The following is a 56,265-nucleotide window of genomic DNA, read 5'->3' as shown; positions in this document are numbered from 1 at the left end:
GAAGTCACCGCCTCCCAACTGCGCAGCGGCGGGCTGTACGCCTACACCGCGATCAACGCACCGCGCGGGCTGGATGAGCGGATTTTCCATGTGTGGAAATTCAACGGCCAGGAGGTCGACCGTATCGCCCTGGATATTCATGGCGGGCGCAAGGAAGGCTATCGCGCCTGGACCCACAAGCAGAACTTCCCGGCCGACGCCGTGGGGCGCTGGCAGGTGCAGGTGTTGACGGAGGATGGGCAAGTCATCGGTGTGCTGCGCTTCAAAGTCACTGACCCAGCACAAACGGACAACCCAAAGTAGGCCGTATCGTGCTATTACGTACGGATTGTGGATAGCCAAACAAGCTCGGAGCTTATGACCACTCGTACCACGGCCGGCGCAGCCCACCTCGACACATCCAGCGTTCCCCCGTTACTCAGGATTACGGGGGACTGGACGCTTGCCCACTACGCCAATCTTAAAAAGCTCAGTGACAAACTCGATGGCCAATACGACGCCGGTGCGCGCATCGACCTCAATGGCCTCGGCGCCCTGGATACCGCGGGTGCCTCGCTGCTGGTCGAGTTGCTGGGCCCGGACCGTATCGAGCGTTCCGCCGAGCAGACCGATTGCAGCTTGTCTACCGCCGACCGGGCACTGCTCAAAACCGTCTACCGCTCTCTGAACGATTTCTGCGTACCCGACAAAGAACCGGAAGAAGCCGCCGGTATCCAAGTGCTGGCGCGTATCGGCCGGGCCGTCGACACGGTATGGCAGGACGGCATGAAACTGCTGGGCTTTATCGGCCTGATCCTCGAGACCTTCGCCCGTGGCGTTTTGCGCCCCAAGCGCTGGCGCATCACACCGATGGTCGCGCATATCGAACAAACCGGCCTCGACGCTGCGCCCATTGTCGCGTTGCTGACCTTTCTGGTGGGTGCCGTCGTGGCGTTCCTCGGCGCCACCGTGCTCAAGAGCTTCGGTGCGACGATTTTTACCGTGGACCTGGTGGCGTTTTCCTTCCTGCGAGAATTCGGCGTGTTGCTCACCGCCATCCTGATCGCAGGCCGAACGGCCAGTGCCTTCACCGCGCAAATCGGCTCGATGAAGGCTAACGAAGAAATCGACGCGATCCGCACCCTGGGCCTGGACCCAATGGAACTGTTGGTGCTGCCACGGGTAATGGCGCTGCTGGTGTCGCTGCCGATGCTGACATTTTTGGCGATGCTCTCGGGGATTGTCGGCGGCGGCGTGGTGTGTGCCGTGGCCCTGGATATTTCACCGGCGATGTTTCTCTCGCTGCTGCAATCGGACATTGGCGTACAGCACTTTTTGGTGGGCATGGTGAAAGCGCCGATTTTCGCCTTTCTGATCGCGGCGATTGGCTGCCTTGAAGGCTTCAAGGTCAGCGGCAGCGCCGAGTCGGTAGGCGCGCATACCACCTCCAGCGTGGTGCAGTCTATTTTCGTGGTGATCGTGCTGGATGCGGTCGCCGCGATGTTCTTTATGGAGATGGGCTGGTGAGTCGTCTACACCGTGCGCCCACTGAGGCGGTGATCGAAGTGCGCGGCCTGTGCAATCGCTTTGGCAGCCAGAGCGTGCACGAGAACCTCGATCTGGATTTGTACAAAGGCGAGATCCTCGCGGTGGTCGGCGGCTCCGGCAGCGGCAAGTCGGTGCTGCTGCGCAGCATCGTCGGCCTGCGTCGACCCAGCGAAGGTGAGGTGCGGGTGTTTGGCAAGAACCTGCCCAACCTGCCCGAGCATGAACGCTCGCTGGTGGAACGGCGCTTTGGCGTGCTGTTCCAGAAGGGCGCGCTGTTTTCCTCGCTGACGGTCACCGAAAACGTCGCCCTGCCGTTGATCGAACACGCCGGCCTCAGCCGTCGCGATGCCGAGCACCTGGCGGCGGTCAAGCTTGCCCTGGCGGGGCTGCCGTTATCGGCGGCGGATAAATACCCGGCGTCACTGTCCGGCGGCATGATCAAGCGCGCCGCTTTGGCGCGGGCGTTGGCACTGGACCCGGACATTCTGTTTCTGGACGAACCCACCGCCGGCCTCGACCCGATTGGCGCGGCGCAATTCGACCAACTGATCCTGACCCTGCGCGATGCGCTGGGCCTGAGCGTGTTCCTGGTCACCCACGACCTCGACACGCTGTACACCATCACCGACCGCGTGGCGGTGCTGGCACAGAAGAAAGTGCTGGTGGCCGATGCCATCGATGTTGTCTCGGAAACGGACGACGCCTGGATTCACGAATATTTCCACGGCCCCCGTGGCCGCGCGGCATTGGATGCCGCTCAATCGCTTAACGAGGTATGACATGGAAACCCGAGCCCATCATGTGATGATCGGTCTGTTCAGCGTGATCGTGGTGGTCGGCGCAATGCTGTTCGGCCTGTGGCTGGCCAAGTCCAGCGTCGACAGCGCCTTCCAGGACTACGAGGTGGTGTTCAACGAGGCGGTCAGCGGCCTGTCGCAAGGCAGTTCGGTGCAATACAGCGGAATCAAGGTGGGCGATGTCACCAGCCTGCGCCTGGACCCGAAAGACCCGCGCCGGGTACTCGCACGCATTCGCCTGGCCGGGCAGACACCGATCAAGGAAGACACCCAGGCCAAGCTGGCACTGACCGGCATCACCGGCACCTCGATCATCCAGCTCAGTGGCGGCACGCCGCAAAGCCCGGAGCTCAAGGGCAAGGACGGCAACCTGCCGGAAATCATCGCCTCGCCGTCACCCATCGCGCGTCTGCTCAATAACAGCAACGACCTGATGACCAGCATCAACCTGCTGCTGCACAACGCCAACCACATGTTCTCGCGGGAGAACGTCGAGCGCCTGAGCAACACCCTGGACAACTTGCAACAAACCACCGGCGCCATTGCCGACCAACGCGGTGATATCAAGGTGGTGATGCAACAGTTGATGCAGGTGAGCAAACAGGCGAGCGCCGCGCTGGAACAGACCACCACGCTGATGCGCAATGCCAACGGCTTGCTCAACGACCAGGGCAAGCAAGCCTTTGGCAGTGCCGAGCAGGCCATGAAGTCGCTGGAACAAAGCACCACGACCATCAACACCTTGCTGACCAACAACAAAGACTCGGTGAACAGCGGCATGCAGGGCCTCAATGAACTGGCACCGGCCGTGCGCGAGCTGCGCGAAACCCTCGGTTCGCTGCGCGCCATCTCCCGTCGCCTCGAAGCCAATCCCAGCGGTTACCTGCTGGGCAGCGACAAGAACAAGGAGTTCACGCCATGAAGCGTGCTTACCAACTAATCGCCCCGCTGGCCTTGGTGCTGATCAGCGCTTGCTCGATCCTGCCCAAGCCGGATCCGTCCGATGTGTATCGCCTGGCTTCGGCGCCCACCAGCAGCCAAGGCACGCCAGTGAGCTGGTCGCTGCGTGTGTCCAAGCCGCAGAGCAGCGAGTTTCTCGACAGCCCGCGTATTGCCGTAGTGCCAAACGGCGACCTGATCAGCAGCTACGCGAACTCACGCTGGAGCGACCCGACGCCGGTGTTGCTGCGCAATCGGTTTATGGACGGTTTCCAGCGCGATGGGCGGGTGACGCTGCTGAGTACCGACGAGACCAACCTACAGGCCGATTTCGAGCTGGGCGGGCAGTTGCAGGCGTTTCAGAGTGAGTACCAAGGCAGTGCGGTGGAAGTGGTGATCCGCCTGGATGCGCGGTTGGTGCGTGGCAGTGATCAGCGGATTATTGCCAGTCGGCGGTTTGAGGTGAAGCAGCCGGTCGGCGAAACAAAGGTGCCAGCGGTAGTGGCGGCGTTTGGGCAGGCGGGGGATCAGTTGAACAAGCAGGTGGTGGATTGGGTGGTGCAGCAGGGCAATGCTGCTGCGAAACGCTGAGTGCCTCTTCGCAGGCAAGCCAGCTCCCACATTTGACGGTGTTCACAAATCAAAATGTGGGAGCTGGCTTGCCTGCGATAGCTATTCAAGCCTTAACCAAAGAACCAGTAGCACACCGCAATCGCCGCCACCACACCAGCAAACTCCGCCAGCAACGCACACCCAACCGCATGCCGCGCCCGCTGAATGCCCACCGAACCAAAGTACACCGCCAACACATAAAAGGTGGTCTCGGTGCTGCCCTGAATCGTCGCCGCGACTAACGCCGGAAAGCTGTCCACGCCTTTGGCCTGCATGGTCTCAATCAACAGCGCCCGCGCCGCGCTGCCGGAAAACGGCTTGACCATCGCCGTCGGCAACGCGTCGACAAAGCGCGTGTCCATGCCCGTCCAGGCCACCACATGGCGAATGCCTTCCAGGCCGAAGTCCAGCGCCCCGGAAGCGCGCAATACGCCCACGGCGCAGAGCATCGCCACCAGATACGGCAGCAGGTTCCTGGCAACATCGAAGCCCTCTTTGGCACCTTCGACAAATGCCTCATACACCTTCACCTTGCGCAACGCACCGATCACCAGAAACAGCATGATCAAGCCAAACAGCGTCAGGTTGCCGAGGATCGACGACAGGCCCGCCAGCGCTGTGGCGGACAAGGTCGCCAGCAATGCCATAAAGCCACCCAGTACCAGCGCGCCGGGTATCAGATAGGCCAGCACCACCGGGTCCCACAAGCGCAGGCGCTGCATCACCGCCACCGACAGCAGGCCCACCAGCGTAGAGGCGCTGGTGGCCAGCAGGATCGGCAGGAACACCAGTGTCGGGTCGGCGGCGCCTTGCTGGGCGCGGTACATGAAGATCGTCACCGGCAACAGCGTCAGCGAGGATGCGTTGAGCACCAGGAACAGAATCTGCGCGTTGCTCGCGGTGTTGGGGATGGGGTTGAGTTCCTGCAACGCCTTCATGGCTTTCAGGCCAATCGGCGTGGCGGCGTTGTCCAGGCCCAGACCGTTGGCGGCGAAGTTGAGGGTGATCAAGCCAATAGCCGGGTGGCCGGCGGGCACTTCCGGCATCAAACGGCGAAACAGCGGGCCGAGGGCCTTGGCCAGCCAATCGACGATGCCCGCTTTTTCGGCGATGCGCAAAAAGCCCAGCCATAAGGTCAGGGTGCCGAACAGCAGCACCATCACGTCGACCGACAGTTTGGCCATGGCGAAAATGCTTTCGACCATCGCCGCAAAAATCCCGGCATTACCGCCAACCAGCCATTGCGCCAGTGCTGACACCATTGCCACGACAAAGAAGCCAAGCCACAGGCCATTGAGCATCAGTTGAATCCCCCGAAAGATGGGGCGAATGATAGCGGGGCTGACAGAAACGACAAACCCCGGAATTCTCCGGGGTTTGTTTTAAAGCAGCGGCGCTATCAGCCGCGGGTAGCTTGTGCAGTCGGCAAGGCTTCTTTGCTGCGCCAGTGCGGCAGCGAGTTCCAGTAGCGCTCGCCTTTGGCATCGTCGTACATGCCTTCCCAACGAGAGATAACCAGAACGGCCAAGGCGTTGCCGATCACATTGAGTGCGGTACGCGCCATGTCCATCACACGGTCGACACCGGCGATGAAGGCCAGGCCTTCCAGCGGAATGCCCACGCTGCCCAGGGTGGCCAGCAGCACCACGAAGGACACGCCCGGCACACCGGCGATACCTTTGGAGGTGACCATCAGGGTCAGTACCAGCATCAATTGCTGGCCGATCGACAGGTCGATGCCATACAGCTGCGCGATAAAAATGGCCGCGATGCTCTGGTACAGGGTCGAACCGTCGAGGTTGAACGAGTAGCCGGTTGGCACTACGAAGCTGCAGATGGCCTTCGGCGCACCGTAGGCTTCCATCTTCTCGATCACACGCGGCAGCACGGTTTCGGAACTGGCGGTGGAGTAGGCCAGCACCAACTCATCCTTGAAGATGCGCATCAGCTTGAGAATCGAGAACCCGAACAGGCGGGCGATCAGGCCCAGTACCGCAAAGGCGAAGAACAGGATGGCGACGTAAACCAGGATCACCAGCTTGGCCAGCGGCAGCAAGGAGGCGAAGCCGAAGTTGGCGACCGTTACCGCGATCAAGGCAAATACACCGATTGGGGCGTACTTCATGATCATGTGGGTCACTTTGAACATGCTCTCGGACACGCCCTGGAACATGGTCACCAGCGGCTCGCGCAGCTCAGGCTTGAGGCTCGACAAGCCCAGGCCGAACAGCACCGAGAAGAAGATGATCGGCAGCATGTCGCCACGGGCAACGGCGGCGAAAATGTTCGACGGGATCAGGTTGAGGATGGTTTCGATGAACGCATGCTCATGCTGCACTTCGGCGGCGGTGGCGGTGTATTTGGAAATGTCGACGGTACCCAGGGTACTCATGTCGATGCCGGCGCCCGGGTGGAACAGGTTGGCAAGCAACAGGCCGACCACAATGGCGATGGTGGTGACCACTTCGAAGTAAAGGATGGTTTTGACGCCGATCCGCCCCAGCTTCTTCGCATCACCTACGCCGGCGATGCCGACAATCAGCGAGGAAATCACAATCGGGATCACGATCATCTTGATCAGGCGGATAAAGATATCGCCCGCCGGCTGCAACACATTGCTGATCCACCAGGCTTTTTCAGCACTGAAATGGTTGAGCACTGCACCGATTGCGATCCCCAGTACCAAACCGATGAGGATCTGCCAGGCGAGGCTTAGCTTTGCCTTCTTCATGTCATTACCCTTACTTCAAGTGGACTTAAGGCAAATGCGCCACTCGCAACGCTCGCAAGCGAAAAAGTGTGCGCATTTGCCTCCATGGAAGGTCACCGCAGCATGGCCGAAATGGCTTACTGGCAGGCGAAAAAAGGCGCAACTATTCCCATGCAAGGGTTCGACGTCTAATGCCGTAAACGCCTACCCTATGCCGAATCGGCATGACTTTTTTTGAAATTAACTGTCCGAACGGTCAGTTCAAATCCGCCATTAAAGCCCGTGAATATGCCGTTAACCGGCCAATACCGGCTCGCTCAGAGATGTTGGACGACTTATATAGGTTGGCGGAAATGCCTGGGAATTCACTGACCTGGCGCCAGAAATGTCCTATGGCGCAGCTAAAATTTTCTCGATAGATGGTCGCTACGAAACACCAAGTAATGGTTGGGCGCGCGCAAAAGAGAAATTGTCGGCTATGAGCCGTATAAGAAGCGGAGCATGAGAGTGACAAGCCCGTCGCAAGTTCAGCAAGCGTGAGGGCTTGTGAACTTGCGTCGCAGCTTTTCACCTGACCCGGCCCTTGCGCAGGCACTCCCTGTACCCGTAGGTCACGCCGATCTCGATTGATCAGAGCAACCCGGCCCCCTGGTCATGCATCACCCTTGGTGGGTGATGCAGACAGAAAGAAGCAAAGGGCTTCTTTCTATGGACGCCGGCTCCGCAGACGACAGACGCGTCAGACGGAACCTAGTACCAATTCGGATCTTTCTTCAGTTGCTCCATCAGCAACTTCTGCATGCCTTCGTTCGGCTTACCGATAAAACGGTAATCGGCGTGCCGTGTCGGGGACTTGTCTGCCGGTAAACCGGCCGGGACTTCCACCAACATGGCGTAGGCATCTTCCTTGTCGTAGCTGAAGGCAACGATCAGGCGCTTGTTCAGGCACGTATCTGCAGTTTCACAGAGCGGCCCCACCAAGTACTTCTCGCCATCCTCTTCTACAGCGTTCATTTGTTCGGCCGTACCGGACAGGTTCATCACCCATTCCGGCAGGCGCTGTTCTTTCTTCACCACGCTTTGCCAGGTTTCGCGGTACTGCTTGTCCGCGCTGAGCAATTCGTTGGCTCGGGATTGGCCGTCATTGGCGGCCATCACCAAGCCGCTGCCGCCCAAGAGCAGGGCGGCAACTATGGCTTTAAAGGACAAATGGGTCATATTCAGCCTCGGCCGCGACGACCAAAGAAGAACGAAGCGATGAACATCACCAGGAAAACCACAAACAGAATTTTTGCGATACCCGTGGCAGTGCCCGCGATACCACCGAAGCCCAGGACTGCAGCCACAATGGCGATGATCAGAAATGTGATTGCCCAACTCAACATGGTGATTCTCCTTACGCTTTTTTAGAGGTAACAGCGGTAGTGCCGTACAGCCGCTCAATACAAGCGACCTTTTCTTGCTTAGAACACCCAACGCTCCTGGGCTGGCAATTCACCCAGGGTCGAACCCTGGTCTGCCACTCTCAATTGCGGGGCGGTTGCATCAGTAGTAGCGCTGGCACTGCCAACGGAACGGAAATGGGTTTGGGTCATCGACGGACGTTCGAATTGCGGGGTTTGCTGCTGACTTTGCTGCCAATGCTGCATCTGCTGGCCGGCAATCAACGTGACCATCAAAGCCAGGCTGGCAAACAGACCTTGCTGCATGCGCAGTGGCGAGACACGTAGTTGGCTGAGGCTTTGGCGAGTCATGCTGCATTTCTCCCGCATTCTGATTATTCGTTGGGAGAGCTATTGCAGAGTGCATGCCAGTTTTTTTACAAAATAAAACTCAATAAAATCAGTAGGTTATGAATACACCAGGACTGTATCGGACAGCATCCTGCACGATACCCCTTTGCAGGCCGTGCGAAATGCACGATGGTCAGTGGTCGGGTCAACGGATCGAAAGTGCAGGAGGCGTTGCCGAAGTGGCAGGAAGGCATGAAAACGCCATCAATCGGCGTCTTTGTAGGAGAACGTGAAGATACCTGCGCGAAGATGCCTTTTATGAATCAGAATAAACCATGCAACTTGCCCGATTAATCCGGGACTAAACACCATCATTTATAGTTAAGGAGCGCGGGACAGATGGAATCAGCCAAGGAACTTCAAGGCCGCATTCTTTTAGTGGATGACGAATCCGCAATCCTCCGCACCTTCCGTTACTGCCTGGAAGATGAAGGCTACACCGTAGCCACAGCCAACAGCGCCGCCCAAGCCGATGCCTTGATGCAGCGTCAGGTATTCGACCTGTGCTTCCTGGACCTGCGCCTGGGTGAAGACAACGGCCTGGATGTGTTGGCCCAGATGCGCATCCAGGCGCCATGGATGCGCGTGGTGATAGTGACCGCGCATTCGGCCGTGGACACCGCCGTTGACGCGATCCAGGCCGGCGCCGCCGACTACCTGGTCAAGCCGTGCAGCCCAGACCAACTGCGCCTGGCCACCGCCAAGCAGTTGGAAGTGCGCCAGCTTTCGGCACGCCTGGAGGCGCTTGAGGGCGCAGTGCGCCAACCCAAGGACGGCCTCGACTCCCACAGCCCGGCGATGATGGTAGTGCTGGAAACCGCGCGCCAAGTGGCAGGCACCGATGCCAACATTTTGATCCTGGGCGAGTCCGGCACTGGTAAAGGCGAGCTGGCCCGGGCCATACACGGGTGGAGCAAACGCTCGAAAAAATCCTGCGTGACCATTAACTGCCCGTCACTGACAGCGGAATTGATGGAAAGCGAATTGTTCGGCCACAGTCGCGGCGCCTTTACCGGGGCCAGCGAGAGTACCCTGGGCCGGGTTAACCAAGCCGACGGCGGCACGCTGTTTCTCGACGAGATCGGCGACTTCCCCCTGACTTTGCAGCCAAAACTGCTGCGATTCATTCAAGACAAGGAATATGAACGCGTAGGCGACCCGGTCACCCGACGTGCCGACGTGCGCATCCTGGCGGCCACCAACCTGAACCTGGAAGACATGGTGCGCGACGGCCGTTTCCGGGAAGACTTGCTCTATCGCCTCAACGTCATCACCTTGCACCTGCCGCCGCTGCGCGAGCGCAGTGAAGACATCCTGACCCTGGCCGACCGTTTCCTGGCGCGCTTCGTCAAGGAATACGCCCGGCCTGCGCGCGGCTTCAGCGATGCCGCCCGTGAGGCGCTGCTTAACTACCGCTGGCCGGGCAATATCCGTGAACTGCGTAACGTGGTGGAACGGGCCAGCATTATTTGCCCGCAGGAAAAGGTTGAAATCAGCCACCTCGGCATGGCCGAACAGCCGACCAACAATGCCCCGCGTATCGGCGCAGCGCTGAGCCTGGACGAGCTGGAGAAAGCCCATATCGGCGCCGTTCTCGCTACCAGCGACACCTTGGATCAAGCGGCCCGCACCCTGGGCATCGACGCGTCGACCCTGTACCGCAAACGTAAACAGTACAACCTGTGAGCTGTACCTTATGAAGCTTGCGATGAAACTGCGCACTCGGTTGTTTCTGAGTATCTCAGCGCTGATCACCGTCGCCCTGTTGGGACTGGTCCTGGGACTGGTCAGCGTCATGCAAATGGCCAAGAGTCAGGAGTCGGCGATCCGCAGCAACTTCATCACCCTGGACCTGGGCCTCAAGCTGCGTCAGACCTTGGGCGACCAGTTGATCCTGATGCTGGAGGAGCAGCCCGACCCCGCTGCCCTGCAGACGTCCAAGCAAAACTATTTTGCCCTGCTGGACCAAGGCATCGCCCATGAACAGCAGGACGGCAGAACCAGTGGCTTCAGCCAGGCTCGCATCGACTACCTGAATTTTCTCAAGGCGTTTGACGAGGCTCAGCGAAGCTCACTGGCCAACAGTAAAAACGAAAAGCTCACCGAAACCTTCAATACATTGCGCAATGGTTTGATCGCCGAGCACAAACAAGCCCTGGAAAATATCAACGACAGCGAACATAAGTCGCGCAATCGTGCCTTGTTGATCGCCGGCCTGCTGGGACTGGTCGGCCTGGCGGTGTTGATCATCGGCTTCGTCACCGCCCATGGCATCGCCCGGCGCTTTGGCGGGCCAATTGAAGCCTTGGCCAAGGCCGCCGACAAGATCGGGCAAGGCGATTTCGAAGTGACGCTGCCGATCTCATCGGCGGCAGAAATGAATCAGCTGACCCGTCGTTTCGGCATCATGGCCGAAGCACTGCGTCAGCATCAGGCGACCAATATCGATGAATTGCTGGCCGGCCAGCAACGCCTGCAAGCAGTGCTCGACAGCATCGACGACGGCTTGCTGATGATTGACCGCCAAGGCCGCCTGGAGCACCTTAACCCTGTGGCACAGCGTCAGTTGGGCTGGGACGAAGAGCGCCTCGGCCAGGGCTTGGGTGAAGCCTTGGGTCGCCCTGAGATGGATGAGCAACTGCAACTGGTGCTGCGCGGCGGCAACCTGGAGCGCGCGCCGGACGATCTGGAAGTGGAAGTCGAAGGCGAACTGCGCCTGCTGACCTACAGCCTGACGCCGGTCAGCCATACCCAAGGGCATATTCTAGGCGCGGTGATGGTGCTGCATGACGTCACCGAACAACGCGCGTTCGAACGGGTGCGCAGCGAGTTCGTCTTACGCGCCTCCCACGAGTTGCGTACGCCGGTGACGGGCATGCACATGGCCTTCGGGCTGTTCCGCGAACGGGCGAAGTTTCCCGCCGAGTCCCGTGAAGCGGACCTGCTGGATACGGTCAATGAAGAAATGCAGCGCCTGATGCAGTTGATCAACGATTTGCTCAACTTCTCGCGCTACCAGAACGGCCTGCAAAAACTCACCCTCGGGCCGTGCGATGTCACCGACCTGCTGGAGCACGCGCGAGGCCGGTTCACGGAGCTGGCGAACGCACAGGACATCGAACTGCTGGTAGAAGCCCAATCCGAGTTGCCCAGGCTGTATGCCGACCAGGTTCAGCTCGAACGTGTACTCGATAACCTTCTAGGCAACGCTTTGCGACATACCGCCAACGGTGGCCAGATTCGCTTGCAGGCGCGCCGCCACGGCGAACGGGTGATTATCAGCGTCGAAGATAACGGCGAGGGTATTGCTTATGGCCAACAGGGGCGCATCTTTGAGCCCTTCGTACAGGTAGGCCGCAAGAAAGGTGGCGCCGGCCTCGGGCTGGCGTTGTGCAAGGAGATCGTACAGCTGCACGGCGGCCGGATGGGCGTGTATTCGCGGCCGGGGCAGGGTACGCAGTTCTATATGGCGTTGCCGTTGTAGCCTGGCTGGAAAAAATGTGAGGCTTGCCCGCGATTGCGGTGGTTCAGCCAAAACTTTATTGACTGACACTCCGTCATCGCGGGCAAGCCCGCTCCCAAATTTGCATCGGCTTACAGCTTATCGGCGGTTCAATGCGCTCAGGATCGCAGCACTTTCCGCATCCGGCGTGCCGTCAAACCGTGATGGCCGGAAGTGCATCTGGAACGCCGCGATTACATGTCGCGTGGCCACATCCAGCTCACCTGTCTGCGGCGTCGGGTAGCCCAGGCGCGCCAGTTCTTCCTGGAACCACGTGATACTCGGCAGGCTGACGGCATATTGCTGCTGGAACCGAGCCACCGCCTGTGCATCCGGCCACACACCCAAACCTTCAGCCGCCAGGCGCTTCCACGGGAACAACGGGCCCGGGTCGAGCTTGCGCAATGGCGCAATGTCGCTGTGGCCGATGATGTTCTTGGGGTCAATGCCGTTGCGTTTGCTGATGTCCTTGAGCAACACCACCAATGACTGCACCTGGGCCTCTGAGTACGGGTACCACAGGCGGCCGGTCGGCGAGTCCATATAACCTGGGTTAACAATTTCGATGCCAATGGAGCTGGAGTTGAGCCAGGTGCGGCCCGCCCACTCGCTTTCACCGGCGTGCCAGGCGCGCTGGCTCTCGTCCACCAGCTTGTAGATGGTGCCTGAGGCGTCGTCGCCGATAAGGTAATGGCTGCTGACCTGGCCGTGTGTGAGCAGCGCCAGGGAGCGCTCAAGGCTGGCCGAGGTGTAATGGACAATGACGAACTGCACCCGGTTGTCGTGGTTCGACGAAGGATGGCTGGTGTTCAGCCGCGGGCCGCTGGCGCAGCCGGCGAGCAGGAGAAACACAAAGGCGATGCAAAAAGATTTCATGGCGGAAGACAGTACGCAGAAGACGATAATGCAACAGTGTAACGGATGGTTAGGGGCTCGACGGTCAAATCACAAAATGGAACATCTTTTACGCCGCCTGCACCCGGTTGCGTCCAGCTGCCTTGGCCCGGTACAACGCCTCATCGGCACGTTTTAGCGCCAGGTCACTGCGTTCTCCCGGTTGAAACTGCGCCACGCCCATGGACACCGTGATGGTCACCGGCTCGCCCTTGAAGTGAAACGGGCACGCTTCGATGGCCGAACGCAGCACCTCACCCACGTCCAGCGCATCTGCCAGGGCTGAGTCCGGCATCAACAATACAAACTCTTCACCCCCAAATCGCGCGATAAAATCGTCGGGGCGCAGGCGCTTGCGCAACACATTGGCGATGATCTTCAGCACCTTGTCGCCCGCCAAGTGGCCGTAGCCATCGTTGATGCGCTTGAAGTGGTCCAGGTCGAGCATGGCCAGTGACAGGCTGTTGCCGCGCTGATGCCAGCTATTCACTTCATGATCCAAGCGCTCGCTCCAGGCCGCACGGTTGGGCAGGCCGGTGAGCGGGTCGATCAAGGCCTTCTGGCGCTGCACTTCCAGATGCTCGCGATAACCTTGGGCTTCCTGCTCCATGTTCGCCACCCGCTCGGCCAGGCTTTTGAGCCGTGCCGCGACTTCCTGCTCGCGCTGGTCACGCTGCTGCTGGTGTTCGTCCATGGTGCCGAGCAGGCCTTCAAGGTGGCTTTCCAGTACCTGCTTGAGGCTGTCCAGGTCGGCAGCTTCCTGCACGCTGCTTTGCAGGCCGTCGACCTGTTCACGGATCTGCGTATCCAGTTCCCGCGCGGCCGAGCGGCTGTCGGCGTGCCCTTCGCTGGCCACCTGCAGATGGCCCTGAAAGGCTTCAAGGCGTTCATTGAGCTGCTTGAGATAGGCCTCGAACTCATGCTGGCCGCTGTCTGTAATCGCCAGCATCAGCACCGCCAGGTCATCGAGGATCGGCAGCAATTCGTACCAGTTCAAGCCGTGGGCCAAGCGCTCGCGCATGGCTTCGGCCTGGGGCCGGTGGCGCTCGGGTAAGGACAGATCCTCCAGCAAGCCGAGCAAGGTGTCTTCGATATGCTTGGCGACCGAGCTGTAGGACGGCTCGGGGGAGTCGGGCAGGGCATAGGTGCCGTCCGGTTGCAGCGCATCGGGGTCGGGTTCGCAGGTTTCCAGCACAGGCGGAAGCGACAGGCTGCCGATGACCGTTTGATCTGGCGTGTCGACCTCAACCTGCGGTTCTTCGATAAATGCAGCAAGGGCGCTTTCGGGCGCGGCTTCATCTAGTGCTGGCTCGGGCACCTCTGGCTCAGAGACTTCGACAGGCGCGACGGAGACTTGCTCCAGCGCCGGAGCCTCGAAGACAAAGGTTTCGCCGGCGACTTCAGCCACTTTGACCGGCTCAGCGGGTTCAGGTTGCGCGGCGGCCGGCGTTACCGGCAATGGCGCGAAGGCGCGCAAGGCCTGGGTCAGCTCTTCGGATTGCGCGGGTTCCAGAGCCTCGGGCGCGGCTTTGGCAGCGTCAGGTTTCGGCGCCGGCGGTTGCGGTGCATTGAGCGGGGCAGATTCAACCATCGGCGCCTCATTCGACACATCCTTTGCACCAAACAGGCGTTGCAGCAGGCCTGGCCCAGAGCGCGCGGCTTCGCCTTCAGGCTCCAGGTTATTCAGCGCCTGCCCTTGCAGGCTGCTCAATTCGCTGAGCAGCAGCGGAATCTCACGCGCCTGGCCGACTCGGCCATCAAGCTGCTTGGCAAAGGTTTTCAGCGGGCGGGCGACTTCACGCGGCAGGGGCAGCTTCTGCAACTGCGCAACCAAGGCAGTCAGCGCAGTACTGATCTGGTCGACCCGGGTTTCGCGGCGCTGCTCCGAGTCGAGCACGGCCTTTTCCAGGCGTGGCAGCAAGGCGGCGAGGGCGGCGTCCATGTCGTCGGTGCGCACCACATCGCGCATCTCCTTCATGCATTGATCAACCGCTCGGTCAGTACCTTCCGCCGCCAGCGTGCTGCGCACCAGGCCTCGGCGCAGCAGGTCGAGGCGCGCGGCCCAGCGGCGTTCGAGCTTGTCTTGCTGCTCAACGCTTTTAAGGTATTTCTCTTTCCAGCGCTGGGCGTCGTCGCTCATGCAAGGGGTCCGCGAGGGCCTGGGCTCAACGCGGGCAATGCATCAGCCGTGAGCGAACCCGGCAGACGAATCTCTACCGCGACCGGCAGGTGATCGGAAATGGGCTGCGCCAGCACCTGCACACTTTCCAGTGTGAGGCTCGGGCTGAGCAGGATATGGTCGAGACAACGTTGCGGGCGCCAGCTGGGGAACGTGGCTTCGACTTGCGGCGCCAGTAACCCGAGGTCGCGCAACGGCGAATTCTGCAACAGATCGGTGGCATGGGTGTTCATGTCACCCATCAGCACCTGGTGTTTGTAGTTGCCGATCAGATCACGCACGTAGGCCAACTGGAGGTTGCGTGTACGCGCTCCAAGCGCAAGGTGCATCATCACCACCACCAAGGCTTCCGGGCCTTCGCCGAAACGCACAAGAATCGCGCCGCGCCCTTTTGGGCCGGGCAACGGGTGATCTTCGATGGCCGTCGGCTTCAAGCGGCTGAGCACGCCATTGCTGTGCTGCGCCAGGCGCCCGAGGTTGCGGTTGAGTTGCTGATACCAATAAGGGAAAGCACCGAGATGGGCGAGATGCTCCACCTGATTGACATAACCGGAGCGCATGCTGCCGCCGTCGGCTTCCTGCAAGGCGACCAGATCGAAGTCGTTGAGCAGGTCGCCGATTTTCTGCAGATTACCGGTACGCCCTTTGTGCGGCAGCAGATGCTGCCAGCCACGGGTGAGGTAGTGCCGATACTTCTCGGTACTGTTGCCCACCTGGATATTGAAGCTGAGCAGCCGCAGACGGCTGTCTGCCGGCAAGCCCGTGGACTCCAGGTGGTGTTCGTTGACCCGCGGTTCATGCAGGCCAACGCTACGTTCAGTACCCCAGCCGCGCATGATGGCCCCCTTACTTGGCTGCGCGCTCTTTAGCGATCAGTTGGTCGGCAACATTGAGGGTTTGCTCAGGACCACCGGTAGTGCCCAGGTCGAAACGGTATTTGCCGTTGACGATCATGGTCGGTACGCCTTGTACGCCGTACTTCTGCGCGAGTTCCTTGGCCTGTTTGATTTGGCCCTGGATAGCGAAGGAGTTGAAGGTGGCCAGGAACTTGTCCTTGTCGACGCCTTGGGTGGCAACAAAGTCAGCCATTTCGTCAGGCTTGGTCAGGCGCTTGCCTTCTTTCTGAATCGCATTGAATACAGCGTTGTGAACCTTGTGCTCGACACCCATGGCTTCCAGGGTCAGGAACAGTTGACCGTGGGCATCCCATGGGCCGCCGAACATGGCTGGAATGCGTTTGAAATTCACGTCGGACGGGAGTTTTTCAACCCAAGGGTTGATGGTCGGCTCAAAAGCATAGCAATGCGGGCAGCCATACCAGAACAGCTCCACCACTTCGATCTTGCCTGGCTCCGAAACCTGCACCGGGGTAGCCAATTCAACATAGGTTTTACCGGCTTCAAGCGGCACATCGGCAGCGTGTGCGGTCATGCCGAAGAGGCTGGCAGTGACGAGAGCGGCGCTGAGGATCAGATTACGCATGCTTTACTCCTGGACAAATAAAGTCGCCTCACGCGACCTTTAGTTGTGACAGGTCTACGCGGGCATGAGTTCGTTAGTGTAACGGCACCGGCCACAAAAAAGGGCGGCCTAAGCCACCCTTTTTATGCTTGCATCGATGGATTAATCGAGCGTTAACGTCCCAGGCCCAATCAGTGCAGGCCCTGAATATAGCTGGACAGCGCTTCGATATCTTTATCCGAAAGTTTCGCCGCAATGTCAGTCATCATTTTGTTGCTGGCATCGCCATCGATGGAGCGAACCTTCTCGCGAAAGTCCTTCAATTGCTTGGCGGTGTATTGGGCGTGCTGACCACTCAGGTGAGGGAAACCCGCCTCGGCCAGCCCACTGCCACCTGCAATGTGACAAGCCTTACAGGCAGGCATGCCACCAATAGGCTGGTCTTCGGCGAGCTTGCCGCCTTGGAACAACGCCTGGCCTTTATCAACGAGCTTCGGATCAGCAGCTCCCACACTGCCTTTCTGGCTGGCAAAATACGCCGCGATGTCCGCCAGGTCCTGATCGCTGAGATTGGTCAGCAGACCGGTCATTTCCAGCACCGTGCGCTTGCCGTCCTTGATGTCGTGCATCTGCTTGGTCAGGTAACGCTCGCCCTGGCCTGCCAGTTTGGGGAAGTTCGGCGCCGGGCTGTTGCCATCCGGTCCATGGCAAGCACCACATACGGCGGCTTTCGCCTGGCCCGCTGTAGCGTCGCCTGCAGCATGGGCAACACCGGTGATGCCCAAGGTCAACAGCAGACTCACGATCAGTTTGTTCATCAGCTAATCCAACTACGGCTAAGGGTTTAAGAGTTATCTACCGGGTTTACTCACCATCAACTCGTTGATGGCCTGGTAATCCTCAGTACTGCAGTCCATGCACAAACCACGCGGCGGCATTGCCTTGAAACCCTGAGTCACGTGTTGCATCAGCTTAGCCATGCAAACTCGGTTGTACAGCGCCTCTGGATCCTGTGTAGCCTGAGCGCCTAAAAGCGCGATCAGGACACCAAAAGCGCGCAACCATCAGGTCATACATCGACCTTTTCAGGGTTTGAGAGCGTTTTGCGTTCTAATGCGCAATGAAGGTCTTTCGCTCCCGTGAACTTCATCCTTCGCTGGGACAAAGCACACACAAAATCTGCGGCATTATATACTGGCGCTACTGAAACGGAAACGACACCGCTTGCCGCACCCTTTCTCGGCACCGCCCACATCGGAAATCTCATGCAACTCAAGAATCCCATCCTCGGCCTGTGCCAACAGTCCACGTTCATGCTCAGCGCCGCCAAAGTGGACCAATGCCCCGATGACGAAGGCTTTGAAGTGGCCTTTGCCGGCCGCTCCAACGCCGGCAAGTCCAGCGCGCTGAACACCCTGACCCACGCCAGCCTGGCGCGCACCTCGAAAACTCCAGGCCGCACGCAGCTGCTCAATTTCTTCAAGCTAGACGATGATCGGCGTCTGGTCGACCTGCCGGGCTACGGTTACGCAAAAGTACCTATCCCGTTGAAGCTGCACTGGCAGCGTCACCTGGAGGCGTACCTGGGTGGCCGCGAGAGTTTGAAGGGTTTGATTCTGATGATGGACATCCGTCATCCAATGACCGATTTCGACCTGCTGATGCTCGACTGGGCCGTCGCCAGCGGTATGCCAATGCATATCCTTTTGACCAAGGCCGACAAGCTGACCTACGGCGCGGCCAAGAACACCTTGCTCAAAGTGCAGTCCGAAATCCGTAAGGGCTGGGGCGACGCGATCACCATCCAGTTGTTCTCGGCGCCCAAGCGCATGGGCCTGGAAGACGCTTACACCGTACTGGCCGGCTGGATGGAATTGGCAGACAAGGGCGCGGAAATCGCCGAATAACTTTTCTGCGGGCAAAAAAAACCCCGGACTTCGTATGGGGAGGGGAAGTTCGGGGTCCAAGTTCCGGACCGCTAGGGCGGGGTCCAGATATCTGCCAACACTTAACACAACATAGGAGCATTGAAGGGCTTCACCACCCATTCAGTAACTCTGAGTAGCAGTTCACGGGTTAAGTTCCGGCAGGTCAAAAAACTATTGGAAATAACCTGCGACGCTTTCTGATCTAAAGCGCTCTGCCATCACCCTCGGCAATGGCAGAGCCGCGCTGTCAGTGTGCTTCGTCCCAGTTATCGCCCACGCCCACGTCCACCACCAATGGCACGTCCAGCTTGGCTGCCGCGCTCATATGCTCGCGGATCTTCTCGCTGACTTGCTCTACCAGATCCTCACGCACCTCAAGCACCAATTCATCGTGCACCTGCAGGATCACCTTGGCGTCCAGGCCCGACTCGGTCAGCCAGTTGTCCACCAGCACCATGGCTTTCTTGATGATATCCGCCGCGGTGCCTTGCATCGGCGCGTTGATCGCCGTGCGCTCAGCGGCCGCGCGTTCCTGGGGCTTGTTGGAGTTGATGTCCGGCAGGTACAGCCGACGCCCAAAGAAGGTTTCGACATAACCCTGGTCGGCCGCCTGGGCGCGGGTGCGCTCCATGTATTCACGAACGCCCGGGTAGCGCGCAAAGTACACATCAATGTAGGCCTTGGCGGTCTTGGTATCGACGCCAATGTCCTTGCCGAGCTTCTGCGCGCCCATGCCGTAGATCAGGCCAAAGTTAATGGCCTTGGCACTGCGGCGCTGGTTCGACGTGACTTCTGTCAGCTCAACCTTGAACACTTCGGCGGCGGTGGCGGTGTGCACGTCCAGGTCATTACGGAACGCATTCATCAGCCCCTCGTCCTTGGACAAATGCGCCATGATCCGCAGTTCGATCTGCGAATAGTCCGCCGCCAGCAACTTGTAGCCTTTAGGCGCGACAAACGCCTGGCGAATGCGCCGCCCTTCGGCAGTGCGCACCGGGATGTTCTGCAGGTTCGGATCACTGGACGACAAACGCCCGGTGGCCGCCACCGCCTGATGATAAGACGTGTGAATACGCCCGGTACGCGGGTTGATCTGCTCCGGCAGGCGATCGGTGTAGGTGCTTTTAAGCTTGCTCATGCTGCGGTACTGCATCAGCACCTTGGGCAGCAGGAAGTCATCTTCGGCCAGCTTGGCCAACACTTCTTCAGCCGTGGATGCCTGGCCTTTGCCGGTCTTTTTCAGTACCGGCAAACCGAGCTTCTCGTAGAGAATCGCCCCGAGTTGCTTGGGCGAGCCCAGGTTGAACGCTTCACCGGCGATCTCAAACGCCTGGCGCTCCAGCTCCACCATCTTGTTGCCCAGCTCGATACTCTGGATGCCCAGCAGCGCCTTATCCACCAGCGCGCCCTGGCGCTCGATACGCGCCAGCACCGGCACCAACGGAATTTCGATGTCGGTCAGCACACTGGCAAGGCTTGGAATGGCTTCAAGCTGTGCATGCAAAGCCTGGTGCAGGCGCAGCGTCACGTCGGCATCTTCGGCCGCGTAAGGCCCAGCTTGCTCAAGCGGGATCTGATCAAATGTCAGCTGCTTGGCGCCTCTGCCGGCGATGTCCTGGAAACTGACGGTGTCGTAGTCCAGGTACTTCTTGGCCAGGCTGTCCATGTCGTGCCGGGTCGCGGTGGAGTTCAGCACGTAGGATTCGAGCATGGTGTCGAAGGCAATGCCGCGCACGGTAATGCCGTTGGACTGGTCGCCGCCGATGGCACAGTTGGCCAGGATGTTCATGTCGAACTTGGCGTGCTGGCCAACCTTGAGCTTGGTCGCGTCTTCCAGCAACGGCTTCAAGGCCAGCAGTACCGTGTCACGGTCCAGTTGCTGCGGCGCACCGATGTAGGAATGGGTCAGCGGGATGTAGGCCGCTTCATGGGGCTGTACGGCAAAAGAGACGCCGACCAGTTGCGCCTGCTGCGCATCGATCCCCGTGGTTTCGGTGTCGAACGCGAACAATTTTGCCGCGTTGAGCTTTTTCAGCCAGGCGTCGAATGTCGCCTGGTCGAGGATGGTGGTGTAGGACGCCTCTGCGGGTGCCACGACTTCGACGGCTTCCTCAACAACTGGAGCAGCCTTGAGCTCAACGCGCTTGGCATCACGCTGGATTTCATCAAACCAGCTCTTGAACTCCAGCAGCGTGTACAGCTCCAGCAGCTTTTCGCGGTCCGGCTCGATCAGGTGTAAATCATCCAGGCCCACATCCAGCGGCACGTCGACCTTGATCGTCGCCAACTGATAGGACAGGAATGCCATCTCCTTATGCTCTTCCAGCTTGGCCGGCAGCGTCTTGGCACCACGGATGGGCAAGGTCGGCACGATATCCAACTGCTCATACAGCTCTTTGATGCCGCCATTCACGCCCACCAGCAAGCCGGAAGCCGTCTTCGGACCAATGCCCGGAACGCCTGGGATGTTGTCGGACGAATCGCCCATCAGCGCCAGATAATCGATGATCTGCTCCGGAGCGACACCGAATTTCTCCTTCACGCCCTCGATGTCCATCGAGCTACCGGTCATGGTGTTGACCAAGGTAATGTGCCCGTCGACCAGCTGCGCCATGTCCTTGTCGCCGGTAGAAATCACCACCGGGCGGCTGGCGGCCGCGCTGCTGCGGGCCAGGGTGCCGATCACATCATCGGCCTCGACGCCTTCAACGCACAGCAACGGGAAGCCCAGGGCGATCACGCTCTGGTGCAGGGGCTCGATTTGCAGGCGCATGTCATCGGGCATGCTCGGGCGGTTGGCCTTGTATTCGGCGTACATCTCATCGCGAAAGGTCCCACCCTTGGCGTCGAACACCACCGCGAACGGGCTGTTCGGGTACTGCTTGCGCAGGCTTTTGAGCATGTTCAACACGCCCTTGACCGCACCGGTGGGCAGGCCTTTGGACGTAGTCAGCGGTGGCAACGCGTGAAAGGCGCGGTACAGATAAGAAGAACCGTCCACCAGGACGAGGGGGGCTTGGCTCATGAGCAGGATCAACCTTTTCGGCGGGTCAGGCGCTAGAATAGCCGGACCAATGACGACAAAGGGACAAGGTTATCATGCGTACAGTAAATCGCCTGTTGTTGACCGGCTTGATTGCACTCACTCCGATAGTGGCCATGGCGGCAGATACTGCGCCGTCGGGCGACCCGGAAGTTACCATTCGCACGGAAGGCGACAAGACCATTCAGGAATACCGCCAGAATGGCTTCCTGTACGCAATCAAGGTGACGCAAAAAGGCTTTCCACCGTATTTCCTGGTGCGCGCGGACGGAACCGATGCGAACTTCATCCGCTCTGACCAGCCGGATATGCTGATCCCGTCATGGAAGATCTTCGAATGGAAATGATTTCTTAATTTTAACCGGCGCCGCACACCGCGGCGCCCGTACTGGCAGTTTAAACATGTCTGTGTTCACCCCCCTGGCTCGGCCCGAGCTGGAAACCTTTCTCGCCCCTTACGGGCTCGGCCGCCTGCTTGATTTCCAGGGGATTGCCGCGGGTAGCGAAAACACCAACTTCTTTATCAGCCTGGAACAGGGCGAATTCGTCCTGACCCTGGTTGAGCGCGGCCCTGTGGCGGAAATGCCGTTCTTCATTGAACTGCTCGATGTACTCCACGACGCCGACCTGCCGGTGCCTTACGCCCTGCGTACCACCGACGGCGTGGCACTTCGCGAACTCAAGGGCAAACCGGCGCTGTTGCAACCGCGCCTGGCCGGCAAGCACATCAAGGACGCCAACGCGCAGCATTGCGCCGAGGTCGGCGACCTGCTCGGCCACCTGCACCTGGCGACCCAAGGCGACAAAGTGCTGGAGCGCAAGACCGATCGCGGCCTGGAGTGGATGCTCACAGAGGGCGCGCAGCTTATTTCACACCTGAACGACGCCCAGCAGCGCCTGCTGCAAGCGGCCTTGAGCGAAATCCAAGCCCACAAGGCCGATATCCTCGCCCTGCCGCGCGCCAACGTGCACGCCGACTTGTTCCGCGACAACGCGATGTTCGAAGGCACGCACCTCACCGGCTTGATCGACTTCTACAACGCCTGCTCAGGCCCGATGCTGTACGACGTGGCCATCGCCTTGAATGATTGGTGCTCCGACGCCGATGGCGTGATTGATGGGCAACGCGCCCGCGCCTTGCTGGGCGCCTACGCGGGGCTGCGGCCGTTTACCGCCAAGGAGGCCGAGTTGTGGCCGACCCTGCTGCGCGTGGCGTGTGTACGCTTCTGGCTGTCACGCCTGATCGCCGCGGAATCGTTTGCCGGGCAGGATGTGCTGATCCATGACCCGGCCGAGTTCGAGCATCGGCTGGCGCAGCGTCAGCAGGTTACCGTCCACCTGCCGTTCGCGCTCTAGCACTCGACTCGGTCAATGTGGGAGCTGGCTTGTCGAATCGTCGCACCGCTGCGATAGCGGTGTCGACTGATACACCGCCATCGCAGGCAAGCCAGCTCCCACATGGGTTATGTATTTGCAGTTAGAGTGACTCCAGGCACCCGGCCAAGTCATTCCCCAGCTTCTCCAGCACCTGCTCGTAACCCTGCGACGTCGCCGGGGTATAGCCACCTAGCGCATCCAGCTCCGCCAATTTCACCGGCAAGCCCGCCACCAGTGTCTCGGCCAAACGCGGACGCAGCGGCGGCTCGCTGAACACGCAGGTCTTACCCACTTCCTGCAAACGCGTACGCATCGCCGCCACATGCTGGGCGCCCGGCTGCACTTCGGCGGCCACGCTGAACACGCCGGTGTGCTTGAGCCCGTAAGCGTCTTCGAAGTAGTCAAATGCCTCGTGGAATACGAAGTACGGCTTGTCGCCAACGCTGGACAGGCGAGCCTTCAATCGCGCATCCAACGCATCCAGGCGCTCATCGAACGCCTTCACGTTGCTCTGATAACGCGCAGCATTGTCCGGGTCGGCAGTACTCAGGTCAGACGCCATACGCGCCGCAATCACCCGAGCGTTGACCGTCGACAACCACAAGTGCGCATCCAGGCTGCCAGGGCGGTGATCGTGGTCGTGTTCGTCGGCATCATCGGCGTGGGAGTGGCTATCTTCGGCGAACCGACGCAATTTCATCCCAGGCAAGTCCTGAACTGCCACGGTCGGCAGGCTACGGCCCTTGAGTACGCGCGGCAGGAAGCTCTCCATATCCGGGCCGATCCAATACAACAGGTCCACCGACTGTACGCGCCGTACGTCGGATGGGCGCAACGCATAGTTATGCGGCGATGCGCCCGGCGGCAATAGCACCTCTGGAATCGCCACGCCGTCCTGCACAGCGGCGGCGATCAACTGCAGCGGTTTGATGCTGGTCAGCACCTTGACCTCAGCCTGAGCGGCCCCGGCGATGAACAAACTGGTGACAAATACGACAAAAACGGGAAAAAGTCGGGACACGATGACCACTCAATGGCGTAGGAACAGGTAACATAATAACGTCTCTATCAAATGTCTGTCGCCGCTCATGCCTAAAACACCGCTTGCCAGCCGTCCCCACGACCACTCTCACTGCGTGCACACCGCGCTGTCGGAGGCCGATACCCTGTGCGCGCAGAAAGGCTTGCGCCTGACCGCCCTGCGTCGTCGGGTGCTGGAGCTGGTGTGGCAAAGCCACAAGCCGCTGGGCGCCTACGACATTCTTGGCGTGCTCAGCGAGCAGGACGGCCGCCGTGCCGCGCCGCCGACGGTGTACCGCGCGCTGGACTTCCTGCTGGAAAACGGCCTGGTACACCGCATCGCCTCGCTCAACGCCTTTGTCGGCTGCAGCCACCCGGAACACGCGCACCAGGGCCAGTTCCTGATTTGCCGCGAGTGCCATGCCGCCATCGAGCTTGAACAAAAAAGCATCAGCGACGCCATCGTCAAAAGCTCCGCCGACGTGGGCTTCAAGGTCGAAGGGCAAACGGTCGAAGTGGTGGGGCTCTGCTCCGGTTGCCAGGGGGCTTGATGAGCAACGCGTTAATCCGCCTGGAGCAGGTTGGGGTCACGTTCGCCGGGCAAAATGTGCTGGATAACATCGCCCTGAGCGTGGAGCCGGGGCAGATCGTGACCCTGATCGGCCCCAATGGCGCCGGCAAGACCACGCTGGTGCGCGCCGTGCTTGGCCTGCTCAAGCCCGACACTGGCAGCGTGTGGCGCAAGCCCAAGCTGCGCGTCGGTTACATGCCGCAAAAATTACACGTCGATCCAACGCTGCCGCTGTCCGTACTGCGCTTCCTGCGCCTGGTGCCTGGCGTCGACCGCGCGCGCGCCCAGGCGGCGCTCAAGGAAGTCGGCGCCGAACAGGTCATCGACAGTCCGGTGCAGAGTATCTCCGGCGGCGAGATGCAGCGCGTACTGCTGGCCCGCGCCCTGTTGCGCGAACCCGAGCTGCTTGTCCTCGATGAGCCCGTTCAAGGCGTAGACGTTGCCGGCCAGGCCGAGCTGTACAGCCTGATCACCCGCCTGCGCGACCGCCACGGCTGCGGCGTGCTGATGGTCTCCCACGACTTGCACCTGGTGATGAGCACCACGGATCAAGTGGTGTGCCTCAACCGCCACGTGTGCTGCTCCGGCCACCCGGAACAGGTGAGCGGCGACCCGGCATTCGTCGAGCTGTTCGGCAAAAACGCCCAGAGCCTGGCGATTTACCACCACCATCACGACCACGCCCATGATTTGCATGGCGCCGTGGTCGACGATCCCGCTACGCCTCAACCCCATGTTCATGGAGATAGCTGCAAGCATGGCTGATTTTCTGCTCTACGCCCTGCTGGCAGGCTTGGCTTTGGCACTGGTGGCGGGCCCATTGGGCTCGTTCGTGGTCTGGCGGCGCATGGCCTACTTTGGCGACACGTTGTCGCATGCCGCGCTGCTGGGCGTGGCCATGGGGTTCTTGCTGGATGTAAGCCCGACCATCGCCGTCACCGTAGGCTGCCTGCTGCTGGCAGTGCTGCTGGTAACCCTGCAACAGCGCCAGCCGCTGGCCTCCGACACACTGCTGGGCATCCTCGCGCCAAGCACGCTGTCGCTGGGCCTGGTGGTGCTGAGCTTCATGCATGAAGTGCGCATCGACCTGATGGCCTACCTGTTCGGCGACCTGTTGGCGATCAGCCCCACCAATCTTGCCTGGATCCTCGGCGGCAGCGCCGCTGTGTTGGTGCTGCTGGTGACCCTGTGGCGCCCGTTGCTGGCAATTACCGTGCACGAAGAGCTGGCCACCGTGGAAGGCTTGCCCGTGCCGGCGCTGCGCATGACCCTGATGCTGTTGATCGCCGTGGTGATTGCTGTCGCAATGAAGATTGTCGGCGTATTGTTGATCACGTCGCTGTTGATCATTCCCGCAGCCGCCGCCCAGCGCCATGCCCGCTCACCCGAGCAGATGGCGATCGGCGCCAGCCTGCTGGGCATGCTCGCCGTGTGCGGGGGCCTGGCGCTGTCCTGGTTCAAGGACACGCCGGCCGGGCCGTCGATTGTGGTCACGGCCGCCGCCCTGTTTCTGCTGAGTTTTGTCCTGCCCCGTCGAGGGGTGTAGACTTGCTCGCTTTTTGCGCAAATAGAGAGTCGCAGGAATGAAGCCGTTCAACTCCCGTTATCTGCTCCTTGCCGCATTTTCCCTGCTGCTGGGCGCCTGCCAAAGCACACCGCCCGCCGCCCCCGAGGCGCAGGACCCGCGTGCTGCGGCCATCGCGCAGCTGGAGCAAAACCTGGCCAGCAGTGAACTGGCCACCGCCGAAGACGAGCTGGCCGCGCTGCAAGCCCAGTCGCCCAACGACCCGGCGCTGGAAAACTACCAGCGCCAGTTGGCCGAAGCCTACCTGCAGCGCAGCCAGATCGTGTTGCAAAAAGGTGATGTGAATGCCGCCGCTACGGCGTTAAGCCGCGCACGCGCCTTGATGCCCAAGGCTCCGGCGCTCACGGGCGGCGTCAACAGCGCCATCAGCCACGCCCGCAAAGCCGAGCTGGATAAAGCCGAAGCCGCCCTGAAAGCCGCTGAAGCCAAGCCACCCGCCAAGGTCATCGACCCGGCGGCTCAAAGCACCACGGTTGCGTTGAACCTCACCGATATTGAAGAACTTCGCCATCAGTTGGATGCGATCGCCACCGATGTGGTGAATTACCAGTGTGATGTGACCATTCAGGCGCCGCGCACGCAGGATTACCCGTGGTTGGCCACGTTGCTGACCAAACGTGTGAAGCGCATTGATTCAGCGTATGACCTGAAGATTCACCGGCAGATTGTGAAACACATCCCGGCGCAGGTTGTTTTAATTCCGCGCAAGGCAGAATAAAGCCATCGCAGGCAAGCCAGCTCCCACCTTTGAATGTATTCACAGTTCAAAAGGTGGGAGCTGGCTTGCCTGCGATAGCAATCTAACAAACAACCAAAAGCTTAAGCCGGAATCGCCTTGGCCTTAGGCTCCCGCGCCCACACCCGATGCTGCGCAATCGCCGCAAAGAATGCCTTGAACGCCTTGGCATCCGCGCCAACGATCAACCCCGCATCCGCCTCCAGCTTAAGCTGATCCAGCAACGGTTTGGCATCACTGGCAACCGCAATCGCCTTCAAGTGCTTGTACGCCTCCAACAGGAAGTGCAACGCCACGCCATCACCGCTCAGCGCCTTGATCGACTCTTTACCGCCCGGTACGAACACCGCATCAAACGCAACCGACGGCATGCCTTCCATCGACGCATCCACCGGCAGGCTCTTGCCATCCGCAGTCTTCACCGGTGCCGACGTCGGCCCCAGCACCTTGGCATGCGCACCTTCGGCGGCCAGCGCCGTCTTCAGCGCCGCGATCGCCGCGCCGTCCACACCGTTAGCCGCAAGAATCGCGACTTTGCGCGTTTTGATATCGCCCGACAGCAGGTTCACCTGGCTCAACGCCGGCGACTCTTTGAGCGACGTCTTGCGTGGCGGCACTGTGCCTTTGGTCGGCGCCGGCAAACCGAGGTTCTGCGCTACGCGCTTGGCCAGTTCCAGGTCGATATTGGCGAGGATCTCGTTGACCTGGCGTGCGCGAATAAACTCACGCTCCACCTTGCCCAACTCGAAGCTGTAGGCCGCGATGATGTGCTCTTTCTCGTGGTGGCTCATGCTGTGGAAAAACAGCGTGGCTTGCGAGAAATGGTCGCCGAACGACTCACTGCGCTCACGCACTTTGTTGGCGTCGACACGCTCGTAATACGTTTCGAACCCGCCATCTTGAGCCGCTGGTGGCGTTTCTTTCGGCCAACCGCCATCAATCGAGTTCGGCTCGTAGGACGCACGACCCTTGTCGATCACCGTGCGATGCTGGGCATCACGCTGGCCATTATGGAAAGGCGTGACCGGCCGGTTGATCGGCAGCTCATGAAAGTTCGGGCCACCGAGTCGGCTGATCTGCGTATCGGTGTAGGAAAACAGACGGCCTTGCAGCAGCGGGTCGTTGGTGAAGTCGATACCCGGCACGATATGGCCTGGGCAAAAGGCGACCTGTTCGACCTCGGCAAAGAAGTTGTCCGGGTTGCGGTTGAGCACCATTTTGCCCAGTGGCGTAATCGGCACCAGCTCTTCGGGGATGATCTTGGTCGGGTCGAGCAGGTCGAAATCGAACTTGTGCTCGTCCTCTTCGGCAACGATTTGCACGCCCAATTCCCACTCAGGGTAGTCGCCGCCCTCGATCGCTTCCCACAGGTCGCGACGGTGGTGGTCGGTGTCTTTACCGGCAAGCTTTTGCGCTTCGTCCCACACCAGCGAGCAGGTGCCGACTTTCGGGTGCCAGTGGAATTTAACGAAGCTGGACTTACCTTCGGTATTGATCAACCGGAAGGTGTGAATGCCAAACCCCTGCATGGAGCGCAGGCTTTTCGGAATGGCGCGGTCCGACATGGCCCACAGCACCATATGCGCCGATTCCGGCTGCAGCGAGACGAAATCCCAGAACGTATCGTGGGCCGAGCCGCCGGTAGGAATCTCGTTGTGCGGCTCAGGTTTTACCGCATGCACAAAGTCCGGAAACTTGATCGCATCCTGAATGAAGAAGATCGGCATGTTGTTGCCCACCAGATCGAAGTTGCCTTCGTCGGTGAAGAACTTCACGGCAAAGCCGCGCACGTCACGCACGGTATCGCCCGAACCACGCGGGCCCTGCACGGTAGAGAAACGCACGAACACCGGGGTTTTATGCTCCGGGTTACGCAGGAAACCAGCCTTGCTCAGCGCCGAATGGTTCTGATAGGTCTGGAAATAACCATGGGCGCCGGTGCCACGGGCATGCACGATGCGCTCCGGGATACGCTCATGGTCAAAGTGCGTGATTTTCTCACGCATGATGAAGTCTTCCAGCAGCGATGGGCCACGGGCGCCGACTTTAAGGGTGTTCTGGTTATCGGAAATCTTTACGCCTTGGTTGGTGCGCAGCGCCTGGCCGGTCGCATCGGAGCGAAACTCTTCCAGGGCCTGCAGCTTGGCGTTGGTGTTGCCACGGTCCAGGGTGTCGGTGCCCGCAAGCTCACTCTTGGGCGGGGTGGCTGGCTTCTTGGTACTCATCAGGCAAAACTCCTTAATCAAAGTGGCCAGAGCGGACCCCCGGCTCGTTTGAGCAAAACCCCAGGCACGGCACCTGAGGAAATCGCGTTGCTTAAGTAGTGACTGATGGGGTTTTTAGCCGTTCCTTTTTTATGACCTTTGATCGCGTTATTGCCAAATCGCTGGTTGAATGCGAAATAAATGCTAAGAAACGCTATACGGACAGGCTAAAATGCGCGCCCGGCTAACCGCTGATCCCTTTTCCATGCGCCCCACAAGGTTCGCTACGTGATCGAGTTTCATAACGTCCATAAAACCTACCGCGTCGCCGGTAAGGAAATCCCCGCACTGCACCCCACCAGCCTGCGCGTCGAAAACGGCCAGGTGTTCGGCCTGATTGGCCACTCCGGTGCGGGCAAAAGTACCCTGCTGCGCCTGATCAACCGGCTGGAACAGCCAAGCGGCGGTCAGATCAACGTCGACGGTGAAGAAGTCACCGCACTGGACGCCAACGGCCTGCGCCGTTTTCGTCAGCAAGTCGGGATGATCTTCCAGCACTTCAACCTGCTGGCGTCCAAGACCGTCGCCGACAACGTGGCCTTGCCGCTGACCCTGGCCGGCGAGTTGTCGCGTAAAGACATCGACCTGCGCGTGGCTGAACTGCTCGCCCGCGTGGGCCTGTCGGATCATGCCAAGAAGTACCCGGCGCAATTGTCCGGCGGCCAGAAGCAGCGCGTCGGCATTGCCCGCGCCCTGGCGACCAAACCGAAGATTTTGCTGTGCGACGAAGCCACCAGCGCCCTCGACCCGCAAACCACAGCCTCGGTGCTCAAGTTGTTGGCCGAGATCAACCGCGAGTTGAAGCTGACCATCGTATTGATCACCCATGAAATGGACGTGATCCGCCGCGTGTGCGACCAGGTGGCCGTGATGGACGCCGGCGTGATCGTCGAGCAAGGCTCGGTGGCCGAGGTGTTCCTGCACCCCAAGCACCCGACCACCAAGCGCTTCGTGCAGGAAGCCGAGCAAGTCGATGAAGGCGAGCAGCGTGATGCGTTTGCCCATGTGCCGGGCCGCATCGTGCGCCTGACGTTCCAGGGCGAAGCGACCTACGCGCCATTGCTGGGGACCGTCGCCCGCGAAACGGGAGTGGACTACAGCATCCTTGCCGGTCGTATCGACCACATCAAAGACACCCCCTACGGGCAACTGACCCTCGCCGTGACCGGTGGGGACATGGACGCCGCCTTCGCCCGCTTTACTGCGGCGGACGTCCACATGGAGGTTCTGCGCTAATGGAAGTCCTGTTGAGTTTCTTCGCCAATATCGACTGGTCCGAAATATGGCTGGCAACCGGCGACACCATGACCATGCTGTTCGGTTCGCTATTCTTCACCGTGGTGCTGGGCCTGCCGTTGGGCGTGCTGCTGTTCCTGACCAGCCCGCGCCAGCTGTTTGAACAAAAAGGCCTGTACGCGCTGCTGTCGCTGATCGTGAACATCCTGCGTTCGCTGCCGTTCATCATCCTGCTGATTGTGATGATCCCGTTCACTGTACTCATCACCGGCACTTCGCTGGGGGTGGCCGGCGCGATCCCGCCGCTGGTGGTAGGTGCGACGCCGTTCTTCGCGCGCCTGGTGGAAACCGCCTTGCGTGAAGTGGACCGCGGCATCATCGAGGCCACGCAGTCCATGGGCGCCAGCACGCGTCAGATCATTATCAACGCGCTGCTACCCGAAGCTCGCCCTGGCATTTTCGCGGCGATTACGGTGACGGCTATTACACTGGTTTCCTACACGGCCATGGCCGGTGTGGTAGGTGCCGGTGGCTTGGGTGACCTGGCGATCCGCTTCGGTTATCAGCGTTTCCAGACCGATGTGATGGTGGTCACCGTGGTGATGCTGTTAATCCTGGTGCAAATTCTGCAAACCGTCGGCGACAAGCTGGTGGTGCACTTTTCTCGAAAATAACGGCCATTGCCGGCCCCCGCCGGCACATGCCCGAACAAGGAGCTTGTTGGATGAAAAAACTACTGGTTGCTTTCGCCGCCGTTGCCGCGTTTTCTGCCCACGCTGCCGAGACTATTACAGTCGCTGCATCGCCGGTGCCCCACGCGGAAATCCTCGAATTCGTGAAGCCTGCACTCGCCAAAGAAGGCGTGGATTTGCAGGTCAAAGTCTTCACCGACTACGTGCAGCCAAACGTACAGGTGGCTGAAAAGCGCCTGGACGCCAACTTCTTCCAGCACCAGCCGTACCTGGATGAGTTCAACAAAGCCAAGGGCACTCACCTGGTGAGCGTTGGCGCGGTACACCTGGAACCCCTGGGCGCTTACTCCAGCAAGTACAAAAAGCTGGAAGACCTGCCAAGCGGCGCCAATGTCGTGATCCCGAACGACGCCACCAACGGCGGCCGCGCCCTGTTGCTGCTGGCCAAGCACAACCTGATCACCCTGAAGGACCCGACCAACATCCTGTCGACCATCAAGGACATCACCGCCAACCCGAAAAACCTGAAATTCCGCGAACTGGAAGCCGCGACCCTGCCGCGCGTGCTGACCCAGGTCGACCTGGCGCTGATCAACACCAACTACGCTCTTGAAGCCAAGCTGGACCCATCCAAGGATGCGCTGGTGATCGAAGGCAACGACTCGCCTTACGTGAACATCCTGGTGACCCGCGACGACAACAAGGATTCGGACGCGGTGAAGAAGCTGGTTGCAGCCCTGCACACGCCGGAAGTGAAAGCGTTCATTCTTGAGAAGTACAAAGGCGCGATTCTGCCGGCGTTCTGATCCAGAGCTACACCGTAAACCTAATGTGGGAGCGGGCTTGCCCGCGATAGCAGAGTGTCAGTCACCGAAGATGTTGACTGGCCTGCCGCTATCGCAGGCAAGCCAGCTCCCACATTTGTTTTGTGTTGTGATCGTTCCCACGCTCCGCGTGGGAATGCAGCCCGGGACGCTCTGCGTCCCGCTGTTGAGGCCGCGACGCAGAGCGTCACAGGAGGCATTCCCACGCAGAGCGTGGGAACGATCATTTGCGCTGGAGTAAAACCGGCAACTCAGCCACCAGCTTTGTGTGGCTTTTGCTGTCAGCGCAGGGCTGGCACCACCTCATGGGTCAACCATTGGCGCAGGCACCGATTCTCCGGGTAGTAGTGGTAGATAAGCAGCGCATAAACGCCAGACTCACTGACCATCAACGTCGGCGCACAGTGGCCATGAGTGATCAGCGGCAGGGTGTGTTGCTGGTCGGGATCGAGCTTGCGCAGTAACGCAAGGTTCAGGTGCAAGCCCATCAGATGGCCGATGTCGGAGGCGCTGAACCAGGGCTGGTCGTCTATCATCACCGCGTGCAGCTGGTGATGGTGGCGGGTGAAGACTTTGGGTGTGATCGGCGGATCAGGGGTAAGTGTTTGCACGGTCTAGCTCCTAACGTATCAAGGGACCGCCAAGCACTACTTCCACGTAATGGGTGGCGGCTGTACGCAGGTGTGGAAGACCGGGACGTTAGGCACCCGGCGCACTCGAAAGCGCCCCGCGCACAGCCACCATAAAACACAGACAAGAAAAAGCGCCTGACACTAGGTGGCGCTTTGTGCGCCTAACGATATAAGGGCTTCCACACCCTGTCACTGAATTTGCAGCGACAGGCCAAAGACTAGCCACCCCAAGACCGTCCAACAAGTTCACGCACAGCGCGATAACACGTGGGAAATCTCCGACGACACCCTGTTCAAACCTTGCACAAAATCCACTGTGGGAGCTGGCTTGCCTGCGATGGCGGTGGGTCAGCAACTGAGATGCAAGCTGGTCCACCGCCATCGCAGGCAAGCCAGCTCCCACAGGTGATTTGTGTTGTTGATTGGGGTGGCGACTGATCGTTCCCACGCTCCGCGTGGGAATGCAGCCCGGGACGCTCTGCGTCCCGCTGTTGAGGTCGCGACGCAGAGCGTCACAGGAGGCGTTCCCACGCAGAGCGTGGGAACGATCATTTGCGCTGTAGCAAACCCGGCAACTGCGCCACCAGCTTCTGGTTGTTCAACGGCGCACGAATAAACCCACGCTGCGTGCCGTCCGGGCCGATCAGCGCCAGGTTGCCGCTGTGGTCCACGGTGTAGTTGGGCTTGCTGGTATCGGCCGGAATAAACGGAATGCTCACCGCATTCGAAACCTTCTGCACATCTTCCACATTCGCGCCGGTCAGGCCTTCGAATTGCGGGTCGAAGTAGCCCAGGTATTGCTTGAGCTGAGTCGGTGTGTCGCGGTTCGGGTCGACGCTGACCAGGATCACCTGCAACTTATCCACCGCCTCTTTAGGCAGCTCGCTCTTGATCTGGCGCAGTTGCGCGAGGGTGGTCGGGCAGATGTCGGGGCAGAAGGTGTAGCCGAAGAACAGCAGGCTCCATTTGCCTTTCAACTCGTTGACCACCACCGGCTGGCCGTCCTGATTGGTCATGGTCACCGGCGGCAGCTGGCGGCTTTGCGGCAGCAGGATAATGCCGGCGTCGATCAGTGCGGTAGGGTCGCCCTGGCCTTTGCCGCTGAGCACTTTGTTAACGGTCAGGCCCATGATCAACGCGACGATGGCCACCAGGATAAAGACGGTTTTTTGAGTTCGAGTCATAGGTTCAACAATAGGTAGTGGTCGACGAGCAGCGCGATAAACAGCAGCAGCAAGTACCAGATAGAGTACTTGAAGGTGTTGATCGCCGCGTGCGGCTTGCTGCCACGGTACAGCACCCAGGCCCATTGCAGAAAGCGCCCGCCCAATACCAGCGCACACGCCAGGTACAGCAGGCCGCTCATATGGATCACATAGGGCATGAAGCTCACCGCCAGCAGGGCGAAGGTGTAGAGCAGGATATGCACCTTGGTGTAGTGCTCGCCGTGGGTGACCGGCAGCATCGGGATATCGGCCTTGGCGTATTCCTCTTTGCGGTGAATGGCCAGGGCCCAGAAGTGCGGCGGGGTCCAGGCGAAGATGATCAGCACCAGCAGCAGCGGCTCGGCACTGACATGCCCGGTGACAGCCACCCAGCCGAGCAGCGGCGGCGCGGCACCGGCCAGGCCGCCGATGACGATATTTTGTGGCGTGGCGCGCTTGAGAAAGCCGGTGTAGATCACCGCGTAACCCAGCAATGAGGCCAACGTGAGCCAGGCCGCCAAGGGGTTAGTGAACGCCAGCAACAAGGCCAAACCTGCAACAGCCAGAAACAATGCAAAGGCCAATGCCGCCACGGGCGACACGCGCCCTTCTGCCAACGGCCGTTTATGGGTGCGCGCCATCACCGCGTCGATCCGCCGGTCCACCACATGGTTGACCGCTGCCGCGCCACCGGCGCACAGGGCAATGCCCAAATTGCCGAATACCAGCACCGTCCACGGCACCCCGGCGCGGGTCGCGAGGAACATGCCCACCAAGGACGTGATGAGCATCAGCACCACCACTTTCGGCTTGGTCAGCTCCAGGTAATCCCGCCAGATCGCCCGATCGTGACGCGCGCCGATCAAGGTCGCCATGGCATCTCTCCTTTAAGGGTGATGAGGCCCGATACATGTTTGCGCGGGATAAAGCGCCAGCCAAACGGCAGCTGATTGCGCACCCGGACCAGGCTGGTACGGGCGTGGTAATTGACCAGCACCAGCGTGAGCAATAAACCCGCCCCACCGGCGTTATGCCCGACCGCTACCGGCAACGGCAGGCCGAACGCCACATTGCTCACGCCCAGGCAGATTTGCGCTGCCAGCGCGATCAGCAACAGGCCCGACAGCCGCGTCATGCCGACTGCGCGCAATTGCCAGGCCAGGCCCAGCAGCACCAGCGTCACCAGCACCGCGCCGATGCGATGGGTCAGGTGGATGGCCGTGCGCGCTTCACTGTCGAGCTGGCCACCGAGGTAATTGGGGCCGATATGCTGGGTGAGGTGAAACCCGTTGGCAAAGTCCGCCGCCGGCCACCACTCGCCATGGCACGTCGGCAAGTCGACACAGGCCACGGCCGCGTAGTTGGAACTGACCCAGCCGCCCAGCGCGATCTGCCCGATCACCAGCACCAACCCAGCTGTCGCCCAATATTGCAGGCGCTTGGGCACGATCAATGCGGGCAACACGCCGGACAGGCGCAAGGTGAGCAAAAACAACAGGCTCAATGTGGCAAAGCCGCCGAGCAAATGCCCCGTGACCACTTGCGGCCACAACTTCAGCGTCACCGTCCACATCCCGAACGCCGCCTGGGCAAACACCACCGCCAACACAAACAGCGGCAATTTCACTGGCTGCCCAGGATCACGCCGATGGCGCCACGAGCGCGCCGCCAGCAGCACGATCAGCAAGCCCAAGGTGCCGGCAAAGTAGCGATGGGTCATCTCGGCCCAGCCCTTGTCGGCCTCTACCGGCGTATCGGGAAAATGCAGCTCGGCATGCGCCAGCTGGGCTTCGCTTTGCGGCACGCTGATAAACCCGTAGCAGCCGGGCCAGTCCGGGCAGCCGAGGCCGGCGTGGGTCAGGCGCGTATAGGCGCCGAGCAGCACGACCAGCAGCGCCAGCAAGGTGGCAAACAACGCTAGGCGAAATCCAGGTTTGGCCATGACGATGCCCTTATCCGATGTTCGACAGTTTCAGCAGCAGGCGCAGGTCATTGAGCAAGTCCTTGCCCTTGACCTTGGCGTCGTAGCGCAGCACCAGATTGCCGTGCGGGTCGACGATCCACAGTTGCGCCTCGCCCGGCGCGGCGGCGTTTTTACTGAAGGTGGTCAGGTCCAGCGGGTAGCGCTGCAGTTGCGGGTACTCGGCCTTGAGCTTGGCGTCGTAATCCGTGCTCACCGGCTGCGCGCTGGCCAGGGCATGGCTGGCGCGGGAGGCATCGCGACCCAGACTGATTTGCAGCTGGCGCGCCAGGTACACCAGTTGCTGGCAGTCGGCGGCGCAGGCGGTGGGCGCGGTAACCAGCAGTTGCCAACGCTCTTCATCGGCCTGCACGCCGATGTCGGCGCGAGTCTGGCCGTTGCCGATCATCTCGCCGTGGTAACTGCGGCTGTCCGGCACCCAGAACTGCAACTTGTACATAAAGGTGGCGAGCGCCATCGGGCCGATCACCATCATCAGGATCAAAATCAGCTGCCAGCGGCCTTTGCGCCGGTCGGGCGCCTCAGACGTGCTGGGTGGATTCATGGCCGCTCCCATGGGGTTTCTCCTTTTTGTTATGCCATCCGAGGTAGAGGTAAAGCGCCAGCAACGCCAGTGCCATGGCGAACCACTGCACGGCGTAGCCCAAGTGTTTTTCCGGGCCCATGGCGACCACCGGCCAGGTCGTGTCGTAGGTGCCGGGGCCAGGTTCGGCGCGCAACTCAAAGGCAAAACCGCTGCGTCCCAACTCCGCCCAAAGCGCGGCGGGATGCAGCGCGGTCAGCAAGCGCGGCCATTGCGTGGTGGCGGGGTCGGCATGCAGTTGGAAGGTTTCGCCGGGCGCGACGTACACCCAGGCGTCCAGATTCAACGGTTGTTCCGGCGTGGTGAACATCGGCGGCGTGCGCCGGTCCGGCCAGGGCAGCCAGCCGCGATTGAGCAACAGCCATTCGCCGCTGGCCTGGTCGTGAAAGGGTTGCAAGAGCTCAACACCGGCCTTGCCGTCGCGCATGCGGTTATCGAGCAGCACGCTGTGTTCGGCGTCGAATTGGCCGCGCAGGCGCACGCGGCGGAAGGCCGGGTCGGCCATGCCATCAAGTTGCACGCTGCTGATCGGCTCAGCCACACGCCGTTCGGCATAGCTGTCCACCAGCAGCTGTTTTTCATGCCCGCGAGCCAGTTGCCAGAACCCCAGGCCCACCATCAACGGCAGCAGCACAAGCACCACCAGCGTGGGAGCGAGCCCTGGGCGAAAGTCTTTTATGGCGCTGGCTATACTTGTTTTCATTGCCCGCCTTTTCATTGCCCGCCCATCCGAATGGAACCTGACCATGCTCAAAGCAGCCATTGCCCTGATGCTGATCGCGACTGTCGTGAGCCTGTTCAGTGGCTTGTTCTTTCTGGTCAAGGACGAGGGCAACTCCAACCGCCTCGTCACTGCCTTGACCGTGCGTGTTGTACTGGCCGCGATCACCGTGGGCTTGATCGCCTGGGGCTTTTTCAGCGGCCAGTTGGTCTCTCATGCACCGTGGTAAAACGCCTCACAGCACATAAACGAAGAAAAACAGGCCGATCCACACCACATCCACAAAGTGCCAGTACCAACTGGCCGCCTCGAAACCGAACTGGTGCTCGGCGTTGAAGTGCCCCTTGAGGATGCGCATCAACATCACGAACAGAATGATGGTGCCGATGGTCACGTGGGCGCCGTGAAAGCCGGTGAGCATGAAGAACGTCGCGCCGTACACGCCCGAGCCGAGGGTCAGGCCCAGCTCTTTGTAAGCGTGCATGTACTCCTCGGCCTGAAAGCCCAGGAACGCCCAACCCAGCAGCACGGTCAGCGCCAGCCAGATTTTCAGCGCACCGCGATGGCCCTTGCGCAACGCGTGGTGAGCGATGGTGATGGTCACGCTGGAGCTGACCAGCAAGATCGTATTGACCAGCGGCAAGCCCCACGGGCTGATGGTGCCTTCGGGCGGCGGGTACATTTTCGGGTCAGGGTTGTTGAGCAGCGGCCAGGCAAATTCGAAGTTCGGCCACAACATGTGCGCAACGCCCTTGGAGCCTTCGCCCGCCAGCCATGGCGCGGACATATGCCGCACATAAAACAGTGCACCGAAGAACGCGATAAAGAACATCACCTCGGAAAAGATGAACCAGGTCATGCCCCAGCGGAACGAGCGGTCCATCTGCGGGCTGTACAAACCGGCGCGGCTTTCCTTGATGACCGCGCCGAACCAGCCGAACAGCATGTAGGCCAGCAACAGCCCGCCGACGAAAAAGATCCACGGGCCGTGGGATTCCGGGCGCGCCGCCTTGAGGTCGTTGAACCACACGGCCAGGCCGTACACCGTGATCAACATGCCAAACGTAGCAATTATTGGCCATTTGCTTTGCGCTGGTACGTAGTACGTATCATGAGACGACATGTATTCGCTCTCCTGATTGAGGGGGCAAACAGTAGCTAGCCGCCGGTACGGACGGCCACCGGCGGTTGGCGCGCAGTGATGTCAAACAGCGTGTATGCCAGGGTCAAATGCTTCACATCCTTGGGCATGGCGCGATCGACGATAAAGCGCACGGGCATTTCTATGCGCTGACCTGGCTGCAGCACTTGCTGGGTGAAGCAAAAACATTCGGTCTTGTGGAAATACATCGCCGCTTCGGCCGGGGAAATACTCGGTACGGCCTGGGCGGTCATGGGTTTATCTGTGGGGTTGTAGGCCACGAACAGCATCTCGGTGACAGCGCCAGGGTTGACCACGACCTCATCGGCTTTGGAGTGGAATTCCCAGACCATGTCGATGGCATTGGTGGACATGAACTGCACGCGCACCTGACGCGTAGGGTCCACCAACTGCTCGCCTTCGTACTGCCCGGCGGTCTTGCCGTTGATGCCGAACGCCTTGCACATCACGTCGTAGATCGGCACCAGGGCAAAGCCGAAGGCGAACATGGCCACGACCAGGATCAGCAGGCGAGTGACCAGGCGCTTGATGGGGACGGACTCAAGCATGGCGCTCACCCGCTTCTGGTTTTTCTGTGGGAGCTGGCTTGCCTGCGACTAGGCCCAGCCAGGCAATACATTCGGCGCCTGACACACCGCTATCGCAGGCAAGCCAGCTCCCACAGGACACCGAGTCGACCTGCATCAAGGCGTTCACTTGACCTCCGGCGGCGTCGTAAACGTGTGATACGGCGCAGGCGAGGGGACGCTCCATTCCAGGCCTTCGGCGCCGTCCCACGGTTTGGCCGGCGCCGGCGGGCCGCCACGGATGCACTTGATCACGATAAACAGGAAGAAGATCTGCGTGGCGCCGAACATGAACGCGCCAATCGAGGAAACCATGTTGAAGTCGGCGAACTGCAGGTTGTAGTCCGGCACCCGGCGCGGCATGCCGGCCAGCCCGACAAAGTGCATCGGGAAGAACGCCATGTTCATGCCCACAAAAGACAGCCAGAAGTGCAGCTTGCCCAGGGTTTCGTCGTACATGTGGCCGGTCCATTTCGGCAGCCAGTAGTAGGCCGAGGCGAAGATGCCGAAAATCGCCCCGGGCACCAGTACGTAATGGAAGTGCGCCACCACAAAGTAGGTGTCGTGGTACTGGAAGTCCGCCGGAGCAATCGCCAGCATCAGCCCGGAGAACCCGCCGATGGTGAACAGAATCACAAAAGCCACGGCAAACAGCATCGGTGTCTCGAAGGTCAGCGAGCCTTGCCACATGGTGCTCACCCAGTTGAACACCTTCACACCCGTGGGCACTGCGATCAGCAGCGTCGCGTACATGAAGAACAGCTCGCCTACCAGCGGAATACCCACCACGAACATGTGGTGCGCCCACACGATAAACGACAGAAACGCGATACTCGCCGTGGCGTAGACCATCGAGGTGTAGCCAAACAGTGGTTTGCGCGAAAAGGTCGGGATGATCGAACTGACGGCGCCAAACGCCGGCAGGATCATGATGTACACCTCGGGGTGGCCGAAGAACCAGAACACATGCTGGAACAGCACCGGGTCACCGCCACCGGCCGCACTGAAAAAGCTGGTGCCGAAGTGGATGTCCATCAACATCATGGTCACGCAACCGGCCAGCACCGGCATCACCGCGATGAGCAGGAAGGCGGTAATCAGCCAGGTCCAGACGAACAGCGGCATTTTCATCAAGGTCATGCCAGGCGCGCGCAGGTTGAGGATGGTGGCGACCACGTTGATCGCGCCCATGATCGAGCTGATGCCCATCAGGTGAATGGCAAAGATGAAAAACGTCACGCTTTCCGGCGCGTAGGTGGTGGAGAGTGGGGCGTAGAAGGTCCAGCCGAAGTTCGGCCCGCCGCCCGGCGTGAATAACGTGGAGACCAGCAGCAGGAACGCTGCCGGCAACAGCCAGAAACTGAAGTTGTTCATGCGCGGCAAGGCCATGTCCGGCGCGCCGATCATCAGCGGTATCATCCAGTTGGCCAGGCCGACGAACGCCGGCATCACCGCGCCAAACACCATGATCAAGCCGTGCATGGTGGTCATCTGGTTGAAGAACGCCGGCTGCACGATCTGCAGGCCGGGCTGGAACAGCTCGGCGCGGATCACCATGGCGAATGAGCCACCGAGCAGAAACATGGTGAAGGCGAACCACAGGTACATCGTGCCGATGTCTTTGTGGTTGGTGGTCAGCACCCAGCGCATCAAGCCTTTGGCGGGGCCGTGGGCATGGTCGGCATGACCATGGTCGATCACAGTGCTCATGGCCGTTCTCCTGCAAAGGAAGGGGCTGTGCGGTTCAGGGCATACGCAGTTGAGGCCGTCATTTGCTTTCCGCCTGTTTCAGAGCCAGCACGTCTTTGGGCGTGACCATGTCGCCTTTGTTGTTGCCCCAGGCGTTGCGCTCGTAGGTGACCACGGCGGCGATATCGACTTCCGACAACTGTTTGCCGAACGCCGCCATGGCGGTTCCGGGCTTGCCGAAATACACGCGGTGCAGGTGGTCTTCCTTGGGCCCGATGGCAATCAGCGAGCCTTTGAGCGCCGGGAACATCGGCGGCAGGCCCTGGCCTTCGGCCTGGTGACAGGCCACGCAGGTGGTGTGGTAAACCTTGTCGCCACGCGCCACCAGCTCATCCAGCGTCCACTCTTTGGAGGTCAGTTCCTTGAGCTTGGCGGCTTCTGCTTTGCGCTCGCCCAGCCAGGTGTCGTAGTCGGCCTTGGATTTGACCTCGACCACGATCGGCATGAAACCGTGGTCCTTACCGCACAGCTCTGCGCACTGACCACGGTAAATGCCGGGCTTCTCGACCCGGGTCCAGGCCTCGTTGACGAAACCGGGGATCGCATCGCGCTTGACCGCAAAGGCCGGCACCCACCAGGAGTGGATCACGTCGGCGGCCGTCACCAGAAAGCGCACCTTGGCGCCCACCGGCAGCACCAGCGGCTGGTCGACTTCGAGCAAGTAGTGCTCGCCCTTCGTCGCCTGGTTATGGATCTGCTCGGCGGGCGTGGCCAGGTTGCTGAAGAACTCCACGTCCTGGCCCAGGTATTTGTAGTGCCACTTCCACTGATAGCCGGTGACCTGGATATCGATATCCGACTCACTGCTGTCGTAGATATTGATCAGGGTTTTGGTCGCCGGAATGGCCATGGCCACCAGGATCAGCAAGGGCACCACGGTCCAGAGGATTTCCACGGTGGTGCTCTCGTGGAACTTGGCCGCCACCTGGCCCGTGGACCGGCGGTGCAGGATCATCGACCAGAACATCGCGCCAAACACGACGATGCCGATTACCACACAGATCCAGAAAATGGTCATGTGCAGGTCAAACACGGCGTGACTGACTTCAGTAGCCCCTGGCGCCATATTCGTTGTCCAGGCGGCGTGCGCCTGGCCGAATACTGACCACAACAGTAGGCCCATCCAAACGTGTGGATGTCGCGTCATTGCGGGTTCCCCTTTATGTTTCTTGTTATCCCGCCGGTTTGCACCTGCGGCGAAGGGAGCGGCTTCCATACTGCTTACAACCGCCAAGCCTTGCCTGCGTCATGCAGTTGGGCGTCATCAGCTAATTGCGTACAAACCCGAGTATAGACAGCGCCTGCAACCCCGCAATGTGTAGGGGCAAATGAGCAAAAACAGACGGGCGGCCCCAATAAACCCGGGGGCGCAAACGTTTATCCGACGAACGATGGCATTTCGATATAACGCACACGCATAACCATGAAATAATTATGACAAATGCGTCTTAGGCGCTCGTATAAACGAGCTACCTTATCCTCTCCTTTTCCTACGCCTGTTTCACTGGAGCCTTCATGAACACCGCCGCATTGCGCGAGCAGATTTCCCGTGCCCATCAACACGAAGCCACTACGGGCCAGCTTGCCCAGCAACTGGAAAAACAATTGCCGCACCTGCATTCGGCCATTTCCCTGGCTGACGGTGATCGCAACATTGTCATGACCCGCTTTGTCACTGCCTACATCGAACTGGTTCCGGACTTGCTGGAAGCCGCCAACGATGTGGCCCGCGAAGCCGGTATCGAAAGCCAGATCAAACCGGTGCTGAAAATCGCCGAGCATTTCTTCCTGCAGCCGCCTGCAATCCTGGCCGGCCATGAAGGCCTCGACAGCCTGCTGGATGAGGCCTACCTGGCTCACCGCTTGGTTGAAGAGGTCAACGACCTGTATATCAAGCATTTCGGCCAGCCGTTGATTCCGGCGGATACCACCGTCGCCAACTTGATTGCCCATCAACTGATCGGTGAGCAATTCGCCAATCAACTGGATGAAGCGGTGCATTTGGCGGTGGATGAGATGCTCAACGAAGAGAGCTTTGCGCTGGAGTCGGTTGAGGCGTATCGCGAAACACTCAAGAGCCCGAACACGGAAGCGGCGTGGAAGCGCTGGCCGTGCCTGTCGCGGCAGTTGGGCGTTGAATTGGCACTGGATCAGCCAGCCTGATTTTCAAGCCAACATAGATCTGAATGTGGGAGCGGGCTTGCTCGCGAAAGCGCTGTGTCAGCCAAAGTGATGTTGACTGATCTACCGCTTTCGCGAGCAAGCCCGCTCCCACAGTTTTGATCCGGTTTCGTCAGGTGACTGGCGGCGCCGAACCTATCCCCACCGTCGTCCGCACCCGGCCTTCGAGCCTGCGCTTCAACCCCCGCGCCTCGATCACCAGTGTCGAGCCCTTGGCCGCATTGGCCCGGCCCCACTCCTCCAGCAACTCCAGGCACGAATGGTCGATGTAGCTCAGGTTGCTCAGCGGCACATGCAAGGTGGTCCCCGCAGGCACCGTCGACAGCACCTGAGTCAGAGCCGGCACTTTCAGGAAGGTCGCGGCACCGGTCAATCGCAGCTCCATCTCACCGTCCTGGGGCAAATCGATCAGGCTGACTTTCAATCGCGAAGCTTTAAACGCGAGCTTCAGCAACGTGAGCCCAAAGCCCACCAATACGCCGGTCAGCAGGTCGGTGAAGATGATTGCCAGTGCCGTAGCGGCGTAGGTAAACATCGGCATCCGCCCATAACGGCCCAGCGCGCGAAACGCTTTGACGTCCACCAGCTTGATCCCGGTGTACACCAGCACGCCCGCCAAACTCGCCACCGGAATGCTTTGCAGCACGCTCGACAGCAGCAACACAAAGCCCAGCAGCCACACACCATGGAACATCGCCGACAGCCGCGTGGTAGCACCAGCCTGCACGTTGGCTGAGCTGCGCACGATCACGCCGGTCATCGGCAAAGCGCCAACCAAACCACAGAGCATGTTGCCTACACCTTGGGCAGACAGTTCCTTGTCGAAATTGGAGCGTTGGCCGCTGTGCATCCGGTCGACGGCTGCTGCAGAAAGCAGGGTTTCGGCGCTGGCAATAAACGCCACGGCGAAGGCGGCGATCAGCAGTTGCGGATCGGCCAGGTTCAGCAGGTCACTGGGGCGCAGCCAGTCGATGGCGTCGGCGAGATTTTCAGGTACTTCCACGCGCTTGACCTGCAACGCCAGCACCAGGCTGGTTACCGTCGCCAGGCCCACACCTAACAAGGCACCCGGTACGAAGCGCAATGTTTGCGGACGGAATTTATCCCAGCAGTACATCACCAGCATGGTCGACAAGCCCAGCAAGCCAGCCTGCCAACCCAGGCCACCGCCCAGCGTCGGGATCGCCTCGGCCACGGCTGCCGGGAAGCCTGCCAGGTTATCCAGCCCTGATGGCTTGGGCGCGCCGTCGAGCATCACATGCACCTGCGACAGCACAATCAATACGCCGATACCCGCCAGCATGCCGTACACCACCGCCGGCGCCGTGACCCGGAACCAGCAGCCCAGGCGCAAACGCCCGGCCACCAGTTGCAGGAAACCCGCCAGCAACAGAATCGGCCCCAGCATCATCATCCCGTGCTGGCGCACCAGCTCGAACACCAACACCGCCAAACCCGCCGCAGGGCCACTGACCTGCAGCGGCGAGCCCGCCAGCCAACCCACCACCAGGCCACCGATAATCCCGGTGATCAGCCCCTTGGCCGGCGGCATGCCGGACGCGATCGCAATACCCATGCACAAGGGCAGGGCGACCAGAAACACAACCACCGAGGCCAGCAGCTCCCGTGGCAATACAGCTTTCAATTGAGCAGCACGCATGATGGCTCTCCCGAGGGATTCGCCGGGCGCGGCAAAGCCTGGCTGCATCCATGGCAGCCACCGCTTGACCCGGCAGGGAAGTGTTTTAGAAGCGCGCTCTAGGCGTCGCGCAAGGAATCGGCTCGGTGCCGTTCAGCGGTCTGAATGCCGCCTTGTCTGCATCGTAAGCGCGGATTTCGCTGGTCTCGATGTTGTAGATCCAACCATGGATAAACAAATGACCATTGGCCATGCGCGAAGCCACGGAAGGGTGGGTACGCAGATGCTGCAACTGGGCGATGACGTTTTCTTCGGTCAGCACCTTCATGCTCTCGCCTTCATTGGCGCAGTCACAGTTGTCTTCAACCATGGACTTCGCGACTTCGGCATGACGCAACCACGCGCGTACCGTCGGCATCTTTTCCAGGCTGTCGGGGTTGAGTACCGCGCGCATGGCGCCGCAATCGGAGTGCCCGCACACGATGATGTGCTGTACGCCCAGGGCGAGTACCGCGTACTCGATGGCGGTGGAAACCCCGCCGTTCATCTGACCGTAGGGCGGCACCACGTTGCCGACGTTACGTGTCACGAACAAATCGCCGGGGGAGCTTTGGGTGATCAGCTCGGGCACGATGCGCGAGTCGGCGCAGGTAATAAACATCGCCCGCGGGCTCTGGGCCGTGGCGAGTTTCTTGAAGAGTTCTTCCTGCTGCGGGAAGACGTCGTGATGGAAATGCAAAAAGCCGTCAACGATGTGCTTTAACGCTGCATCGGCAGACTCCGCCACCTCAGGGGCTGAAGCCGACGCAGCCAACGGCTGTTTATCCTTGTCACTCATGATTCATCCTCTTGATTAATGCAGGGGAGTGTTCAGGTCAGTTCGACGTCTGGCTATCGGAAAAGTTGAAAAACTAAACAACCCAAGGCGTCGACTCACCAGTCACTCGCTGAACAAGGTAACCGCCGAAACTTAACTCAAACTGAATGAACCGCTCTAGAACGCGGGTTTCAGTGATGTCAAAACGCGACTATTCCTACAGCATGACGCCAGCGTTCTCTTCAGTTTACAACAATGCCATCTGCCTGCCCGGCGGGCAGAACGCCGTGCAATCCAGATTAAACCCTTCCCGCCGATTGAGCCCCAGCCGCTTGATCGCTTTGTTGAAACGCTGCGCCAGCAAATCGGCAAACGGCCCCTCACCACGCATGCGCACGCCGAAACGGCTGTCATACACCTCGCCGCCGCGCACCTGACGCACCAGGCTCATCACATGGGCCGCGCGTTGCGGGTAATGCGCCGCCAGCCATTCCTCGAACAGCGGCGCCACTTCCAACGGCAGCCGCAGCATCATGTAGGCGGCGCTCTGCGCACCGGCAGCGTGGGCTTCGGTCAGCAGGCTTTCCAGCTCGCTGTCGTTGATCATCGGGATCATCGGCGAGCACAGCACGCCCACCGGGATACCCGCCTCGCGCATCACCCGAATCGCCCGCAACCGCGCCTTGGGCGCCGCCGTGCGCGGCTCCAGGATGCGCTTGAGCTCGTCGTCCAGGCTGGTGAGGCTGATCATCACCGCCACCAGCCGCTGACGCGCCAATTCGGTGAGCAGGTCGAGGTCGCGCAAAATCAGCGAGCCCTTGGTGATGATGGTTACCGGGTGCCGATAGCGCAGCAGCACTTCGAGGGTTTGCCGCGTGATGGTGTAGTCGCGCTCGATAGGCTGGTACGGGTCGGTATTGGAGCCCAGGTTGATCGGCGCACACACATAACCTGGCTTGGACAGCTGTTGCTCCAGCACCTCGGCGGCGTTGGTCTTGGCAATCAGTTTGGTTTCGAAATCCAGCCCTGGCGACAGGTCCCAATAGGCGTGGCTGGGCCGCGCATAGCAGTAGATGCAGCCATGCTCGCAGCCGCGATAGGGGTTGATGGAGCGGTCGAACGGCAAATCCGGCGAGTTGTTGCGGGTGATGATGCTCTTGGCCGTTTCGATACGCACTTCGGTGCCCTGGGTCGGCGGCACTTCCTGAAACCAGCCGTCGTCTTCGGCCACGCTGACGGTCGGCGCAAAGCGGTTGTGCAGGTTAGTGGCCGTGCCCCGGCCACGGGGCGGCAGCGCAGTAGTCATGAAAACGCCTCGATACTGTTTTTATATACAGTATCGAGGCGAGAGGTTTCTGACCAGTGCCGTTTGGCGGCCAGGGCAGGATCAGTGCTTTTGCGTGACCTGCCCCAAGTCGTCACCCGACGTGGTGCGCATATCGCTCTTGCGCAGGTCTGCCACGTCACTGGCTTTGACCGGTGCGCCTTGATTGCCCCAGCTGCCACGGACGAAACTGACCACATCCGCGACTTCCTGGTCCGACAGACGCCATGCGAACGCCGGCATGGTGAAGGTCGACGGCGCCGTGTGGGTGGCCGGCAAGGTGCCGCCGTTCAACACGATGTTGATCAACGAGGTGGCGTCCGCCGTCTGCAACACCGGGTTACCCGCCAGCGCCGGGAACACCCGCGTGTAGCCATGGCCGTCGGTACGGTGGCACGCCGCGCAGTTGTCGATATACACCGACGCGCCCGGCTTGCTGTCGTCACCTTTCCACAGCGCCTCGGCCACCTGCTTGTCGTACTGATGCGGTTGATCCTTCGGGTCCACCGCCGGCAGGCTCTTGAGGTATCGCGCAATCGCGGTGAGGTCGTCCTGGGACATGTACTGCATGCTGTGCACCACCACATCACTCATGCCACCAAACACTGCACTGCGGTCACTGCGGCCGGTCTTGAGGAACTGCGCCAGCTGCTCCTCGCTCCAGCTGCCAATGCCGTCCTTGTGGTCGCCGCGCAGGCTTTTCGCGATCCAGCCTTCCAGCGGCGCACTGCCGGACAGGAACGCGTTGCCGTCAGTCGCGCTGAGGGCTTTTTCCTGCATGGTCAGGGCACGCGGGGTGTGGCACGCGCCGCAATGGCCGAGGCCTTCAACCAGATAGGCACCGCGAGCGACCACCGGGTCGGTGGCGGCTTGCGCCTGATGCTCCTCGACCGCCGGCGCGAACATCCAGCGCCAGGCTGCCAATGGCCAACGCATGCTCAAGGGCCAGGGAATATCGCTGTCCTTGTTCTCTTGGGCGACGGGCTCCACGCCCTTCATGAAGTACGCATACAACGCCTGCATGTCGCTGTCGCTGACACGCGCGTAGGACGGGTACGGCATCGCCGGGTAAAGCGTACTACCGTTCTTGGCGACGCCATGGCGCACGGCCTTGTCGAAGTCTTCGAAGCTGTAGTCGCCCAGGCCGGTTTTGTCCGGGGTGATGTTGGTGGAATAGATCACGCCGATCGGGGTTTCCATCGGCAGCCCACCGGCGAAGGGTTTGCCACCCTTGGCGGTGTGGCAGGCCACGCAGTCACCGGCGCGTGCCAGGTATTCACCCTGCTTGATCAAATCGGTTTCAGCCGCGCTTACCGAGCAGCTGCTGAGCAGGACGAAACTCGCGATAACAAGTGCTTTCATGGTCATCGCTCCTTATGCCTGAACCAGAGGGCCGGGGTTTTTAAGGTACTGCTCGCGGATCGCCCGCGCCGACCAGTAGGCCAACGCTGCCACCAGGCCGGTAGGGTTGTAGCCCAGGCCTTGTGGGAAAGCCGATGCGCCTGGGACAAACACGTTGTGTACATCCCAGCTTTGCAGGTAACGGTTCAGCGCGCTGGTTTTCGGGTCGGTGCCCATGATCGCGCCACCATTGAGGTGGGTAGTCTGGTAGGACGCAGTGCTGAACTGCTCACCGACTTTTTTGCCCAGCACAGCAATGGCCTTGGGGTTCATTGCCGCGGCGACCTTGCCCATTTTCTCCATCATGAAGCGGTTCATCTTGATGTCGTTTTCCTGCCAGTCGAACGTCATCCGCAGCAGCGGCAGGCCGTAGGAGTCGCGGTAAACCGGGTCCAGATCCAGGTAGTTGCTCCGGTAGGATTGATGCGCGCCATGGGAGTCCATCGACACTTGGTGGGTGTAGTAATCGGCGGTGGCGCGCTTCCAGGCGCTGCCCCACGCCGGCGTACCCGGCGGGTTGGACGTACCGGCAATCGGCCGGCTGCCGGCCTGGTTGACCCACATCGGCGAGCCGCCCACAAAGCCATGCGGGCCGTGGTCGAAGTTGTCCGCGTTGAAGTCATCGATGGCCACGCCATTACCGCCCGCACCGATAAAGTTGTTGGTGTGGGTGTCCTTGTCGAAGAAGGCCTTGATGGTGCCCATGTTCTGGTAGGCAAAGTTGCGGCCCACCACGCCCTCATTGGTAATCGGGTCGTAAGGTTTGCCGATGCCCGAGAGCAACATGAGGCGCACGTTGTTGAACTGGAAGGAGGCGATGATCACCAGGTCCGCCGGCTGCTCGCATTCGCGGCCCTGAGCGTCGATATAGGTCACGCCGGTGGCCTTGCTCTTGGTGCTGTCGAGGTTGACCTTGAGCACGTGGGAATTGGCCCGCAGCTCGAAGTTCGGCACCTGACGCAGCGCCGGCAGGATGTTTACGTTCGGCGAGGCCTTGGAGTACATGTAGCACACGTAGCCACTGCAGAAACCGCAGAAGTTGCACGGCCCCATCTGCGCGCCGTAGGGGTTTGTGTACGGCCCCGAAGTATTGGCCGATGGCAGGTTGTAGGGTTTGTATCCGACGTCGGTGGCCGCTTTCTGAAACAACTGCGCAGACACGGTGTTTTTCTGCGATTCCAGCGGGAACGGGTTGGAGCGGTCCGGCGCATAAGGGTTGCCGCCACGACCTTCACCCACCAACTGGCCTTTTACGGTCCAGGCCTGCCCGGAGGTGCCGAAGACTTTTTCGGCGTAGTCGAAAAACGGCTCCAGCTCTTCATAGCTCACGCCGAAGTCCTGGATGGTCATGTCCTTGGGGATGAAATTTTTGCCGTAGCGCTCTTCATAGTGGCTGCGCATGCGCAGCTCGATCGGGTCGACGCGAAAATGCACGCCCGACCAGTGCAGGCCCGCGCCACCCACGCCATTGCCCGGCAAGAACGCACCCAACTGACGGTTGGGCAGGGCGACGTCATTCACGCTATGGCGAATGGTCACCGTCTCCTTGGAGATGTCCTGAAAGAGTTTTTTACGCACGCTGTAGGTCAGTTCGTCGATGACCTGGGGATAGTTGCCGTCCGGGTAAGTGTCCTGCATCGGGCCGCGCTCCAGCGCTACCACGTTGAGGCCAGCTTCCGTCAGCTCCTTGGCCATGATCGCGCCGGTCCAGCCGAAACCGACGATCACCGCGTCCACTTTCTTCATGATGGTCGCCACGTTTATGCCCTCTCGCCGCGAATGGAAACAGCCGGGAAGGGGTATTGCTCGTTGCGTTCAACCCAGTCCATGAAATCGGCGCGGGCGCCGGGGAAGCCGATCATGGTCCAGCCGACCATGCCTTTGTTGCCACCGTGGATCGGGTCGCAGAAGAAGCCTTCCTTGGTGTTTTGCAACAACAGGTTGAAGAACATCTTGGCCGGTACGGCCTCGAAATGCGCGGTCATCTCGCCGCCGCCCGCTTCCATACGCCGCAGCATGTCATCCTGGGTAGCGCTGTCTTGCGCAGCAAAAGCTTTACCGTTGAACGCCTTCGACCAGGCATCCGTGGCGGCAATACCCAGGCGATAGATGTCTTTGGGCACCAGTTTGCTCTGCCAACCCATCTCTGGCGCCGCATCGGCGTTGAACGGGCCTTGCATGAACCACAGCGCGCCAGCGGCATACGGGGTGTTCATCTGGCGGTCGATGTATTCCGGCGCGCCGGCTTCCAGGGCGCCTGGGCCTTGGGCATCCGCGGGAATCAGGCGGGCGACGGCGGCGTTGATAAACGCCCACTCTTCGGCCGTGAAGTAGCTTGGCTCGTAGGCTTTGTCGCTGACGGGCGTTTTGGCGGGAGCGGCCTGCACCGGCTCCGGTGTGGCCATCAACATCGAGCCGCCAAGGCCAGTGCTGGCAACCGTGACCACCGGGATCAAGGTCAAGGATTTGCGTAAAAAGTCACGCCGCGGGTTGTCCTGATCTTGATCAGACATAGGTGCACCTCATCATGTGGTCACGGGTTTATCCGCCGCTTCTGGGAGCAGCGTGATGGTTTGCCAGGGCATTGGATCCAAAGAGATAGCACACACTGGCAATCAATAGTTACAAATGATAGCAGCCTAAGCATTAAGAGAAATCGATTCAGCGCGAAAAACAGCGGATCAGATGGGCGGATTCACGATTCTTTGACGGCCACCTCACACGGCATTGACCCCTCGCAGGCGAATCTGTAGCCCATCAGCCCTATCCCATTCGGTCTCAACACGCATGTTCACGATTCGATTACTGCCCGCCCTTGGCCTGGCGTTCATGGCACTGTTCACCACACTGCAGGCCCAGGCCGACGAGGCTGCGTCTATCCGCTCGCCTGAGTGGGCCCAGCCTGTGGGCGACCAATTCAACCTGCATCAAATGACGCCCACGCTGTATCGCAGTGCATTGCCGGACAGCACTGCGCTGCCTGTACTGCAAAATCTGAAGATCGGCACGGTGATCAACTTCCTGCCGGAAACTGATGCGCCCTGGCTGAAGACATCTGATATCAAACAGGTGCAGCTGACCTATCGCACCAACCATGTCGACGATGCCGACGTGCTGGCGGCACTCCGGGCCATCCAGGAAGCCGAAACCCATGGCTCGGTGCTGATGCACTGCAAGCACGGCTCCGATCGCACTGGCCTGATGGCGGCGATGTATCGGGTGGTGATTCAGGGGTGGAGCAAGGAGGATGCGCTGAACGAGATGACGCTGGGTGGCTTTGGCACCAGTAATGGCTTTAAAGACGGCGTTCGCTACATGATGAAGGCGGATATCGACAAGTTGCGCACCGCGTTGGCCAATGGCGACTGCAGCACCAGTGAGTTTGCGTTGTGCTCGATGAAAAGCTGGATCAACACGGCCGGTAGCAGCCGTGTCGACCCCAAGAAAGACACCGAATTAGTACTCACACCTTAAGCAGGGATCAGTCCTTTTTCAGCTTGGGATTAGGGAAAAACTGCACCGCCTGCACCTTCGGGTCCGCGGGCGCCTTCAACGCCGACGTATTGACCCGCGTGCCCAATTCCTTGGGCACCGAATTGCCTTGTTCATTCAGCGTGTCCGAATAGCCGCAGGCCACACATTCGCGGTGCGGCACATCGTCTTCGGTCCACATTTTCAACTTGTCCAACTCTTCGCACGCCGGGCAGACCGCCCCGGCGATAAATTGCTTTTTGGTCACCACAGGCCCATCACTCATGCTGCTGCGTCCTCACTCAGGCCGCTGTGGCGCAAGAGTGCGTCAATCGACGGCGCACGTCCGCGGAAGTCGACGAACAGCACCATCGGTGCCTGGGAACCACCGCGCGCCAGGATCGCCTCACGGAATGCCCGACCGGTTTCGGCATTGAGCACGCCGTCTTCTTCAAACTTGGAGAAGGCGTCGGCAGACAGCACTTCGGCCCACTTGTAGCTGTAGTAACCCGCCGCGTAACCGCCAGCGAAGATGTGCGCAAAGCTGTTGGGGAAGCGGTTGTAGGCAGGCGGACGCATAACCGAGACCTCATCGCGCACACCGTCAAGCACCTGCGCTACCGTGCGGCCATCGCCGTGGGTGGCGTGCAGTTCGAAGTCGAACAGCGAGAATTCCAGCTGGCGCACCATCATCAGGCCGGACTGGAAGTTCTTCGCCGCGAGCATTTTTTCCAGCAGGTCCTGGGGCAGCGGCTCGCCGCTTTCATAGTGGCCGGAGATCAGTGCCAGGCCTTCCGGCTCCCAGCACCAGTTCTCCATGAACTGGCTCGGCAATTCCACCGCATCCCAGGCCACGCCGTTGATGCCGGACACGCCCGCGTGTTCAACGCGGGTCAGCAGATGGTGCAGGCCGTGGCCGAATTCGTGGAACAGCGTGGTCACTTCATCGTGGGTCAGCAGGGCAGGCTTGCCGCTGTCGGCCGGGGTGAAGTTGCACACCAGGTTCGCCACCGGGCTTTGCAGCACGCCGTCGACAGTACGGCGGCGATCGCGCGCGCCGTCCATCCACGCGCCGCCACGCTTGTTGGCGCGGGCGTACAGGTCGAAGAAGAAGCGGCCAACGTGCTGGCCGTTTTCCTTGATTTCAAACAGACGAACATCCGGGTGCCAGGTGTCGAAGCCTTTTTGCTCGGCGATTTCGATGCCGTACAGGCGCTGGACGATCGCAAACAGGCCGCTCAACACTTTGTCAATCGGGAAGTAGGCGCGCAGGGCTTCCTGGGACACGCTGTAACGCTGCTCGCGGAGTTTTTCGCCGTAGAAACCGCTGTCCCAGCTTTGCAGGTCGGCGCAGCCTTGTTCGGCAGCGTAAGCCTTGAGCTGTTGCAGGTCCTGGGCGGCAAACGGCTTGCTGCGCTTGGCCAGGTCGCGCAGGAAGCTCAGCACCTGGTCGCTGGACTCGGCCATTTTGGTGGCCAGGCTCAGCTCGGAGAACGACGCATAACCCAACAGTTTGGCCAACTCCTGACGCAGGTCGAGGATCTGTTCCATCACCGGGCCGTTATCGTTCTTACCGGCATTCGGGCCTTGGTCCGACGCACGGGTGCAGTAGGCCGCATAGACTTCTTCACGCAGGGCGCGGTCGTGGGCGTAGGTCATTACCGCATAGTAGCTTGGGAATTCCAGGGTGATCAACCAGCCATCGAGGCCTTTGGCCTGGGCGGCGGCGGCCATTTGCGCCTTGGCCGAGTCGGTCAGGCCGGCGAGGGTGGCTTCGTCGGTGACGTGCCTGGTCCACGCCTGGGTGGCGTCCAGCAGTTGGTTGGAGAACTTGCTGCCCAGCTCAGACAGCTTGCTCTGCACTTCGGCGTAACGTTTTTGCTGCTCTGGCGGCAAATCGATACCCGACAGGCGGAAGTCGCGCAGCGAATGTTCCAGAATGGTTTTTTGCGCCACGTCAAAACCGGCGGCTTCCGGGCTGTTGGCCAGGGCTTCGAAGGCCTGGAACAGTTCGCGGTTCTGGCCCATCTCGGTGGAATAGGCGCTCAATGCCGGCAGGCAAGCCTCGTAGGCTTCGCGCAATTCAGCGCTGTTGCACACGGCGTTGAGGTGGCTGACCGGGCTCCAGGCGGCGCCCAGGCGGTCATTCAGTTCGTCCATGGCCAGTACCAGACCGGCCCACGTAGGGTTTTTGCCCTGGCTTTGCAGGATGCCTTCGATGGCAACGCGGTTGTCGGCGAGGATCTGTTCAATGGCCGGCTGCACGTGCTCGGCACGGATCGCCGAGAACGGCGGCAGGTCGTAGGACTGCAAAAGTGGGTTGTTCGCGCTCACGGTGGGTACCTTGGCTGAAGAAACTGATAAGACAAAGATGGGGCCATCTTAATTACAATCAACACCCACCGCAGCTATCAACCTGTAAGAGAGAGGCTATCGTGACCCTTCGCACCTATCAGAACCACACGCCAACCCTGGGCGCCGGGGCTTTTGTCGATATTTCGGCGGTGGTGATCGGCGATGTCGAAATCGGCACCGACAGCTCGGTTTGGCCATTGACCGTGATTCGCGGCGACATGCACCGCATCCGCATCGGTGCGCGCACCAGCGTGCAGGACGGCTGTGTGCTGCACATCACCCACGCCGGGCCGTTCAACCCGGACGGCTTCCCGCTGCTGATCGGCGATGATGTCACCATCGCCCACAAAGTCATGCTGCACGGCTGCACGGTCGGCAATCGCATCTTGATCGGCATGGGCAGCATCGTGATGGACGGCGCGGTGGTGGAAGACGATGTGATCATCGGCGCCGGCAGCCTGGTGCCGCCCGGCAAGAAACTGGAGAGCGGTTTTTTGTACGTGGGCAGCCCGGTTAAACAGATCCGCCCACTGACTGACAAAGAGCGCGCCTTCTTCACCTACAGCGCCGCGAACTACGTGAAGCTCAAAGATTTGCACCTGGCTGAAGGATTCGACCGATGACCCAGCAATACCAAACCGTGTTGTTTGACCTGGACGGCACCCTGACCGACCCGCGCGAGGGCATCACCCGCTCGATCCAGTACGCCCTTGGCAAACTCGGCATCGACGAGCCGGACCTGACCAAGCTGGAACACTTTATCGGCCCGCCGTTGCTGCAAGCCTTTATGCAGTTCTACGGCTTCGATGAGGCCAAAGCCTGGGAAGCGGTGAATTTTTATCGCGAGCGCTTCAAGGTCACCGGCCTGTATGAAAACCGCGTATTCGATGGCGTGATGCCGTTGCTTGAGGAGCTGAACGGCCAGGGCCGCCAGCTGTATGTCGCCACATCCAAGCCGTGGGTGTTTGCCCGTGAGATTGCCCGGCATTTTGATTTTGCCAAGCACTTCAAAGTGATCTACGGCAGCGAACTGGATGGCACGCGCACCCACAAGGTTGAGCTGATTGCGCACCTGATGAGCGAAGAGGGTTTGGACCCGGCGACCACCTTGATGATTGGTGATCGCAAACATGACTTGATCGGCGCGCGCAGCAATGGGCTGGATTCGGCGGCAGTGGGGTATGGGTTTGGCAGTTTTGAGGAGTTGAATGCCGAGGCGCCGACCTGGCATTTTGAGACGCTGGAGCAGATGCATCAGGCGTTTTTGCGGCGTTCCTGAGGCCGCTATCGCAGGCAAGCCAGCTCCCAACTGCCGCAACGCCGCCTTACGCTGCTCCACCGGCAACCCACCCAGCTTCTCCACCGCCGCAAAGAACTTCACCCAATCCCCGCCTTGCTGCGCAAACAACGCAGCAAACGCCGGCACCCACTGGTCATACAGCCCGAACGGCAACAACCGCGCATTGTTCATCGGCTGGTTGATCCACACGTCATAACGCTTGTCACCGCCCCATTGGCTGTCGCGCATGTGCCGGTACTCACTGCGCAAACGCTCGAACTCTGCCGCCTTGGCCTGGCGCATCACATCCGCCGCCAAGGGCTGTGCGTACAACGCCTCCAGGCGTTTGCGGGTATCGAGCACCAGCCGGATAAATTGGTCGCGCTGCTGCAACGCCGCATTGCTCAGCGGCGCCAGGCCCCGCGCCGCGCGCCATTGACGGGTGCCTTCCTGCTCGACGAAGTTGGCGTAGGACTCGTTGAACTCAGTGTCGTCCTTTACATAAAAACGCTGGTGCGCCAGCTCGTGGAAGATCAGCGTGGCCAGGCGCTCGTCACCCCAACTCATCATCGAACTCATGATCGGGTCGTTGAACCAGCCCAGGGTGGAATAGGCTTCGACGCCGCCAATCGACACATCCATGCCTTGTTGCTGCAATAGCGCCGCTTCGCCGCGTGCTGCGCCCTGGCTGTAATAGCCGCGATAGGCCACACACCCAGCGATAGGGAAGCAGTGGGTCTCAGGCGACAGGGAAAACTCCTGCGTGGCGAACACGTTCCAGACCACGTAAGGCCGGCCAATGTCGGCGTACAGGCGGTAACTCTGGTTGTCAGGCAGATGCAGGTGCTCACTGGCAAAGGTGCGGGCCTTTTGCGATTGCACCAGATGCTCGCGCAACGCCTGCGGGCGAGCAGGGTCGGCGATGACCTCGGCAACCGGCTCCCGAGCCCGCAGCAACTGCCATTGGCCGCTGGCCAACTGGCTGTAATAACTCACACTGGAACAGCCGCTGAGCAGCAGCACCATCAACCCTGGAAGAAAACGCCTGACCATGCACCGACCGCCCCTGGGTTATTTGCCCGCCAGACTATCCTGCCTACACGGAATTTTTCCATGCCGTGGCGTGTTTATACTGATACAGCGTCTGTTGCCACAGGCTGCCAGGTTCAATTCTTACCCACCGTTGAGTGCCCGCCATGCGCCAGCTCTTGCTACCCGTCACCGCCTTGTTGCTCAGCGCCTGCGCTTCGACCCCTATCCCGCCGGTCGACCCGCACCAGGCCTGGATTGATTTCGCCACGCCGACACCCGGCGCAAAACTGGTGATGGCCCAGCGCCTGGACGGCAAGAACCTCAACGACGGGCGTTTCTTTCAGGTGCCACCGGGCAGCCATGAGCTGATGGTGCGCTTTGATTTCGAGGTGAACACCGGGACGGGCTTTGGCGGCATGGACCAGACCCATGACCGAACCTGCTTCATGACCCTGCAATACGACAACTTCCAGGCAG

Annotated in this window: 55 protein-coding genes and 1 pseudogene (2 of these 56 running past the window's edge); 23 read left to right on the top strand and 33 right to left on the bottom strand. The window is 60.4% G+C overall.

Going from position 1 to position 56,265, the window contains the following annotated elements:
* The 5 genes in view from ASE80_RS23560 to ASE80_RS23540 are tightly spaced (at most 54 nt apart) and all read left to right on the top strand, a layout consistent with a single transcriptional unit that may run on beyond the window.
* On the top strand, positions 1-303 hold the 3' end of the coding sequence (locus ASE80_RS23560; RefSeq protein ID WP_056861027.1) for a DUF5924 family protein. Its footprint begins 729 nt before the window's first position; the window shows 303 of its 1,032 coding nt (coding positions 730-1,032); the start codon falls outside the window, past its left edge; its stop codon occupies positions 301-303.
* A 54-nt stretch (positions 304-357) separates the two neighbouring features.
* Complete coding sequence (locus ASE80_RS23555) at positions 358-1,506, top strand: ABC transporter permease (protein WP_056861026.1); 1,149 nt, start codon at positions 358-360, stop codon at positions 1,504-1,506.
* Positions 1,503-2,306, top strand: coding sequence for an ABC transporter ATP-binding protein (locus tag ASE80_RS23550; protein ID WP_056861025.1), 804 nt, complete (start codon positions 1,503-1,505; stop codon positions 2,304-2,306). The genes ASE80_RS23555 and ASE80_RS23550 overlap by 4 nt, the downstream gene beginning before the upstream one ends.
* 1 nt (position 2,307) lies before the next feature.
* Positions 2,308-3,246: an MlaD family protein gene (locus ASE80_RS23545; protein WP_056861024.1), complete on the top strand. Its 939-nt coding sequence runs from the start codon at positions 2,308-2,310 to the stop codon at positions 3,244-3,246.
* Positions 3,243-3,854, top strand: coding sequence for an ABC-type transport auxiliary lipoprotein family protein (locus ASE80_RS23540; protein WP_056861023.1), 612 nt, complete (start codon positions 3,243-3,245; stop codon positions 3,852-3,854). The genes ASE80_RS23545 and ASE80_RS23540 overlap by 4 nt, the downstream gene beginning before the upstream one ends.
* 92 nt (positions 3,855-3,946) lie before the next feature.
* On the opposite strand, the gene ASE80_RS23535 is transcribed toward ASE80_RS23540, so the two are convergent.
* The 5 genes from ASE80_RS23535 to ASE80_RS23520 form a co-directional block, all read right to left on the bottom strand.
* Entirely contained in the window at positions 3,947-5,176 is a 1,230-nt protein-coding gene (locus tag ASE80_RS23535) for a nucleoside recognition domain-containing protein (protein ID WP_056861022.1), read from the bottom strand.
* 98 nt (positions 5,177-5,274) lie between these two features.
* Positions 5,275-6,606 (bottom strand): glutamate/aspartate:proton symporter GltP, encoded by a 1,332-nt coding sequence (gene gltP, locus ASE80_RS23530; RefSeq protein ID WP_056861021.1) that lies wholly within the window; start codon positions 6,604-6,606, stop codon positions 5,275-5,277.
* 729 nt (positions 6,607-7,335) lie between these two features.
* On the bottom strand, positions 7,336-7,803 hold the full coding sequence (locus ASE80_RS23525) for an inhibitor of vertebrate lysozyme family protein (RefSeq protein WP_056861020.1): 468 nt from the start codon (positions 7,801-7,803) through the stop codon (positions 7,336-7,338).
* A gap of 2 nt (positions 7,804-7,805) precedes the next feature.
* Entirely contained in the window at positions 7,806-7,970 is a 165-nt protein-coding gene (locus ASE80_RS30425; RefSeq protein ID WP_003170804.1) for a DUF1328 domain-containing protein, read from the bottom strand.
* A gap of 78 nt (positions 7,971-8,048) precedes the next feature.
* Positions 8,049-8,339, bottom strand: a complete 291-nt coding sequence (locus tag ASE80_RS23520; protein ID WP_056861019.1) for a hypothetical protein — start codon at positions 8,337-8,339, stop codon at positions 8,049-8,051.
* Positions 8,340-8,717: 378 nt separating this feature from the next.
* Here ASE80_RS23520 and algB point away from each other — a divergent pair, with 378 nt between their 5' ends.
* Together algB and ASE80_RS23510 are read left to right on the top strand one after the other, a co-directional pair.
* Positions 8,718-10,064 carry a sigma-54-dependent response regulator transcription factor AlgB gene (algB, locus tag ASE80_RS23515; RefSeq protein WP_056861018.1) on the top strand — a complete coding sequence of 449 codons (1,347 nt, stop codon included), beginning with the start codon at positions 8,718-8,720 and terminating at the stop codon, positions 10,062-10,064.
* Between the two features lie 10 nt (positions 10,065-10,074).
* Positions 10,075-11,862 (top strand): KinB sensor domain-containing domain, encoded by a 1,788-nt coding sequence (locus ASE80_RS23510; RefSeq protein ID WP_056861017.1) that lies wholly within the window; start codon positions 10,075-10,077, stop codon positions 11,860-11,862.
* Positions 11,863-11,979: 117 nt separating this feature from the next.
* Here the strand turns inward: ASE80_RS23510 and ASE80_RS23505 are convergent, their stop codons facing one another.
* The 6 genes from ASE80_RS23505 to ASE80_RS23480 form a co-directional block, all read right to left on the bottom strand.
* Positions 11,980-12,756 carry an N-acetylmuramoyl-L-alanine amidase gene (locus tag ASE80_RS23505; RefSeq protein ID WP_056861016.1) on the bottom strand — a complete coding sequence of 259 codons (777 nt, stop codon included), beginning with the start codon at positions 12,754-12,756 and terminating at the stop codon, positions 11,980-11,982.
* A gap of 88 nt (positions 12,757-12,844) precedes the next feature.
* A complete protein-coding gene (locus tag ASE80_RS23500) occupies positions 12,845-14,914 on the bottom strand; it encodes a GGDEF domain-containing protein (protein WP_056861015.1) in 2,070 nt (689 codons plus the stop codon).
* Positions 14,911-15,792 (bottom strand): endonuclease/exonuclease/phosphatase family protein, encoded by an 882-nt coding sequence (locus tag ASE80_RS23495; protein ID WP_370589433.1) that lies wholly within the window; start codon positions 15,790-15,792, stop codon positions 14,911-14,913. Before ASE80_RS23495 ends, ASE80_RS23500 begins: the two co-directional genes overlap by 4 nt.
* Before the next feature lie 7 nt (positions 15,793-15,799).
* On the bottom strand, positions 15,800-16,435 hold the full coding sequence (locus ASE80_RS23490) for a thiol:disulfide interchange protein DsbA/DsbL (protein WP_056861014.1): 636 nt from the start codon (positions 16,433-16,435) through the stop codon (positions 15,800-15,802).
* A 170-nt stretch (positions 16,436-16,605) separates the two neighbouring features.
* Positions 16,606-17,232 carry a c-type cytochrome gene (locus ASE80_RS23485; protein WP_056861013.1) on the bottom strand — a complete coding sequence of 209 codons (627 nt, stop codon included), beginning with the start codon at positions 17,230-17,232 and terminating at the stop codon, positions 16,606-16,608.
* 33 nt (positions 17,233-17,265) lie between these two features.
* Positions 17,266-17,475: a cytochrome gene (locus tag ASE80_RS23480; protein ID WP_236371297.1), complete on the bottom strand. Its 210-nt coding sequence runs from the start codon at positions 17,473-17,475 to the stop codon at positions 17,266-17,268.
* Positions 17,476-17,679: 204 nt separating this feature from the next.
* On the opposite strand from ASE80_RS23480, the gene yihA reads away from it, so the two are divergent.
* On the top strand, positions 17,680-18,321 hold the full coding sequence (gene yihA, locus ASE80_RS23475; RefSeq protein WP_042943980.1) for a ribosome biogenesis GTP-binding protein YihA/YsxC: 642 nt from the start codon (positions 17,680-17,682) through the stop codon (positions 18,319-18,321).
* Positions 18,322-18,589: 268 nt separating this feature from the next.
* On the opposite strand, the gene polA is transcribed toward yihA, so the two are convergent.
* A complete protein-coding gene (gene polA, locus ASE80_RS23470) occupies positions 18,590-21,367 on the bottom strand; it encodes a DNA polymerase I (protein ID WP_056861012.1) in 2,778 nt (925 codons plus the stop codon).
* 74 nt (positions 21,368-21,441) lie between these two features.
* Between polA and ASE80_RS23465 the strand changes: the two genes are divergently transcribed.
* Together ASE80_RS23465 and ASE80_RS23460 are read left to right on the top strand one after the other, a co-directional pair.
* Complete coding sequence (locus ASE80_RS23465) at positions 21,442-21,732, top strand: DUF2782 domain-containing protein (protein ID WP_017139093.1); 291 nt, start codon at positions 21,442-21,444, stop codon at positions 21,730-21,732.
* Between the two features lie 55 nt (positions 21,733-21,787).
* Positions 21,788-22,741, top strand: coding sequence for a homoserine kinase (locus ASE80_RS23460; RefSeq protein ID WP_056861011.1), 954 nt, complete (start codon positions 21,788-21,790; stop codon positions 22,739-22,741).
* A gap of 121 nt (positions 22,742-22,862) precedes the next feature.
* On the opposite strand, the gene ASE80_RS23455 is transcribed toward ASE80_RS23460, so the two are convergent.
* Entirely contained in the window at positions 22,863-23,792 is a 930-nt protein-coding gene (locus ASE80_RS23455; RefSeq protein WP_056861010.1) for a zinc ABC transporter substrate-binding protein ZnuA, read from the bottom strand.
* 58 nt (positions 23,793-23,850) lie between these two features.
* Here ASE80_RS23455 and zur point away from each other — a divergent pair, with 58 nt between their 5' ends.
* The 4 genes from zur to ASE80_RS23435 are packed head-to-tail and all read left to right on the top strand — an operon-like array spanning position 23,851 to position 26,656.
* On the top strand, positions 23,851-24,333 hold the full coding sequence (gene zur / locus ASE80_RS23450) for a zinc uptake transcriptional repressor Zur (RefSeq protein WP_056861009.1): 483 nt from the start codon (positions 23,851-23,853) through the stop codon (positions 24,331-24,333).
* Positions 24,333-25,118 carry a zinc ABC transporter ATP-binding protein ZnuC gene (gene znuC, locus ASE80_RS23445; protein ID WP_056861008.1) on the top strand — a complete coding sequence of 262 codons (786 nt, stop codon included), beginning with the start codon at positions 24,333-24,335 and terminating at the stop codon, positions 25,116-25,118. Before zur ends, znuC begins: the two co-directional genes overlap by 1 nt.
* Positions 25,111-25,899, top strand: coding sequence for a zinc ABC transporter permease subunit ZnuB (znuB, locus tag ASE80_RS23440; RefSeq protein WP_056861007.1), 789 nt, complete (start codon positions 25,111-25,113; stop codon positions 25,897-25,899). Before znuC ends, znuB begins: the two co-directional genes overlap by 8 nt.
* A 37-nt stretch (positions 25,900-25,936) precedes the next feature.
* A complete protein-coding gene (locus ASE80_RS23435; protein WP_056861006.1) occupies positions 25,937-26,656 on the top strand; it encodes a PA5502 family lipoprotein in 720 nt (239 codons plus the stop codon).
* A 101-nt stretch (positions 26,657-26,757) separates the two neighbouring features.
* On the opposite strand, the gene katE is transcribed toward ASE80_RS23435, so the two are convergent.
* Positions 26,758-28,899, bottom strand: coding sequence for a catalase HPII (gene katE, locus ASE80_RS23430; RefSeq protein ID WP_056861005.1), 2,142 nt, complete (start codon positions 28,897-28,899; stop codon positions 26,758-26,760).
* A 267-nt stretch (positions 28,900-29,166) separates the two neighbouring features.
* Here katE and ASE80_RS23425 point away from each other — a divergent pair, with 267 nt between their 5' ends.
* From ASE80_RS23425 to ASE80_RS23415, 3 genes are read left to right on the top strand one after another with little or no spacing between them, the layout of a single operon-like run.
* Positions 29,167-30,174, top strand: coding sequence for a methionine ABC transporter ATP-binding protein (locus ASE80_RS23425; protein WP_056861004.1), 1,008 nt, complete (start codon positions 29,167-29,169; stop codon positions 30,172-30,174).
* Positions 30,174-30,848 (top strand): methionine ABC transporter permease, encoded by a 675-nt coding sequence (locus tag ASE80_RS23420; RefSeq protein ID WP_056861003.1) that lies wholly within the window; start codon positions 30,174-30,176, stop codon positions 30,846-30,848. The genes ASE80_RS23425 and ASE80_RS23420 overlap by 1 nt, the downstream gene beginning before the upstream one ends.
* Positions 30,849-30,898: 50 nt before the next feature.
* On the top strand, positions 30,899-31,672 hold the full coding sequence (locus ASE80_RS23415; RefSeq protein WP_056861002.1) for a MetQ/NlpA family ABC transporter substrate-binding protein: 774 nt from the start codon (positions 30,899-30,901) through the stop codon (positions 31,670-31,672).
* A gap of 299 nt (positions 31,673-31,971) precedes the next feature.
* On the opposite strand, the gene ASE80_RS23410 is transcribed toward ASE80_RS23415, so the two are convergent.
* From ASE80_RS23410 to ASE80_RS23385, 6 genes are all read right to left on the bottom strand, one after another.
* On the bottom strand, positions 31,972-32,301 hold the full coding sequence (locus tag ASE80_RS23410) for a BRO-N domain-containing protein (RefSeq protein WP_056861001.1): 330 nt from the start codon (positions 32,299-32,301) through the stop codon (positions 31,972-31,974).
* 569 nt (positions 32,302-32,870) lie between these two features.
* Positions 32,871-33,506: an SCO family protein gene (locus ASE80_RS23405; protein WP_056861000.1), complete on the bottom strand. Its 636-nt coding sequence runs from the start codon at positions 33,504-33,506 to the stop codon at positions 32,871-32,873.
* Positions 33,503-34,402 carry a heme o synthase gene (gene cyoE, locus ASE80_RS23400; protein WP_017137894.1) on the bottom strand — a complete coding sequence of 300 codons (900 nt, stop codon included), beginning with the start codon at positions 34,400-34,402 and terminating at the stop codon, positions 33,503-33,505. The genes ASE80_RS23405 and cyoE overlap by 4 nt, the downstream gene beginning before the upstream one ends.
* On the bottom strand, positions 34,390-35,469 hold the full coding sequence (locus tag ASE80_RS23395; protein WP_056860999.1) for a COX15/CtaA family protein: 1,080 nt from the start codon (positions 35,467-35,469) through the stop codon (positions 34,390-34,392). The genes cyoE and ASE80_RS23395 overlap by 13 nt, the downstream gene beginning before the upstream one ends.
* A gap of 10 nt (positions 35,470-35,479) precedes the next feature.
* Positions 35,480-36,064 carry a hypothetical protein gene (locus ASE80_RS23390; RefSeq protein WP_056860998.1) on the bottom strand — a complete coding sequence of 195 codons (585 nt, stop codon included), beginning with the start codon at positions 36,062-36,064 and terminating at the stop codon, positions 35,480-35,482.
* The gene (locus ASE80_RS23385) at positions 36,030-36,794 is read right to left on the bottom strand and encodes an SURF1 family protein (protein ID WP_056860997.1); all 765 of its coding nucleotides are present in this window, start codon (positions 36,792-36,794) and stop codon (positions 36,030-36,032) included. The genes ASE80_RS23390 and ASE80_RS23385 overlap by 35 nt, the downstream gene beginning before the upstream one ends.
* A gap of 43 nt (positions 36,795-36,837) precedes the next feature.
* Here ASE80_RS23385 and ASE80_RS23380 point away from each other — a divergent pair, with 43 nt between their 5' ends.
* Positions 36,838-37,041, top strand: a complete 204-nt coding sequence (locus tag ASE80_RS23380) for a twin transmembrane helix small protein (RefSeq protein WP_016969525.1) — start codon at positions 36,838-36,840, stop codon at positions 37,039-37,041.
* Between the two features lie 6 nt (positions 37,042-37,047).
* Here ASE80_RS23380 and ASE80_RS23375 read toward each other — a convergent pair whose 3' ends face one another.
* The 4 genes from ASE80_RS23375 to coxB all read right to left on the bottom strand — a co-directional run bounded on the left by ASE80_RS23375 (position 37,048) and on the right by coxB (position 41,436).
* Positions 37,048-37,935 carry a cytochrome c oxidase subunit 3 gene (locus ASE80_RS23375; RefSeq protein WP_017137899.1) on the bottom strand — a complete coding sequence of 296 codons (888 nt, stop codon included), beginning with the start codon at positions 37,933-37,935 and terminating at the stop codon, positions 37,048-37,050.
* Positions 37,936-37,970: 35 nt separating this feature from the next.
* Positions 37,971-38,522: a cytochrome c oxidase assembly protein gene (locus tag ASE80_RS23370; protein ID WP_056860996.1), complete on the bottom strand. Its 552-nt coding sequence runs from the start codon at positions 38,520-38,522 to the stop codon at positions 37,971-37,973.
* Positions 38,523-38,666: 144 nt separating this feature from the next.
* Positions 38,667-40,250, bottom strand: coding sequence for a cytochrome c oxidase subunit I (ctaD, locus tag ASE80_RS23365; RefSeq protein ID WP_003187339.1), 1,584 nt, complete (start codon positions 40,248-40,250; stop codon positions 38,667-38,669).
* Positions 40,251-40,308: 58 nt separating this feature from the next.
* A complete protein-coding gene (gene coxB, locus ASE80_RS23360) occupies positions 40,309-41,436 on the bottom strand; it encodes a cytochrome c oxidase subunit II (protein WP_056860995.1) in 1,128 nt (375 codons plus the stop codon).
* Positions 41,437-41,804: 368 nt separating this feature from the next.
* Between coxB and ASE80_RS23355 the strand changes: the two genes are divergently transcribed.
* Positions 41,805-42,452 carry a hypothetical protein gene (locus ASE80_RS23355; protein ID WP_056860994.1) on the top strand — a complete coding sequence of 216 codons (648 nt, stop codon included), beginning with the start codon at positions 41,805-41,807 and terminating at the stop codon, positions 42,450-42,452.
* Between the two features lie 130 nt (positions 42,453-42,582).
* Here the strand turns inward: ASE80_RS23355 and ASE80_RS23350 are convergent, their stop codons facing one another.
* From ASE80_RS23350 to ASE80_RS23325, 6 genes are all read right to left on the bottom strand, one after another.
* Positions 42,583-44,130: a SulP family inorganic anion transporter gene (locus tag ASE80_RS23350; protein WP_056860993.1), complete on the bottom strand. Its 1,548-nt coding sequence runs from the start codon at positions 44,128-44,130 to the stop codon at positions 42,583-42,585.
* Between the two features lie 85 nt (positions 44,131-44,215).
* Entirely contained in the window at positions 44,216-44,947 is a 732-nt protein-coding gene (locus ASE80_RS23345; RefSeq protein ID WP_056860992.1) for a carbonic anhydrase, read from the bottom strand.
* A gap of 226 nt (positions 44,948-45,173) precedes the next feature.
* Positions 45,174-46,232 carry a PA0069 family radical SAM protein gene (locus ASE80_RS23340; protein ID WP_056860991.1) on the bottom strand — a complete coding sequence of 353 codons (1,059 nt, stop codon included), beginning with the start codon at positions 46,230-46,232 and terminating at the stop codon, positions 45,174-45,176.
* An 81-nt stretch (positions 46,233-46,313) separates the two neighbouring features.
* On the bottom strand, positions 46,314-47,612 hold the full coding sequence (locus ASE80_RS23335) for a cytochrome c (protein WP_056860990.1): 1,299 nt from the start codon (positions 47,610-47,612) through the stop codon (positions 46,314-46,316).
* 12 nt (positions 47,613-47,624) lie between these two features.
* Positions 47,625-49,409 (bottom strand): GMC family oxidoreductase, encoded by a 1,785-nt coding sequence (locus ASE80_RS23330; protein WP_056860989.1) that lies wholly within the window; start codon positions 49,407-49,409, stop codon positions 47,625-47,627.
* Positions 49,410-49,411: 2 nt separating this feature from the next.
* A complete protein-coding gene (locus ASE80_RS23325; RefSeq protein ID WP_056860988.1) occupies positions 49,412-50,164 on the bottom strand; it encodes a gluconate 2-dehydrogenase subunit 3 family protein in 753 nt (250 codons plus the stop codon).
* Positions 50,165-50,438: 274 nt separating this feature from the next.
* Here ASE80_RS23325 and ASE80_RS23320 point away from each other — a divergent pair, with 274 nt between their 5' ends.
* Entirely contained in the window at positions 50,439-51,125 is a 687-nt protein-coding gene (locus ASE80_RS23320; protein WP_056860987.1) for a dual specificity protein phosphatase family protein, read from the top strand.
* A 7-nt stretch (positions 51,126-51,132) separates the two neighbouring features.
* Here ASE80_RS23320 and ASE80_RS23315 read toward each other — a convergent pair whose 3' ends face one another.
* Positions 51,133-51,408, bottom strand: a complete 276-nt coding sequence (locus tag ASE80_RS23315) for a YheV family putative zinc ribbon protein (protein ID WP_017137912.1) — start codon at positions 51,406-51,408, stop codon at positions 51,133-51,135.
* Positions 51,405-53,456 carry an oligopeptidase A gene (prlC, locus tag ASE80_RS23310; protein ID WP_056860986.1) on the bottom strand — a complete coding sequence of 684 codons (2,052 nt, stop codon included), beginning with the start codon at positions 53,454-53,456 and terminating at the stop codon, positions 51,405-51,407. Before prlC ends, ASE80_RS23315 begins: the two co-directional genes overlap by 4 nt.
* Before the next feature lie 101 nt (positions 53,457-53,557).
* Between prlC and ASE80_RS23305 the strand changes: the two genes are divergently transcribed.
* Both ASE80_RS23305 and ASE80_RS30415 read left to right on the top strand, forming a co-directional pair.
* Positions 53,558-54,100, top strand: coding sequence for a gamma carbonic anhydrase family protein (locus tag ASE80_RS23305; protein ID WP_056860985.1), 543 nt, complete (start codon positions 53,558-53,560; stop codon positions 54,098-54,100).
* Positions 54,097-54,756 (top strand): HAD family hydrolase, encoded by a 660-nt coding sequence (locus tag ASE80_RS30415; protein WP_058420543.1) that lies wholly within the window; start codon positions 54,097-54,099, stop codon positions 54,754-54,756. Before ASE80_RS23305 ends, ASE80_RS30415 begins: the two co-directional genes overlap by 4 nt.
* An 18-nt stretch (positions 54,757-54,774) precedes the next feature.
* Here ASE80_RS30415 and ASE80_RS23300 read toward each other — a convergent pair.
* A pseudogene (locus tag ASE80_RS23300) lies at positions 54,775-55,809 on the bottom strand (aminopeptidase); the annotation flags it as partial.
* Positions 55,810-55,952: 143 nt separating this feature from the next.
* On the opposite strand from ASE80_RS23300, the gene ASE80_RS23295 reads away from it, so the two are divergent.
* Positions 55,953-56,265, top strand: partial view of a PA0061/PA0062 family lipoprotein gene (locus tag ASE80_RS23295; RefSeq protein ID WP_056860984.1) — the 5' portion only. It continues 110 nt past the right edge of the window; 313 of the gene's 423 nt are visible here — the first part of the coding sequence; its start codon is at positions 55,953-55,955; the stop codon falls past the right edge of the window.

The organism is Pseudomonas sp. Leaf15, assembly GCF_001421425.1.
Lineage (GTDB): Bacteria > Pseudomonadota > Gammaproteobacteria > Pseudomonadales > Pseudomonadaceae > Aquipseudomonas > Aquipseudomonas salomonii.
Note: the sequence above shows the minus strand (reverse complement) of the source record. Positions and strands in the feature narration are given on the sequence as shown.

What these genes read in the sequence shown, in the direction of transcription:
- znuC (WP_056861008.1), top strand. Translation starts at nt 24,333, where the DNA reads ATGAGCAACGCGTTAATCCGCCTGGAGCAGGTTGGGGTCACGTTCGCC.
- ASE80_RS23500 (WP_056861015.1), bottom strand. Translation starts at nt 14,914, where the DNA reads ATGAGCGACGACGCCCAGCGCTGGAAAGAGAAATACCTTAAAAGCGTT.
- ASE80_RS23370 (WP_056860996.1), bottom strand. Translation starts at nt 38,522, where the DNA reads ATGCTTGAGTCCGTCCCCATCAAGCGCCTGGTCACTCGCCTGCTGATC.
- ASE80_RS23505 (WP_056861016.1), bottom strand. Translation starts at nt 12,756, where the DNA reads ATGAAATCTTTTTGCATCGCCTTTGTGTTTCTCCTGCTCGCCGGCTGC.
- ASE80_RS23335 (WP_056860990.1), bottom strand. Translation starts at nt 47,612, where the DNA reads ATGAAAGCACTTGTTATCGCGAGTTTCGTCCTGCTCAGCAGCTGCTCG.
- ASE80_RS23460 (WP_056861011.1), top strand. Translation starts at nt 21,788, where the DNA reads ATGTCTGTGTTCACCCCCCTGGCTCGGCCCGAGCTGGAAACCTTTCTC.
- ASE80_RS23320 (WP_056860987.1), top strand. Translation starts at nt 50,439, where the DNA reads ATGTTCACGATTCGATTACTGCCCGCCCTTGGCCTGGCGTTCATGGCA.
- ASE80_RS23555 (WP_056861026.1), top strand. Translation starts at nt 358, where the DNA reads ATGACCACTCGTACCACGGCCGGCGCAGCCCACCTCGACACATCCAGC.
- ASE80_RS23520 (WP_056861019.1), bottom strand. Translation starts at nt 8,339, where the DNA reads ATGACTCGCCAAAGCCTCAGCCAACTACGTGTCTCGCCACTGCGCATG.
- ASE80_RS23545 (WP_056861024.1), top strand. Translation starts at nt 2,308, where the DNA reads ATGGAAACCCGAGCCCATCATGTGATGATCGGTCTGTTCAGCGTGATC.
- ASE80_RS23345 (WP_056860992.1), bottom strand. Translation starts at nt 44,947, where the DNA reads ATGAGTGACAAGGATAAACAGCCGTTGGCTGCGTCGGCTTCAGCCCCT.
- ASE80_RS23405 (WP_056861000.1), bottom strand. Translation starts at nt 33,506, where the DNA reads ATGACTCGAACTCAAAAAACCGTCTTTATCCTGGTGGCCATCGTCGCG.
- ASE80_RS23325 (WP_056860988.1), bottom strand. Translation starts at nt 50,164, where the DNA reads ATGTCTGATCAAGATCAGGACAACCCGCGGCGTGACTTTTTACGCAAA.
- cyoE (WP_017137894.1), bottom strand. Translation starts at nt 34,402, where the DNA reads ATGGCGACCTTGATCGGCGCGCGTCACGATCGGGCGATCTGGCGGGAT.
- ASE80_RS23375 (WP_017137899.1), bottom strand. Translation starts at nt 37,935, where the DNA reads ATGTCGTCTCATGATACGTACTACGTACCAGCGCAAAGCAAATGGCCA.
- ASE80_RS23355 (WP_056860994.1), top strand. Translation starts at nt 41,805, where the DNA reads ATGAACACCGCCGCATTGCGCGAGCAGATTTCCCGTGCCCATCAACAC.
- ASE80_RS23485 (WP_056861013.1), bottom strand. Translation starts at nt 17,232, where the DNA reads ATGAACAAACTGATCGTGAGTCTGCTGTTGACCTTGGGCATCACCGGT.
- coxB (WP_056860995.1), bottom strand. Translation starts at nt 41,436, where the DNA reads ATGACGCGACATCCACACGTTTGGATGGGCCTACTGTTGTGGTCAGTA.
- ASE80_RS23380 (WP_016969525.1), top strand. Translation starts at nt 36,838, where the DNA reads ATGCTCAAAGCAGCCATTGCCCTGATGCTGATCGCGACTGTCGTGAGC.
- ASE80_RS23395 (WP_056860999.1), bottom strand. Translation starts at nt 35,469, where the DNA reads ATGGCCAAACCTGGATTTCGCCTAGCGTTGTTTGCCACCTTGCTGGCG.
- yihA (WP_042943980.1), top strand. Translation starts at nt 17,680, where the DNA reads ATGCAACTCAAGAATCCCATCCTCGGCCTGTGCCAACAGTCCACGTTC.
- ASE80_RS23435 (WP_056861006.1), top strand. Translation starts at nt 25,937, where the DNA reads ATGAAGCCGTTCAACTCCCGTTATCTGCTCCTTGCCGCATTTTCCCTG.
- ASE80_RS23420 (WP_056861003.1), top strand. Translation starts at nt 30,174, where the DNA reads ATGGAAGTCCTGTTGAGTTTCTTCGCCAATATCGACTGGTCCGAAATA.
- ASE80_RS23535 (WP_056861022.1), bottom strand. Translation starts at nt 5,176, where the DNA reads ATGCTCAATGGCCTGTGGCTTGGCTTCTTTGTCGTGGCAATGGTGTCA.
- ASE80_RS23540 (WP_056861023.1), top strand. Translation starts at nt 3,243, where the DNA reads ATGAAGCGTGCTTACCAACTAATCGCCCCGCTGGCCTTGGTGCTGATC.
- ASE80_RS23350 (WP_056860993.1), bottom strand. Translation starts at nt 44,130, where the DNA reads ATGCGTGCTGCTCAATTGAAAGCTGTATTGCCACGGGAGCTGCTGGCC.
- zur (WP_056861009.1), top strand. Translation starts at nt 23,851, where the DNA reads ATGCCTAAAACACCGCTTGCCAGCCGTCCCCACGACCACTCTCACTGC.
- gltP (WP_056861021.1), bottom strand. Translation starts at nt 6,606, where the DNA reads ATGAAGAAGGCAAAGCTAAGCCTCGCCTGGCAGATCCTCATCGGTTTG.
- znuB (WP_056861007.1), top strand. Translation starts at nt 25,111, where the DNA reads ATGGCTGATTTTCTGCTCTACGCCCTGCTGGCAGGCTTGGCTTTGGCA.
- polA (WP_056861012.1), bottom strand. Translation starts at nt 21,367, where the DNA reads ATGAGCCAAGCCCCCCTCGTCCTGGTGGACGGTTCTTCTTATCTGTAC.
- algB (WP_056861018.1), top strand. Translation starts at nt 8,718, where the DNA reads ATGGAATCAGCCAAGGAACTTCAAGGCCGCATTCTTTTAGTGGATGAC.
- ASE80_RS23465 (WP_017139093.1), top strand. Translation starts at nt 21,442, where the DNA reads ATGCGTACAGTAAATCGCCTGTTGTTGACCGGCTTGATTGCACTCACT.
- ASE80_RS23385 (WP_056860997.1), bottom strand. Translation starts at nt 36,794, where the DNA reads ATGAAAACAAGTATAGCCAGCGCCATAAAAGACTTTCGCCCAGGGCTC.
- ASE80_RS23315 (WP_017137912.1), bottom strand. Translation starts at nt 51,408, where the DNA reads ATGAGTGATGGGCCTGTGGTGACCAAAAAGCAATTTATCGCCGGGGCG.
- ASE80_RS23510 (WP_056861017.1), top strand. Translation starts at nt 10,075, where the DNA reads ATGAAGCTTGCGATGAAACTGCGCACTCGGTTGTTTCTGAGTATCTCA.
- ASE80_RS23525 (WP_056861020.1), bottom strand. Translation starts at nt 7,803, where the DNA reads ATGACCCATTTGTCCTTTAAAGCCATAGTTGCCGCCCTGCTCTTGGGC.
- ASE80_RS30415 (WP_058420543.1), top strand. Translation starts at nt 54,097, where the DNA reads ATGACCCAGCAATACCAAACCGTGTTGTTTGACCTGGACGGCACCCTG.
- katE (WP_056861005.1), bottom strand. Translation starts at nt 28,899, where the DNA reads ATGAGTACCAAGAAGCCAGCCACCCCGCCCAAGAGTGAGCTTGCGGGC.
- ASE80_RS23340 (WP_056860991.1), bottom strand. Translation starts at nt 46,232, where the DNA reads ATGACTACTGCGCTGCCGCCCCGTGGCCGGGGCACGGCCACTAACCTG.
- ASE80_RS23390 (WP_056860998.1), bottom strand. Translation starts at nt 36,064, where the DNA reads ATGGGAGCGGCCATGAATCCACCCAGCACGTCTGAGGCGCCCGACCGG.
- ASE80_RS23490 (WP_056861014.1), bottom strand. Translation starts at nt 16,435, where the DNA reads ATGCGTAATCTGATCCTCAGCGCCGCTCTCGTCACTGCCAGCCTCTTC.
- ctaD (WP_003187339.1), bottom strand. Translation starts at nt 40,250, where the DNA reads ATGAGCACTGTGATCGACCATGGTCATGCCGACCATGCCCACGGCCCC.
- ASE80_RS30425 (WP_003170804.1), bottom strand. Translation starts at nt 7,970, where the DNA reads ATGTTGAGTTGGGCAATCACATTTCTGATCATCGCCATTGTGGCTGCA.
- ASE80_RS23415 (WP_056861002.1), top strand. Translation starts at nt 30,899, where the DNA reads ATGAAAAAACTACTGGTTGCTTTCGCCGCCGTTGCCGCGTTTTCTGCC.